This is a genomic window from Acinetobacter sp. MD2(2019) (assembly GCF_035615615.1).
In the GTDB taxonomy this organism is placed as follows: Bacteria; Pseudomonadota; Gammaproteobacteria; order Pseudomonadales; family Moraxellaceae; genus Acinetobacter.
In genome coordinates this window covers 1-56,944 of the sequence record NZ_VTDU01000016.1, presented here as the reverse complement: position 1 = coordinate 56,944, position 56,944 = coordinate 1, and the positions used below count along the sequence as shown (strand labels likewise).

Sequence of the window (56,944 nt, the reverse complement as noted above, 5' to 3'; positions counted from 1 at the left end):
TTATTGGAACAGGTGTTGTTGATAGCGACGGTAACTTCACCATTCCAGTCCAACCACCATTAACCAATGGTGAAACTGCGACGATTACTCAGGAAGATGTTGCGGGTAACGTATCTGATCCTACTGAAGTAAAAGCGCCAGATACGACACCGCCTGATGCACCGACTGCTGAATTTAATGACGACGGTACAGAAGTAACAGGGACAGCTGAGCCAGGTTCATCGATTATCGTAAGAGGTGAAGATGGTAATATATTAGGTGGAACAACCGCAGATGCCGATGGTAACTACACAGTTAAGATCAAGCCAGCATTAATTGGCGGTGAAATTGTTGAAGTTACAGCAACTGACGAGGCTCAGAATACATCAGAGCCTACAAAAATAAACGCACCTATTACTGATATTGGTGGTGGTGAGTCTGACTCTGATAGCGACAGCGACTCTGACTCGGACAGTGACTCTGATAGCGACAGCGACTCTGACTCTGATTCCGACAGCGACTCTGACTCTGATTCTGATAGCGACTCTGACAGCGACAGCGACTCTGACTCTGATTCCGACAGCGACTCTGACTCTGACAGCGACTCTGACTCTGATAGCGACAGCGACTCTGATTCTGACAGCGACTCTGACTCTGATTCCGACAGCGATTCTGACTCTGATAGCGACAGCGACTCTGACTCTGATTCTGATAGCGACTCTGACTCTGATTCCGACAGCGACTCTGACTCTGATTCCGACAGCGACTCTGATTCCGACAGCGACTCTGACAGCGACAGCGATTCTGACTCTGATTCTGATAGCGACAGCGACTCTGACTCTGATTCCGACAGCGACTCTGACTCTGATAGCGACAGCGACTCTGACTCTGATAGCGACAGCGATTCTGACTCTGATTCCGACAGCGACTCTGACTCTGATAGCGACAGCGACTCTGACTCTGATTCCGACAGCGACTCTGACTCTGATAGCGACAGCGACTCTGACTCTGATAGCGACAGCGATTCTGACTCTGATTCCGACAGCGACTCTGACTCTGATAGCGACAGCGACTCTGATTCGGACAGCGACTCTGACTCTGATTCCGACAGCGACTCTGATTCTGACAGCGACTCTGACTCTGATTCCGACAGTGATTCTGACTCTGATTCCGACAGTGACTCTGATTCGGATAGCGACAGCGATTCTGACTCTGATAGCGACAGCGACTCTGACTCTGATAGCGACAGCGACTCTGACTCTGATTCCGACAGCGACTCTGACTCTGATAGCGACAGCGACTCTGACTCTGATTCCGACAGCGACTCTGACTCTGATTCCGACAGCGACTCTGATTCTGACAGCGACTCTGACTCTGATAGCGACAGCGACTCTGATTCTGACAGCGACTCTGACTCTGATAGCGACAGCGACTCTGATTCTGACAGCGACTCTGATAGCGACAGCGACTCTGACTCTGATAGCGACAGCGACTCTGACTCTGATAGCGACAGCGATTCTGACTCTGACTCGGACAGCGACTCTGATTCTGACTCTGATAGCGACAGCGACTCTGATTCTGACAGCGACTCTGATTCTGACAGCGACTCTGATTCTGACAGCGACTCTGATTCTGACTCTGATAGCGACAGCGACTCTGATTCCGACAGCGATTCTGACATTGTTGTTGCTGTTAATAATGATGTTGATCTGGTCTTGGATGTCAAACCAACTCAAACCGTTAACCCAAATCCAGGTAGCTTAAATGATACTGGGTTCACCGTGGGGTCTGTAGGATTAGGTCCAGTTATAAATGCAGATATACTTTCAGATGTGATTGGCTCTAGTACGAAGTTGAGTGTTGCTGAAGGTACCACTCGAGATATTAAATTACATGCAAATGCAGGTGGTTTAACTGTCGGAACAATGGATCTTCATGTTTATAAACAAAATGAAACAACAGGTGCGTGGGAACAACAAGAAGTTGTGAATAATTGGTTTGTTGCAGTCATTGGTGGTGTTTCTCAATCGAGAGAATATACCCTTGATCAAGGTAACTGGTTATTCGTGTTGAGCTCTGGTGCTGGACTTGCGTTAGCTACTGGCTATACCATGGTCTTTGAAAAAGATGTTGTGAATGATTACAAGAATCCAATCGAAGTCAACGGTACAACAAGTGGCAATATGCTGACTGATGTAGATGCAAAATATGGTTACGATGTACTACCAAATGGTACAACCTTAACTCATATTAAAACTGATAGTGACGACACTGATGTTAATGCAAATGGTGAGACTGTTGTTGTCGGTAAATATGGTACTTTGACTGTCAAGTCGGATGGTTCATATACATATGTTGTGAAGGATACCCTCTCTGGTTATGGTGTGGTTGATAATTTCAAATACACTGTGAAATCACCAGCTGGCACGACCTCTACAGCAGATCTCAATATTCAGTTGAATATTACCCCTGCTTCGGAACGTCTCGATATCGATAGTGTTGTTGTTTTGGATGTTACACCGACTGTTTTGGTTGACACAGATGATTCTGCTATTCCAAATGCAATTGGCTTTACAACTATCAATCTTGGTCTTCTGGGTGGAGGTATTTTAAGTGCTAATGCACTTACTGGTAATGGAGTAATGAAGTTCACTGTTGGTCAGGAACAAATGCGTGAGCTCACCTTCCATGGTAGTGCAGGCGGTTTGTCTGTAGCTACTACATATGATTTATATATTTATAAATTAGATGAAAAAACAGGGAATTATGTTCAAGTTCATCATCAAGATAACTGGTTTACGACTTATGTAGGTGGAAGTAAATCTAATCCACTCAAACTAACGTTTGGTGAGGGTGAGTATCGTGCGCTGTTGCAAAGTGAGGGTGGTGTTTCAGTTGCAACTGGTATAGGTTTGTATGTTGATCACGATACTATTTATGATTACAGCAACCCGCAGACACTTGGTGGTGAGGCTTCAGGTGACATCACACCAGTGGAAACTACGGTGGTACTTCAGGTTGATGATCAAGCTGTTGAAGCGGGTCAAGCAACGCAAGTTGTCGGTAAGTACGGTACGTTGCTTATTCATGCCGATGGAACCTATACTTACACTGTAACTAAACCAACAGACACTACGGGTTGGGAACCGCCATACGGTAAAGTTGATAGCTTTAACGTTGTGACGCAAACAGCTAGTGGTTCAACGGTTGTTACCGTACTGAATGTGAAAATTGGCACAAACAGTACCACAGACGACTTTAACGCAGTGCAAGTTCTTGAAGGTAATTTGATTACAAGCGATGATCTGGTTCAAGGTACTGATGCTGGTGCTATTAAGGCTATTGCTGGTCAACCAGTTTTAGGAAATGATAGTCTTATTGGTACCTCAACGGATACGTGGACAAATACCTATAGCAAGCAGACCCTATTGACGGTTGATGAAAATCTGATTGCCAATGGGAACCTAAAAATTGTTGCTGCACTCAAAACTGGTGACATTATTGGCGCTGATAAGTGGGGTACTGTAAGCTCAACTTATACGGTGAAAGATGCCAATGGTACTATTATTTCTTCAGGTGAACTTTTGAAGAGTGGTGATACTTACCAAGCAACTGCTATGTTAAGTAACTATAGCGCTGGGGTCTATACGGTTGATGTAAGTGTTAAAAATGTGACGACTTCGCAAGGACTTGGCTGGACTACTGGACCAAATAACGGCGAATTCTCTGTTACAACAACAGCCGCTGTTCAATTGACGCATTTAGATGCTATGCAAAATAATAACTTGCCTGTTATTGAGGGGGATATTTTACTCAATGATAAAGGTACAGGTACTATTGATCAGTTAAGCATTGGTGCTAAAGAGTTGTATGTCAATGACGCGAATAAGGGAGCTCAATCCTTTGATGTTCAAGGTGAGTATGGCACGCTAACATTACACAAAGATGGTAGTTATACATATAAACCAAGTGGTACAGCTTATGGTGTAGAAACCTTTACCTATAAGACAGTTTCTGTACTTGGCGTCACAGAAACAGCAACGCTTGAGATCAATGTTGGTAAAAATGTAAATACCTCTGAATTTGCTGATCATGTGGAAAGTTCGGCTGGTAATGATACATTTACAACCAACGGTGGTGCAGATACCGTGATCTTCAAACTGTTGAGTGCGACTGATGCAACAGGTGGTAACGGTCACGATACGTGGACTGACTTCAAACCAAATCAAGGTGATAAAATCGATATTAGTAAACTACTTGAAGGACAAAGCGTAACTCCTGATAATATTGGCAACTTTGTCTCTGTTTCTAAAGTCGGTAATGATACGGTTATCAGTATTGATCGTGATGGTACTGCTGGTACGACTTATGAATCTAAAGAGTTATTAACCTTGAAAAATGTTGATATGACTTTGGATGAGTTGATGCAAGGTCATCATTTGACTTTCTAATCCAGTAAGTTAAATAAATAAAAAAAGAGGCTCCTAGTGAGCCTCTTTTTTTTGATGGTTATTATTGTTATCGTTATATTAAAAAATCGATTGGATACGGGGGATAAAATAGTGATAACTGTTCTTTATATTTAGAAAATGTATAAAGTAGCTCTAATAAATAAAAGTAAGTGTGTTTTAAATTTTTATATTAAAAAAAGTTGATTACATGGAAATAATAAAAAATTAAATGTATACTCAAATGGATTTAAACAATAATATTTTGTGTGGAATATGACAATTCGTACGTACAGTGAGTTATTAAATTTTAAAAACAATCTAGTGGCTTGGATTGAAGAAACAGTTACTGAAAAAAAAATAGAGCAAGAGCGTTACGTACTTTTTTTTTCTTATGGACGTCTTGAACAGCGCTGCCAAGTTTGGGAAAGTAGTGATGCAAATTTAAAAAAACTCATTCAGCGACTTTTAAATTTTATAGAAAAATTATATAAAAAAAACAGTAAGTTAATGGATTGTGTGAAAATTGACATCCCTTATAATATTGAAAAAATCAGTGGGAGTGATTTTGAAAGTCTTGTGCATAAACAACCGCATAACAACCATATGCGTAAAGGTTTTAGCTTAGATGAGAACTTCCAAATTTGTTTTTTAGAACAGGAAATTTACGGTAAATCAATTATTAAAGGTGTTGTCTATAATGAGCCAAATTTTCTTGATGAAAAAAATTTAAATGACGCAATTCAAAAAAAATATCCAACGATAACAAAGAAATATTCATTAAATGAATTAAAGGATGTTTGGTTATTTGATACGTTTTCTGCATTTTTTGAAAATAATAAAATTATTGATCTGCAAAGTCAAAATGCTCAAAATGGCATACGAATAATAAGTGAAAATAAAAAGGAACATATTACCCAGTTAATTAAAAAAAATGCGGAATTTTTGCATAATCAAATTCAGAAAGATGGTCGTTTTATATATGGTTATTTTTCTGCATATAATAGAGAAATAAATAGTTATAATACTGTTCGACACTGCACAGCACTCTATTCTTTATTAGAAACTTTAGAAATCGATTATAGGGTTGAATACCTAGATAAAATTAAAGCCTCAATACAATATGCGATCGACCATTTTTATAGAGAAGTGGACGGCAAAGGATTTATGATTGACGGCGGTGAGGATGCATTAGAAATTAAGTTAGGCTCGAATGCAACCGCGATCTTTATGTTTGCTAAATATCAAGAAATTACCAAAGATGCTCAATTTATTGAATATGCAGAAAAATTAGCAGAAGGTATTCGTTATATGGTGGATGAGCATGGTGAGACTAGCCATGTTTTACATTACCCATCGCTGGAAGTGAAAGAAAAATTTCGGATCGTTTACTATGATGGTGAAGCGGCTTTAGGCTTATTGCGTTTATATCAAATTAATAAAAGTGACGCATTACTGGCGACAGTCAAGCTGATGTTTGAACACTTCATTAATAAAAAATATGACAAATATCATGACCATTGGTTAAGTTATTGTACAAATGAATTAACCCTGATTTGCCCTGAAGAAAAATATTTCCAATTTGGAATAAATAATTATCTCAAACACATGGATTTTATTAAAAACCGTAAGACGGCTTATGCCACTTTCTTAGAAATGATGATGGCTGCCTATAAAATGCTTCAACGTTTAAAATTAACTGAATTTCAAGCGTTGTATGCTTCAGCAAAAGTTGACGAGTTAAAAGAATTGATCGAACTTAGAGTTGAATTTCAGCGTTCGACAGGATTTTTCTATCCTGAAATAGCGATGTATATGGCTAAACCGAATAACATATTAAATTCTTTTTATGTGAGACATGACCGGTTTAGAGTTCGAATTGATGATCAGGAGCACAATTTATCGGGTTATGTTGCTTATGTTAAACATTTTTATCAAGAATAGAGTGTTTTTTGAGTAGAATAATTTGAATAAGCAATTTGTAGAGGTAAACTACACATATATGGAAATCGTTGGCAAGATAGAAGGTATTCAATTGATTTTACTTATTCTTTGCTTATTTTTTCGAATGATTTATCAAAAATCAGCATTAGTTTTATTAGGGCTGATTGATACAAAAAAACTGGTTTAAAAGTAGACTATTTATACATGATAAAGATCAAATCAAAGTTAGTGTGGGGGGTATTATTACCTTTAACGTTAGCTATACAAACGGGGCATGCAGCGAGCTTTCAAGAGTATTTCAACTCTGCTAAAAGTGAATTGAATGAGTTGTTTGGTAACGGTAAAAAAGATGCTCATAAAATTAGTATTCAGACCTTGAGTGCTTTTCCTGTAGAACAACCAGAGCAAAAAAATTTACCGATCATTACCTTACCAAATTCGAGTGCCAGGAATGTAGTGCCAAACGGAAATGATCGAGGTAAATACCAGTCAAATACCGTCTCTATAATAGATGCAGTACAGCAGGCTTTGCAAAATCACCCCGATATTTCCAAGAAAATTTCCGAAATCTCTGCTCAGAGTGCCAATATTGATACCGCAAAATCACAATATTATCCGCAAATCTCAGGCGGAATAAGCTCAGCAAACTTAACTGAAAAAGGGCGGGGCGCTCAGGTGTATAGTGTAACTGCGACTCAAGTGCTTTATGATTTTGGTAAAATTCATGAATCTGTGAATGCTGAAAAAGCTCAATTACTTGAGAAGCAAGCACAATTATTAGCGAGTATTGATGATGTTACTGCACAGACCATGGATGCGATCATCAATATTAACCGCTATAAAGAGATCGTCAAAATTGCAGATCAGCAGGTGAAAGGCATTGCACGGATTGCTGAAATTGCCAATTTACGTGCACGTGCTGGTATTAGTAGTCAAGCAGATCCAGTCCAAGCACAGTCGACCTTAGAAGCTGCTATGAGCAATAAATTGATACAAGAAACAGTGTTACGTCAGTATCAGCAAAAGCTAAAAACTTTATTGGGCTATGATGTCTCAGCGACAACGTTTACTTTGCCGGATTCGATTGTAAGTGATTCTGGTTTGTATCAAGCAACGGATTATACCAAGATCCCAGAGATGATGATTGCGCAAGCAAATGTTGAAATTGCAAAGTCTCAAAAAGAACAAGCAAAATTGAATCCTTATCCGACTTTACAGGTGAAAGGTAGTTTAAATAAGGCCTTGAATGGTTATAACCCCAATAATAATGAAAAAAATGGGACCTATAGTTCGGTAATGCTTGAAGTGAGTAGTAACTTCTTTCAGGGTGGTGCAAACAGTGCCAAATTAAAATCGGCCAGTTTTGCAGAAGAGGCAGCGAAGGCTCAAGTCAATGCAGTCTATCGTGACGTTTCTGATCAAGTCAGCTTGATTCGAGAACAAGTTGAAAATAAGCAACAACAAATGCAAGTACTTGCAGCACGTAGAGAAACTACGGCTCGAACCAAGGAGTTGTATCAGGAACAGTATAAACTCGGTACGCGTACGGTTGTAGACTTACTTAATGCTGAGGAAGCCATACATAATGTGGCACAACAAATACAAACTGCCAAATATGACATTTATGATGGCTTAGCCAATTATATTAAAATTACTGGTCAGTCCAGAGATTTTTATAAATTAAATAATATTTCTATTCAAGGGGTTGAGATAGAGCCATGAGTAATTCTAGAGATTATCAACCATGGCTAAAAGCCGTACTCACTGTTGCAAAACATTATCGGATTGAGCCTTCGGAAGAACGATTGCGCTTACAACTCGACTGGAATTCGAATCAAAATATTGATGATATTTTAGCTCTAGTCTGTCGCCAAATTGGACTAAGCTTAAGAAAAAGTACTTTTAGTAAAGATATTTTAAGTCCATGGCGTTTGCCCGTGATTATTGAAATGAACGATGGGCAAGTCGGTGTGATCGATCAAATTGATGCTGAAGGCAATGCCAGTGTGCAATTTAGTGGCGATCAAGGCTTGGCACAAGTTCTGAATGTGGATGTCTTAGCGCATAGTACTGCGCATCTATATGTATTACGTCCAGAAAAATCAGTGGCTGATGTTCGGGTAGATGAGTACATCAAACCTTATGAACCTAGCTGGTTTTGGTCGATTATTTTAAGAGATTGGAAGCGCTATATAGATGTAATGTTTGCTTCATTACTGGCCAATATCTTGGCTCTTGCGACGATTCTATTCTCCATGAATGTGTATGATCGTGTTATTCCCGCGCAATCGATTCCTACACTATGGGTTTTGGCTGGCGGTGTTTTGATTGCGGCAATTTTTGAGTTTAGTTTGCGTGTCGCCCGAATTTATTTATCTGATATTATTGGTAAACGAGCAGATCTAAAAATTTCAGACCGTGTCTTTGGTCATGCATTAAGAATTAAAAATAAAGAGCGTTCAAAATCAACAGGAACATTTATTTCACAAATTCGTGAATTAGATGGTGTGCGTGAATTAGTCACCTCGACCACCATTTCTGCAATTGCGGATTTACCGTTCTTTTTCTTATTTTTGGCAATTTTCTGGCTCATTGGTGGCAACTTATTCTGGGTGATTGTATTTGTTGTTCCTTTGATGATTATTCCGGGTATCCTCATCCAAAAGCCGCTGGCAAAATTGGCGAATGAGGGGATGCGTGAGGGTGCGATTCGTAGTGCAACTTTGGTTGAATCCGTGCAAGGCATTGAAGATATTAAACTGTTACGTGCTGAGTCTAGATTTCAAAATCAGTGGAATCATATGAATGAAGTGTCTGCTGATATTTCAATGCGTCAACGTAAATTGGTTGGAGTGATGACGGCATGGATTCAAAAAATTCAAGGGCTTACCTTTGCAATTGTGGTCTTAGTGGGCTGTTTTGCCGTCATGAAAGGTGAAATGACCACAGGTGCACTTGTTGCATGTTCAATTTTATCCTCGCGGATGCTTAGTCCTATTTCACAGATTGCAGGTGTATTGGGACGCTTACAACAAGCCAAAGTGGCCAAAAGCAGTTTAGATGAGTTGATGAAGAAACCGGTCGATCAGACAGATAAAATGCATCTCATTCATCGTCCTGCCATTTTTGGTGATTATCAGTTGAATAATCTGATGTTTCAATATGGTGAAGATGATGAACGCGCTGCGTTGAGTATTCCAAAGCTAGAAATTAAACCTGGTGAAAAAATTGCAATTCTAGGTCGTAATGGTGCAGGTAAATCGACATTACTTCAGCTGTTATCGGGTATGCAAGAACCGTCTCAAGGCAAAATAAAACTTGATGGTGTCGATTTAGGACTGATTGATCCAGCAGATGTACGCCGAGATATGGGATTGTTAAATCAGAATGCAGCACTGTTTTTTGGTTCGATTCGGGATAATCTGAAACTTGGCGCACCGTTGGTGACCGATGATGAAATTTTGCATATGTTAAAACTGACTGGTGCTTTGGACTTCGTGCTTGGTAAAAAAGAAGGTTTAGATCATCAAATCTTAGAGGGTGGTGTCGGTTTTTCAGGTGGACAACGTCAGGCCTTACTATTAACACGATTATTATTACGCCAACCAAATATCTTGCTTTTAGATGAACCAACCGCTTCACTGGATGATGTTTCAGAAAAAATGTTGATTGATCAATTAAAACTATGGCTTGGACAAAAAACACTGGTCATTGCGACACATCGTCGTGCTGTGTTAGATCTTGTTGATCGTATTATTGTCGTGAATGATGGCAAAATCGTCATGGATGGGCCAAAAGCACAAATATTAGGTCAGGCAACAACGAATCAGGGGCAATAAGATGAGTAAGCAAAGTCATAAAGCCAGCGTACACGGTGTAGAGCCGGGCTTACCGAAGTCAAGCCTCTTTATTTTAATCATTTGTGCAGGTCTGTTAGCATTACTCACTTGGGCATGGTTTTTTGAAGTAGAAGAAGTGTCCACGGGTATGGGGAAGGTGGTTCCATCATCGAAGGAGCAAACAATTCAATCTTTGGAAGGCGGGATTTTAACCAAGTTAAATGTGCAAGAAGGGCAAATTGTTGAAAAAGGGCAAGTCCTAGCACTACTCGATCCGACTCGTTTAGAGTCAACGGTGGGGGAGTCGGCATCGTTACTGACTTCTGCACAAGCCACTGCGGCACGTTTAACGGCTGAAGTGAATGGTACACCTTTGAAATTTCCAGCAAGTGTGCAAAAGGATCAAGCATTAATTAGTGAAGAAACGGCATTATATCGTTCACGTCGTTCTAATTTAGAAGAGTCCATCGCAGGTTTGAAGCAAGCATTGGTCTTGGTGAATCAAGAATTGACGATGACTGAGCCTTTAGTCGCGAAAGGGGCTGCCAGTGAAGTGGAAGTGTTGCGTTTAAAACGTCAAGCCAATGACTTACGTAATCAAATTAATGATGCACAAAACCAATACTTAGTCAAAGCGCGTGAAGAATTAGCCAAAGCCAATACCGATATTGAAACCCAATCTCAGATTGTCAGAGGAAAATCCGATTCATTGAATCGCACCATTTTCAGATCACCAGTGCGTGGTATTGTTAAAGAAATTGATGTGATGACCATTGGCGGTGTTGTAACGCAAAATGGCAAGTTAATGACGATCGTACCGTTGGATGAACAATTGCTAGTTGAAGCAAGAATCTCTCCACGTGATATTGCGTTTATTCACCCTGGACAAGAGGCATTGGTTAAAATTACAGCATATGACTATTCAATTTATGGTGGTTTGAAGGGGAAAGTGCAGACAATTTCACCAGATACATTACGTGATGAAGTGAAGCAAGATCAGTTTTATTATCGAGTTTATATCCGTACGGATACCGATAAACTTGTTAATAAGTCAGGTCAAAAATTTGCAATTACACCAGGTATGGTTGCAACTACCGATATTAAGACGGGTAAAAAGACAGTGCTTGATTACCTTATCAAACCATTTAATAAAGTGAATGAGGCGTTGCGAGAGCGTTAATCGAATTTGTATTAAACTTAAGTAACAGCTTTGGTTTAAGCTGTTACTTAAAAGAAGATAGAAATAGTTTATAAAAATATATTACTTTTAACTTATTTTAAGTCGGTGAAAAAATGATTTTAACTAAGAAAAATATTGCAGAAATTATGCCGGGCAAGTGGTATATCGAACCTAGTGACGATTGGTGTGCTAAGAGTATTTCAGAATATAAGTCAAACTGTAAAAAAAATGAAACGTTATTTATTGCGATGGATAAGGAAACCTGGTTAAAAGGAACAGGGAATAGTGGAGTTTATGCAGAGTGGAATGATACCCACGATCTTTTAACAACTTTTGATGATTACGTCGGAGTTGTTGTACAAAGACCAATCAAGGAGTTGCCATCGCATATTCCTCAATATGTTGTAGAAGACTCTTATCAATTTATCAATCATTGTGCTAAATATGTAAAGGAAAAGATCAAGAGTAAAACAATCGCAATTACTGGAACAGTAGGAAAAACCAGTACTAAAAATTATCTTAATTCATTATTAAAAAATTATGGATCTACCTATGCGACGCTTGGTAATCATAATTCACGTACAGGTGTAAAGTTAACATTATCTAACGCGATGTTTGATCCGGACTATTTAATTGTAGAAACAGCAATGGCCGCACTTTGGATGAAAAATGGGGGAATTAGCCAATTATCTCGTCCTGATATCGCAATCATAACAGAGATAGGTGTTGGACAAAGAGGTTGTGATGAAGATCAGACTGCAGATTATAAAAGCCGGATTGCAAATGGTTTAAAAGCAGATGGTTTAGTCATTTTAAATCGCGATATAAAAAACTATGATCAACTCTTAAGCTATGTGAATCGGTATAGTCATAATGTTCTAAATTATGGGAAACATGCAAATGCAGATGTTCGATATGAAAGAACAGATAAAGGTTTTGTAATTACGGTTAAAAAAAATAGTTATCATATTCCATTAGATCATTATGTGGATGATGGAACATTAAGTAATATGGTTGCTTCTTTCGCAACTTTATATGCGCTCAATTTAGATATAAGCAAAGTTTTACATTTATTCAAGTCATTAAACAATAAAGAATCAACTTTAGAATTGTTGTCAATTCCAGATAAAAAAGCATATATCATTGATGATACCTATAATGCAGAATATCTTTCAATGGTCAATGCATTTAAATATTGTCATGAAAAATTTAAGAAAAATAGAAAAATTTTAGTCGTAGGCGATATTATAAATTTAGAGAAAAAATCTAGAGAAGTACATGAGAGTCTACTTGAGCCAATCCTTGCGAATGATTTTGAACTTATCGCTACATTTGGTAAAGATACGCATTTTTTAAATCAACTTTTACCAAATGCTCGAAATTTAGGTCACTACACAGATGCGAATGAATGCGCTAAAAAAATTCAAAGTATTTTAAAAGAAAATGATGTGGTGTTGGTCAAAGGTTCAAGACGAAATTCAACCATTGCAAAAATTCCGAATTTGATTATTAAACCAGAGAGTAACCAAATCGATCATCTGCAAAGAGGTAGTAACTTAGGTAAGTATGTTACGGCAACTTTATCACATTCAAATTTTTCAGAAAAAATATGGCAAACTAAAACAGAGTTTGGAATCGGTTCTCTAATTTTAATTTATTTGGCTTTAAAGAAATATTCGCTTGATGAGATTCAGTTGAATTCTATTTATAAAGTGACCGCAAATGTAGATAGAGAAGCAAAAAGAGCCAATTCTTTAGGTTTATTGTTGGGTGAAAGTTATTATTTCTGCCAGATATTACAGTATACGATTTTAACTCAAAAGCCCGATTGTATATTGGCGCTTGCAGAGCAATTGTATCAAACCACGAGTAATGCAGTAAAAGAAATAAAACAAGAAGCTGAAGTTTTGGGAATAAATCCAGATGCTATTCTTAATGTTACAGGAAGAAATTTAAGAGATGTAAGCCAAGAAAAGACATTTCTTGATGTATTTAAAGTGGCAAAAAAAATATTTGAATTACCTGATTATTTTAGAAAGCCTTTTTTTATCGATCTTACCTATTTTAAGGAAAAAATAATAAGACCTATTAGTATTGTTGCTTCATATACAAATCTAAACGGGTTTCTATTCATAGGAGGTAGTCATAAAAAAATTTATATTGGTTTTAGTCAACAGCCTAATAAAATGATAAGCATCCATTATTCGGACTCAGAACAGGCTAAAATAGAGCATACTCTTCCATATCATCAAAGCTTTGCTGAGTTACCATCTTCGAAAAAAGTGCAAGCGAAAAGTCCATATATTAATATCTTAGGCGATACTTATTTTGGTGAGTCTTATACTAAAATTAGAAAGAGACGAAAAATCGAAGATGCACTACAAAAACATGGCTATAATTACTCTTTTGAGAAGATTGCTCCATTTTTTGGTCAAGATGATATTAATATTGCCAACTTTGAAGCAGTTTTTACGGTTAGTGAAAATCAACAGTCTCCTTTAGATAAAATTAAACCTTTTATTTTAGGTGCTGATGCAGAAAAAACGTTAAATGAGTTTAAAAATAGAAATATCAATCATGTTGTACTAGCGAATAATCATTTAAAAGATTATGGAAGTGAAAGTCTAAAATATACACTTGATCAATTTGAAGAAAAATCTATCGCATACATAGGCGCCGGACGCAATCAACAACAAGCGAATGAATTTTTTGAAATTGAGTATAAGGACAAAAAACTCGCTATTTTTAATGGCTACTGGCACAGAGATACGGCTTACAATAAGTTTGATTTTTATGCGTTAGGTGAAAGGGATGGGGTTGCTTGTACAAGTGGTATTCTTGTAGAACAAATTAAAGATTATCGTACACGATATCCTTCCAACAAAATTATGGTTATTTGTCATTGGGGGATTGATTTTAAGCCGATTCATGATGAACAGACTCGGATTGCCAAACTACTTATATCATGTGGTGTCGATATCATTATTGGGCATGGTCCACATACGATCCAGCCTATTGACTATATTAATAATAAGCCTGTTATTTATAGTATTGGTAATGGTGTATTTAATAGCAATGGTGAATATGATAAACATCAAGCAATGCCGTATGGTTGTATTGTTCGTTTGGACTTGGATAAGGAGGTTTTAAAGCTTTATCCAATCTTTACGAATAATTTGAAAACATTTTGGTGCCCGTATTTTGTCAATCCAATAGATTTTGATATTGCACAAAAGTATTTATTAGATACAGCTGAAGAAAATTTAACAAAAAATATAGATAAATATGGGCATTATTTAGAGGTGAAGTATTAATGTTGAATCTGACTCTACTTGAGATAGTTGAAATCACTAAAATTAACTCTTATATTGATGCAAGTTATCATAATACGAAGATTTTAAATTTTAGTATTTATGTAGATGGTTTATCTATGAATCATTTATATTTTCATTGGAAAGTTGGGAGTGAGAATTTACATCTTATCGACAAGGCATTACAAAAAGGTGCATTTGTTATTACGAGTGATCCTAAGTATAAAAATATAGAATTAAAAAATTCTAAAGTTATTTATGTTCCATCAGTTAAGAACGTACTGTTAGATTTAGCACGTTATAAAAGAAATATTTTCACAGGAGATGTTGTTGTTGTAACTGGTAGTGTAGGGAAGAGTTCTGTCAAAAATATGCTCTCTAAAATATTATCTATGAATTTTCATGTTGTAAGTACAATTGGAAATGAAAATGCATGGTTGGGAGTATATTGTACTTTATGTAATATTAATGATAATACACAATATGTTGTTTTAGAAACTGGAGCATCTGGTATAGGTAGTTTATCCATTCCTATAAAAATAGTTTCTCCTACAATATCAATATTGTTAGATGTTAACTTTAGTCATCAAGAAAAATATCCAACAGAAACTGATCTTTTACTCGAAAAAGCAAGTGTTATAGAGGCACTAAGACTAAATGGTAAATTAGTAATTTCTAATAATACGTATAATATGCTTGATAACATCAACTTCGAAATAAGAAATGATATTAATGTTGTTAAAGTTGGAATGGATGGCACAGAGGTCAGAATTTCAAATTTTAGATTGAGTAAAATTGAGTCTATCGTTGAAGTATATTTTTATAATAAATTAATAAAATTAAGAATGCCTCAAGGAAATAATGCTGATTTAATTAATGCTGTGTATGTGTATGCAGTTTTTAATTTTTTAGGTTTTGATTGTGCTAAATTTAATGCACTATCTAGTTTTTATAAGCCATTACCAAGACGATTTGATCGGAATAGAGTTGGTTATAAAAATAATTTAACTTTTGAGTTAATAGATGATGCATATAACTCTTCACCTATTTCTGTACAATCTTTGCTAGAATCAGTAAATATTAGGAATGCTAAAATAAAAATTTTAATTCTGGGTGATATGTTAGAGTTAGGTGATAATAGTAAGGAATTACACCAAAGTATTCTAGATAATCTACTATTAGATCAATTTGATAAGATAATATTAATTGGTGGTATTTTTTCTGATTGTGTAAGAAGTGGTAACATGCAGTCATTCTTAACTGTTGATGATTTTATACCATACCTAGATAGTAATATATTAGATGGTAGTTTGACTGTGCTTAAAGCATCAAACTCTATTAACTTATATAAGTTAATTACTTATATAAAAAGAAAATCTATTTCTTTTGAGAAAAATGTTAATTGGTTTATAGAGGATGAAGTTTTTTAAAACTTTAAGTGATGTTTTAAAAAATATTTTTTAAAAAGAATACTCGTGTTGTTTTGTTAGTTGTTAGATATCATGAAAATTTTAAAATACATGATTTATTTTTAATAAAATTTTTGTATTTTAAGTTAAAACATAATTTAGAACACTGCTATTTTAAATATCTATTCGATATTTTATATATAAATATTGTGTGATGATTAAATTTTTACTGATATTAGAAAGGTAAATGTTCATGAAATATATTTTTACTATCTTGCTACTCGGTATAAGCACCCTAAATACTTCGTGTGTCACTATGAATAATTATGATGAACCATTTGATATTCATTTTGTGATGATTACTCCAAACCCTTTAGCACATTCTAGAGTAAAACTAGAAGATTTAAAAAATGAGGTTAATCTTTTAAACAGGTATTTTGTTAAAGAAGATCGTTCTCCGATTATTAAATTTAAGTTTAAAAGCGCGGCTTTTTATGATGAGATAAAAAATTCTAACTGCGCTCTAGTTGCTTTGAATCGGAGTAAATTTATCTATAATTCAGAAATTTGGGCTAATTATTTTAATGCGTGTAATGATCCAAAGGTGCGAGATCCGAATGCGATAAATATTTATATTTATGATAGCTATACTGAAAAACAAGGTTTTAAAAATATTGACGGTCATGGCAAAAGGAATGGCAATCGGCCTTTTATTCTTCTCGATTGGGAACGGTTAAATCATCATATTCGAGCGCCAGAAGAACATGAGATGGGTCATGCTTTTGGATTAAATCATGTCTGTGCTGTAGGTGCGAAACGAAATTCTTCAACGAATATCATGACTACTTCATGTGTAGATGGATATACAGGGAAGCGAGATATCGGGTTTAATAATCAGCAATTTAAAACAATTATGCATTACGCCCCTCTAATTAGAGCTAAATTGTCAGATGGAAATAATAATTAATCTTTGTTTATACGAATATTGGAAAGTAAGCTATCATTATTACTAATATTTTTATTGCGTATTTAAAAAATCGTGCCAATAACTTATATTCCTAACATTAACCACAATCACATTCATTAAGCTGACTGCTATATCTTGCATTCAATTCATTACTGTATTCAAAAATATATATCGCAAACATTGAATAATGAATTTAGAAACCCTCAAACAACTTCATTAAATCATTCTCGGTAATTTTCACTTGACCTTCATGATCCGTACTTAATACTGAATTAGCAAGCTGCGCCTTATTTTTTTGCAAGGCTAGAATTTTTTCTTCAATACTTTGATTGGTAATCAGTTTATACACAAACACTGGTTTATCTTGCCCAATTCGCCATGCACGGTCAGAGGCCTGATCCTCAGCGGCAGGGTTCCACCATGGATCATAATGAATTACGGTATCGGCGGCAGTTAAATTTAGCCCAACACCACCAGCTTTTAAACTAATTAAAAATACAGGTACTTGACCGTCTTGAAAGGCTTGAATCACTTCATCACGTTTTTTGGTTTGACCTGTCAATTTAACGTGTTTAATCCCTTGTGTTGTAAGGCTTTGCTCAATCAATTGCAACATGCTGGTAAATTGTGAAAAAATAAGAATCTTACGGCCTTCTTCCACCATGGATGTGACCATTTCGAGTAAATGATCGAGTTTGGCCGACTGTGCTTGCGAAGCTTTAATACTGTCTAACTTTAACAAAATTGGATGGCAACAGACTTGGCGCAGTTTAAGCAGCGCATCTAAAATTTGAATTTGACTGCGATTAAAACCTTTTTCTGCAATAATTTGCCGAATGTTGGTTTGCATGGTCGCACGAACCGCTTCATAAATTTTAGACTGCTGCTCATTCATGTCGATATTGACTTCAATGGTGGTCTTCGCGGGTAGCTCTTTGGCGACCTCGGTTTTTAAGCGACGTAAAATAAAAGGTTTAATCCGATTGATTAGTTTTTCACGAGCGTGTTGATCGCCATGTTTTTCAATTGGATGACGATAGTTTTTATTAAACAACTGCTGAGTGGATAAAAAACCCGGCATTAAAAAATAAAACAGCGACCAAAGTTCCCCTAAATGATTTTCCATCGGTGTGCCAGTTAAACACAAGCGATGTTTGGCCTTAATTTGACGTGCCACTTGTGCTGCTTTGGCATTTGGGTTTTTGATGGTTTGCGCTTCATCTAAAATTAATTGATGAAATTGGTGTTGCAACAAATGTTCTTCATCTCGTGCAAGTAAAGGATAGGTACTTAATACGATGTCATAGTTTTTCAGCTTTTGAAAATGCTGATGACGGTTTGCACCTTGTAAAATGAGCACCTTTAAATCTGGGGTAAATTTTTCAGCTTCTTTAAACCAGTTATGCATTAATGATGTCGGGGCGATAATTAAAGCGGGTGTACCATCTAAGTGTCCAGCTTGCTTTTCCATAAGCAAATGTGCGAGCGTTTGCGCTGTTTTGCCAAGCCCCATGTCATCTGCCAAAATGCCGCCATGCTCGGTTTGGCATAAAAACTGTAACCAACCTAAGCCTTGTTGTTGATAGGCTCTGAGCTCACCTTGGAAGTTTTTAGGCGTAGCCAATTGCTGCTGATAACTGGTTTTTAATTGTGCAGCAAACTTTTTTAAACGGCTATTGGTTTGCCACGGCATGCCTAAATGATGTTGTAATTCGATCAGTTGAGCAGCATCATAGCGGTCTACACTGGTGCTATCCTGTTGTAAAATATTGCCTAAATAGCGCAAAATTGGCTTAATATCTTTCACATTCAAGACTAAATCTGGCTGACCTTTACCAATTTTAATGGTGAAAAATCCCAAGTCATCCAAATCATCTAACGCTTCGGGCTCGACAATAAACGGATGCCGTTGAACCAAATTGGCAAGCATTTCAATTAAGTCGTAGCGATTGCCCTGACTGTCTTCAATACTTGCGCCAACATTAAACCAATCTTGCTGATATTCCGATTCATTTAACGAAAGTCGAATATTCTGCGCTTGTTGTAAAAAGAAAGGGCTGTCTGCTAAATGTTCAACTTGCCAACCCAATTGTTCAATCTGATTTGTTGGCAGTAAGCTTTGAATCCACTCGTTGTCTTTGGCGCAGACCACCGCTTGGTGTTGTTGGCTGACATGGCTTAAATCTTCAAGGTCTTTTAACCAAGTTAAAGATGGAACAAGTTTTTGTAATTGTTGATAATATTTTTGTTCTTGTGCAATGTCTCGATTTTGACAAACCGCTTTATTTTTTTGTTTGCCATAAAAAAAGGCTTGCTCGCTATTGGCAGGGCACACGCCGCCTGCGTATTCAAAATAAATTTCCGCCAAGCCCACACCGAGCGTCTGAGTTGCTTTGGCTAAAGTCGATGAAATGAGTCCACCAAAACGTAAAATCGGTTTTGGTTGACCATGCAATTGCGTAAGATTTTTAACACTTTCGGCTTTGGGTAAGCTTTTGGTAATTTGATACTTTTCAAAGGTTTGATTAACTTTGAGCATCACATCTTTGGGGATTTCAGGCATATTCAAAATTTGATGAATAAATTCGCCCGGATATTGTTGTTCTAAACTGTGCACAGTACTGTGCTGAACATTAATTACCACAATGGGTTTGGTATATAAAATTTTAAAATCTTGAGCATCGGCCGTTAAGGTTGACTTTCTTCCATTGGGCTGAATCAGGTCAATCACTAACTTTTCATACAAGGTTCTTGGATTCTCTTCCCATTGTAAATCTAGCTGATACAACTCATTAGACCAAGTTAAAGGCGCAGTGCGATAGCTGTGCCAAAAACAATCTTCCGATGCAATCAATTGCTGTAATAATTCTAGTGGAAGCTGTGGCAAGGTCAGTTCAGGACGATATACGCTATTTTTTTGTTGAATTTGCGAGTGATAATACAAACGCTGAAAAAGTTGCCGTTCGGCTTGCGGGATTTGAATACGATGCTCAAGAATGTTTTCAAACATGGTATAGGTTTTCGCATCGCGTATTTCGCCAGAGCGCAAACGACGCACTTTTAACACATCGCAGCTTAAAGCCTGTTTTTGTTGTAATACATAAATAAATTGATGTGCGTGCTCAAGCTCATTAATGGGTGTCGGTTCAATGTTATCCAGTGTGTTTTTGACTTGATTCAACCAAAAATTAACTTGGTTTTCATTGCGTTCTGGCGTGTCTTTAATGGGCGATGCACTGGGTTTATCTAAATATTGATTATAAAATAACTGTGCTAGGGCAGCGGTGTGTTTACAGTTAAATCCCACAGGGCAAGAGCAGTCGGTTTCAATAATTTTTTGTTTTTTTACATTATAATAAATAGCGCTTTCATACACGTTTGTCCCTGAAATTTGCGCATGAATTTCAATTTCATTGCCAACATGGTTTATTTCTAGGGTATTTAAATCAATTTTTTTAACATAGCTCATGCTGCGCTGTAAGGTCACAGCCGAAAAACGAGAAAAAAATTGAACTGAAGAAAGCATGTATTTTTACAGAGATGAAAAAACGTCTATTATACTGTCATAAGCAATTAAAATGTTAGGTTGATGTTTCAGTTACTGTTATTTTAGTGATTGACCTGCAACTCATTAAAGGCGCTGAATCATGAAATTGACTGCATTCTCACCCATTCCCGAAAATGACGATGAACTCCATTTACCCGAATTGGTTTATTGGGCATCGCTTGGTGATGCCGCACAGATTGAACAACTACTCAGCGTAGGGACTGATCCTAATCAGACCGATGACGAAGGCTACAGTGCCTTACACGCTGCTGCGGAAAACAACTATTTAGCTGTGGTGAAATTGCTTATTCAACATGGCGCCGATGCCACCTATAAAAGTGAATACAGCGCTTTAGAGTTAGCAGAAATGGCTGAAAATACTGAAGTGGTCGCCTATTTAAAATCACTTTAATTGCCTTGAAGCATGCCTGCCTGCCTAATTTGTTGTTGGGCAGGAGTGTTTATAGCGCGGCTTTTAATTCTTTTTCGTGCTGTTTAACTTGGCGGGCATACTTTTTGGCTTTATGGCGTGTCCAGAAACTCGACTCATAACCTGTTGGGCCCACATTATAATAGGCGGTTGCCTTAAACCAACTGCCAGATTGCACATAGTATTGATTCAAAATATAGGCACTACAACGAATATTGGTGGCTTCATCCCATAAATCGCCCATACATTTTTGTTGCCAATAACTCGGGATAATTTGTGCTAAGCCCACAGCGCCGGTGCCTGAACGCGCATTCGGATTATAATTGGATTCTTGTCGAATCAGCGCGGCAACCAAAAGTGGGGGAATTTGATATTGGTCTGCACTTTGAATAATCATGGGCGACAAACGCATGGCTTTACTTGGCGCAACCGCATATGCTTTTTGTAATCCCGAAGATAATTTGAGTGAGCGCGTTGTAACCGAACCACTCGTTGGACCAAGACTGTTGCAACCCACCAAAGTTGTACTCGCAAGCAGCACGAAGCCGTAGGTTAATTTTTTTGTTTTTAAAGGGCTAAACAAGGCTATATTCTCAAAATAATCACAATGAGCCGATAATAATTTTGTTCAATTTAGACGGTCAAGTCGGGGTAACTTTTTTACATCAATTGAGTTGAAGTAGGGCATAGAAATAAATAAGATTAAAAAATGACTGATGAGCGCCGAGATAATTCCTTATAGTGTGTATGTTTTTCGATAACTATATGCTATAAAACATGTTCACGGCATAGAAATTGCTTTAGGACTGTAAGGGTGGTGTAATGAAGTTATCGGTAGGATTAAAACTTTCAAACTCATTATCGCTGACTCCGCAATTACAACAAGCTATTCGTTTACTCCAGCTTTCCAGTTTAGAATTAGAGCAAGAAATACAAATTCAGTTAGAGAGTAATCCGTTATTAGAAAAAATAGAAGAAATTAGCAATTCCACTGAAAGCACCGCCAATACCGAACAAGAATATGACAAAAAAGATTTAACCAACGAGCTCAATGCTGACTATTTACCCGATGACCTACCTGTAGATACCGACTGGAACGATATCTACACCCATCAATCGACATCGCTCGGTAGTGCCGACTTTGAGGAACGAGAAGATAATCGCCAAAGCGCTTCTAGCTTAAAAGACCATATGCTTGGGCAAATTAATTTATTGCATTTTTCTCAAATCGACACATTAATTGCTTATTGCATTGTCGATGCTTTAGATGAAAAAGGTTTTTTAGATGCTGAAATTTCTGAAATTACAGCATCGGTGCAACATCTATTGGCCGATGCCGATTTAGACAGTGACGTTGAAGATGATGAAGTTCTGGCGGTACTGAAATATTTACAACGCTTAGACCCCGTTGGCGTGGGCTCTCGCAATTTAGCCGAATGTTTACACGTTCAGTTAGAAAGCCTGCCCGATTCAACCCCATATAAAACCGATGCGTTAAAATTATTGGCGTTTTATCCACTTTTGGTTGCCAATGATTTAAATAAATTGATGAAACAAACCGGTCTGACTGCTGAGCAATTAAAAGCCGCTATTGTATTAATGAAAAATTTAAAGCCGTATCCCGGCAGTGATTTTTTATCTGCCGATGCGGAATATCAAATTCCCGATGTTGTGGTGATGAAAAAGGCAGATCATTGGCAGGTTCAGTTGAATCCCGACATTGTGCCAAAACTTAGAATTAATTCATTTTATTCAAGTATGATTCGCCGTGCAGACCAAAGTGCCGATAATCAATATCTCAGAAATCAAATGCTCGAAGCCAAAAACTTTATTAAGAGTATTGATGAACGTCATAAAACGCTGTTGAAGGTGGCCAGTTGTATTGTAACCCATCAAAAAGCGTTTTTAGAACAAGGTCCAGAAGCCATGCGACCTTTGGTTCTACGCGATGTGGCCGATGAAGTTGAGTTACACGAATCAACCGTTTCGCGGGTGACCACCAATAAATATATCTTGACCCCACGCGGTTTATTCGAGCTGAAATACTTTTTTTCAAGTCATGTGGGCACCACCTCTGGTGGCGAATGTTCATCGACAGCCATTCGTGCCATGATTAAAAAATTAATTGCGGCAGAAAATCCGCGTAAGCCATTGTCTGACAATACAATTGCCAATTTATTAAAAGATGAAGGCATTGATGTTGCGCGAAGAACGGTGGCCAAATATCGTGAGTCGTTACATATTCCATCATCTTCTGACAGAAAAATATTGATTTGATCTGCTAAATTTGTTAATTCTAAAGAGTCATTTTGACAATGATGTGAATTTTACAAGGAAGACTAACCCCATGATTAATTAGGTTTTTATAATTATGGGCCTGTTATTTTTAGCACAGGAGAAATTGAATTATGCAATTGGTCATTCATGGACACCATCTCAGTATTACACCTGCCATTGAAGAAAATATTCGCTTTAAATTTAATCAGATGATGAAGCATTTTGATCAAGTAAATAGCATGCAAGTGAAGTTATCTAAAGATCATCAAATTGATAAAAGATCCCACAAAGGCAGTGCCAATCATGTTGCCGAAGCGATTATTCGGCTGCCAGGTGTAGAATTTTTTGCACAGGCGAGCGCAGATGATATGTACACCTCGATTGCCAAACTCGCTGAAAAAATGAAAAAACAACTTGCAAAATATCGGCGGATGAAAATGATCTATCCTGCGGTGATTTTGCCGGTGTAGTCGATTTTATCTGTTTAAAAAGAGGTTTTTATAGCCTCTTTTTTTATTGTGTTTTTGCTTTATATAATCAATTCTGTTTTTGATCTATCTATAGTAAAATAGGCGGTTTTTAACGTAGGTCATAACCGAGGTCTTTTGAAATGAATAGCGAACAACTCACTGAAATTTTAAAGGCAGCTTTTCCTGAAGCAGATGTTGCAGTGACTGGACAAGCAGGCAAATTTGACCTACGTATTGTAGATGATCTTTTTCAAGAAAAACGTCCTGTCGCACGTCAACAGGCAGTATACGCTCCGTTAAATGACTATATTGCAAGTGGTGAGGTTCACGCGGTGACCATCCGTGCCATGACCAAAGAAGAATGGCGTAAAGCAAGTTTATTCGGAGCTTAAAAGTTAAATGGATAAGTTTTTAATTCAAGGTGGTAACACTCTCGAAGGTGAAGTTCGTATTTCTGGTGCAAAGAATGCAGCGCTTCCTTTACTTGCAGCAATGATTCTTGCTGAAACCCCAATGACGTTACGTAATGTACCGAATTTAAAAGACGTCAATACTTTGGTTAAATTGATTGGCGGTATGGGAATCACGATTAGCTATGCAGGCGATACAGTCCATTCTGATGCATCGACTTTAAATAACCAATTTGCACCGTATGAATTGGTAAAAACCATGCGCGCTTCTATTTTGGTTTTGGGTCCGCTATTGGCACGTTATGGCGAAGCGAAAGTATCTTTGCCTGGTGGTTGTGCCATTGGTTCACGTCCTGTCGATCAACATCTCAAAGCTTTAGAAGCTTTAGGTGCACAAATTGAAGTTGAAAATGGTTATGTGAATGCCAAAGTCGATGGGCGTTTAAAAGGCGCTGAAGTCGTTTTTGATATGGTCACTGTTGGCGGTACAGAAAACATCTTAATCGCGGCCACTTTAGCTGAAGGTATTACCACTATTCGTAATGCCGCGCGAGAACCTGAAATTACCGATTTAGCCCACATGTTAATTAAAATGGGTGCCAAAATTGAAGGTTTAGACACCGATACCTTGGTGGTTACGGGCGTTGAAAAACTACAAGGCTGTGAATATTCAGTGGTGGCAGACCGCATTGAAACAGGTTCGTATTTGGCTGCGGCAGCAATGACTGGTGGCCGAGTTAAAACCACGCATACCGATCCTGCATTATTAGAATGTGTGCTTGAAAAATTTGAAGAAATGGGCGCGGAAGTCACCCGTGGTGATGACTGGATTGAACTGGATATGATGGGTAAACGCCCGAAAGCGGTGAGTTTTCGTACCTTACCACATCCCGATTTTCCAACCGATATGCAAGCGCAATTAATGGCGGTAAATGCTATTGGTCGTGGTTTTGCAACCATTTCAGAAACCATTTTTGAAAACCGTTTTATGCATGTCCCTGAGTTGTCACGTATGGGTGCCAATATTCAGGTTGAAGGTAATGATGCGGTGGTTACAGGTGTAGATAAACTTTCTGCAGCACCAGTAATGGCAACCGATTTACGTGCTTCTTTTTCTTTGGTTTTGGCGGCCTTGGCAGCTGAAGGCGAAACCTTGATTGATCGTATTTATCATATCGATCGAGGTTACGAAGATATTGAAGCGAAATTACAAGGTCTTGGCGCACAAATTAAGCGAGTAAGTGAGTAAAGCATGAACACGTTCAGAAACGATGATCCGAATTTTGATGTAATGGGAGATTTTGATCATGGTTTAACTTTGGCGCTGAGTAAAGGTCGTATTTTAAAAGAAACATTGCCTTTACTTGAAACTGCGGGCATTAACTTACTCGAAGATCCTGATAAATCGCGCAAGCTGATTTTTCCCACCACGCATAAAGATGTTCGTATTTTAATTTTACGTGCTTCGGATGTGCCAACTTACGTTGAAAATGGTGCGGCAGATATTGGTGTGGCAGGAAAAGACGTGTTAATGGAGCATGGTGCTCAAAACGTTTATGAACCTTTAGATTTAAAAATTGCCAATTGCCGTTTAATGACTGCAGGAAAAGTGGGCATGGTTCGTCCTAAAGGGCGCTTAAAAATTGCAACCAAATATGTAAATTTAACCCGTCAATATTATGCAAGTTTAGGCGAGCAAGTTGATGTGATTAAATTATATGGTTCAATGGAACTGGCGCCTTTGGTGGGCTTGGGTGACTATATTGTCGATGTTGTAGATACAGGCAACACCTTACGCGCCAATGGTTTAGAGCCATTAGAAGAGATTTGCAAAGTCTCTTCACGTTTAATTGTCAATAAAGCCAGTTTTAAACGCAAACATGCCTTGCTAAATCCAATTTTGGTGCAGCTTGAACACGCCGTCAAAGCACGCCAAGATTAATTCATTGCTTTAATATAAAAAACCGCCAAATGGCGGTTTTTTATATAATGACCAGCGTAATTTTCAATGAATTATTTGCAAGAGATGTTGCCCACAATCTGTATGAAACAATGTACACTAAAGCCTCTTTGTTTAATACCTTGTGGGTAAATTGATGCGCCGTTTATCGACTCAAGATCAAAACTTTCAACAAGCCTTTAGCGAACTTTTGGCGTTTGAAACGGTTAATGATCTAGAACTGCTTAAAACTGTAGACCAAATTATTGCAGATGTTCGTCAATATGGCGATGCACATGTGCTAAAACTGACCCAGCAGTTCGATCGACATCCCGCACATCAATTTTCAGACTTAGAATTATCACAAGAACAGCTAAAAAATGCTTTTGAAGGCCTAGATTCCGACGTTCGAGGGGCACTTGAACTGGCTGCGGCACGTGTGCGTAGTTTTCATGAAGCACAAAAGCAAGACGGCTGGACTTATGTTGATGACTTGGGCAATACATTAGGGCAAAAAGTCACACCTTTAGACCGAGTCGGGATTTATGTTCCGGGTGGTTTGGCGTCGTATCCATCTTCAGTGCTGATGAATGCCGTGCCGGCGCATGTTGCTGGTGTTGCAGAAATTATTATGGTGGTTCCTGCACCAAATGGTGAGCTCAATCCATTGGTGTTGGCGGCAGCCTACTTAGCCGGTGTGCACCGCGTGTTTACCATTGGTGGTGCCCAAGCGGTGGCGGCATTGGCTTACGGCACTGCAACGGTGCCTCGGGTGGATAAAATTACGGGGCCGGGTAACCGTTACGTTGCTGCTGCAAAACGTGCCGTGTTCGGTCAAGTCGGAATTGATATGATTGCGGGGCCATCAGAAATTTTGGTCTATGCCGAAGGACAAAACAATCCAGAATGGATTGCAATGGATGTTTTATCGCAAGCCGAGCATGACACTGTTGCGCAGGCCATTTTAATCACGCCAGACGAACAGTTCTTAAATGCCGTGAGTGAAGCCATTGAGGCGCATTTATCCACATTACCAAAGGCTGAAATTGCCCGCACTTCTATTGCAAACCGCGGTGCATTGGTTTTAGTAAAAGATCGCGATGAAGCTATTGAACTGATTAATCAGGTTGCACCAGAACACTTAGAATTGTGTTTAGACGATGCTGAAGCCATGAGCCAAGAGATTCGCCATGCCGGTGCAATATTTATGGGGCGACATACTCCAGAAGCCATTGGTGATTATTGTGCTGGGCCGAATCACGTTTTACCGACATCGGGCACCGCACGCTTTTCATCACCTTTGGGGGTCTATGACTTTCAAAAGCGTTCAAGCATTATTATGTGTACGCCAGAAGGGGTAAAAACCTTAGCCAGAACGGCCGATATTTTGGCACAACAAGAAAACCTCGATGCGCATGCACGTTCAGCACGCTACCGTTATCAGCCCAATTAAACCCATAAGCGGGGCTGAATGACAGCCCTATGCACGAGAAAAAAGCATGACAACCACTGAAAAAATGCGCTTTTGGAGTCCAGAAGTGCGTGAACTTGAGCCGTATGTTCCAGGTGAACAACCTAAAATTCAAAATTTACTTAAATTAAATACCAATGAGAATCCGTATCCACCTTCACCAAAAGTGGTTGCTGCGGTGCAGGCTATTTTAGAAAATAATGCGGATATCTTACGCTTGTATCCCGATCCTGACGCATCGGCTTTAAAGCAGGCGATTGCACAGCAACAAGGCGTTTTGGTCGATCATATTTTTATCGGCAATGGTTCAGATGAAGTTCTGGCACATATTTTTAAAGCCTTTTTTATTCAAGATCTGCCCATTTTAACGCCTGATATTTCGTATAGCTTTTATCCCGTGTATAGCCAATTTTTTGCGATTCAAAGCAAAAAAATCGCTTTAAATGCCGATTTTGAAATTGATGTGCAAGATTATGCTATTGCAAATGGTGGTGTGATTATTGCAAATCCGAATGCGCCCACCAGTATTGCTTTATCGTTAGACAAAATTGAACAATTGCTCCAGTTAAATGCCGACCGCGTGGTGGTGATTGATGAAGCCTATGTCGATTTTGGCGCAGAATCTGCGGTCAGTTTGGTAAATCGTTATGAGAATTTGGTGGTCTGTCAAACCACTTCAAAATCTCGTTCTTTGGCAGGCTTACGTGTCGGATACGCGATTGCGCAACCGCATTTAATTGCCGCGCTTGAGGCGGTAAAAAATAGTTTTAACTCGTATCCGATTGACCGCTTGGCCATTGCTGCTGCGGTAGCGTCTTTTGAAGATCAGGCGTATTTTATTGAGCATTGCCAAAAAGTTATCGACTGTCGTGAAGATTTGGTGGCTGATTTAACTGCGCTGGGTTTTGAGGTGTTGCCATCAAAAGCCAACTTTATTTTTGCCAAGCACAGTACACAAAATGCCGCAGAATTAGCGCAATTGTTGCGTGAGCAGGGCATTATTGTGCGTTACTTTAATAAACCACGGATTGATCAATATTTACGAATTACTGTAGGTACCTCAGAGCAAAATCAACGTTTAGTGGAAACCTTAAAGCAGCTTTAATAAGAGTTGCTTGAATTAAAAACTCGCCCAATGTGGCGAGTTTTTTATGTTTATGCTTCTTTGTGCCATGTATTCAGTAAATTTAACATGGCTGAAATTTTATCAAAACATTCTTGATATTCAGCTTCGGCATTCGATGCAATGGTAATGCCGCCGCCAGCCCACATCGAAATATCTTGCTGATATTTTTGAATAGAACGAATTAAAATGTTCCAACGCCCCGTGCCATTCAGATTAAAATAGCCTAAGGAGCCACAATACGCGCCACGGGCTTGCTGTTCTAATTCAGCAATAATTTGCATGGCACGAATTTTGGGCGCGCCGGTAATCGAGCCACCTGGCAATGCTTGCAATAACATTTGCATAGGTTGAACATCTGCTTTGAGGGTCGCTTCTACCTCACTCACCATGTGGTGCACTTGCTCAAAACTTTCAATTTCAAATAATTGATTGGTTTTGACCGAGCCAATTTCGGCAAATATGCTTAAATCGTTACGCAAAAGATCTACAATCATGACATTTTCTGCCTGATCTTTTAGGGACGATTGCAATGTTTGCTTCGAAAGTTCATCTTGAATGGGATTGCTGTGGCGGGGCATGGTGCCTTTAATGGGCCGTGTCACAATCTGTTGATTATTTTTAAACTCGATAAAAAGCTCAGGCGAACAGCTAAGTAATTCAAAATCGGCAACGCGCAAATAGCCTGCGTAAGGCGCGTGAGTCAGCTGCCAAAACTGTTCAGCCGTTTCAACTAATGCCCCTTGCGCTTGCCCCATAAATTGTTGAGTTAAATTAATTTGATAGCAATCGCCGGCACGAATATAGTCAATCACGCGGTTAAATGCAGCAACGTATTCTGTTTTTGACCAACGTGCTGTGCAAGGTATGGTGATCTGAAACGTATTTTGATTGGGGCTTTTTTCTAGGTAAGTGATTAATTTGTCATAAATATCGGCGGCATTTTCTTCTAAGCTATAAAAAGTCCATGTGTTTTGTGCATATTTTAAAAACGATAAATATTTACCTAAATAAACCGCAGGTTGCTGCTGTTGTGGCGCATGCACATTTTGTTTGGCGGCATAATCATAGCCAATAAAACCCATCCAACCGCCCTGAAACTGGGTTTGGGGATTGGTTTTCGGTGCAGTTGCAGCATCGCACTGTATCCAATCTTGCCAAAGTTCGGCTGTACTCGATGCTCGATAACTCAAATCGCTTTGGCGAATAAATTGCTGCGTGTCGTGTTGGGTAATTTGATATTGCTGCGGAAAAAATCCAATCACGGCTTGCCCGTGGTCGTGTAAATAGATCAGCCCATCTAAGGTACTTAAACGCTGCAAAATATCAGCCGCACTAAAATGCTTGAGCTGTGGGAGTTCTTGAGTGAATGTAAAAGTGCAAGACATGTTTTAACGCCAATTGGCCAAACAACAGAAAGCGAAATAGTGAATTAAATTGGCGATAGAATCAATCTTTACTGGCCTAACCAATCGGTTTTATACGAATAGATGAAACAGGCAAATTAACCTGTTTCGTCTATTCGTGAACCGATGCTCTCTAAATGCATTGGGAAATGGTTATGTTTACGGTCTTCAAAATAATGTTTGAGCGTATGTTGCACACTTGGAAAGGCTAAATCTGCCCAAGGAATTTCGTGTTCTTCAAATAAACGGCATTCGATGGTTTCTGGGCCGGCACCAAATTCGCCATTGATTAAATCGGCTTTAAACAGCACATAAATTTGTCCAATCCGTGGAATGTTATACATACAATATAAAGATTGAATATCAATTTTCGCTTCAGCTTCTTCCCATGTTTCGCGTACTGCGCCTTGCTCCATGGTTTCGAACAATTCCATATATCCAGCAGGGAGTGTCCATAATCCATAACGCGGTTCAATAGCACGACGGCACAGTAAGACTTTGTCTTGCCATGTTACCAAAGCACCACAGATCACCTTGGGATTTTCATAATGAATATTGCCACAATGTGTACAAACTTGGCGCAGTTTGCTGTCGCCAAGCGGAATTTTTTCAGCGGTAGGCTGTCCACATTTTACACAGCAGTTCATAATAAGTGCAGAATAGCGAAAGATGATTCAGCATAACTGAAAAAAGTGATTTTGACATCCTTTCTCATCGGGTGCAGAAAATATCGACAGGGATGGTAACGATGCAGCAACAAAATTTGGTACAGCACTTACAGCAGCAGTTGCGTTTTGCCAAGCGCATCGAGCCTGCACAGGCGGCGGTATTGGTGGCCATTACGCAAGAAGCGAATCCTAAAGTATTACTCACACGACGTTCGCTATTATTGTCTAGTCACGCAGGCGAGGTGTCTTTCCCCGGTGGAAAGCGTGACCCAACCGATGCCAATAATATTGCAGTCGCTTTACGTGAAGCACAAGAAGAAACCGGTTTACATGCACAAGATGTACACATTATTGGTGATTTGCCAATTGAACATGTGCGTAGCGGTATTAGTGTAAAACCCATTGTTGGCTTAATTCCAAGTCAACTTAACTTAATTGCACAGCCCACAGAAATCGACCGGATTTTTTTTGCATCTTTACAGCAGCTTATGGAGGCACAGCCCATACCGCATGCGGTGCAATATGCCCAGCAAACGCTGTATTTTCCAAGCATGTGTGTGGAAGATGAAATTGTTTGGGGCTTAACGGCACGTATTTTAGTCAGCTTATTTAAATATGGTTTAAGCTATGAAAAGGATTGGCCATTTTTATTGAATGCGCGCCATATCGATTTTGCACAAAAACAATAAGGACAACAGCATGATGTATAAATTAGAAGGTTATGCGCCGACCACCACTGTACAACCTTGGGATGGTTGGATTGCCGATAATGCAACGGTGATTGGCCAAGTACAACTGGGTAAAAAAGTCAGTATTTGGTTTGGTGTAGTGATTCGGGGAGACAACAGCCCCATTCGCATTGGCAATTATAGCAATGTGCAAGATAACGCGGTTTTACATAACGATGCCGAGCTAGAATTAGTGATTGGCGATTATGTAACGGTTGGGCATAAAGCCATGTTGCATGGTTGCCAAATTGGTGACAATAGCTTAATTGGCATGAATGCGGTGATTCTAAATCATGCCATCATTGGCAAAAACTGCATTATTGGTGCCAATGCGTTAATTCCTGAAGGCAAAGTAATTCCGGATAACTCGGTGGTTATGGGTTCGCCGGGTAAAATTATCCGCAGTGTCGATGCGCTTGGTGAAGCGAAACTTAAACAAAGCGCGTTGCATTATGCGTCACACTTTGAAAAATATTTAAACTTAGAACCGTACTGGTTTCCCCACCAAAATTAAAGAGATCAAGGCGTGAGAATTTTTGTATTTCTGTGTGCAAAAATTGCCGAAGCTTAAGTGAACTAGAGTATCATAGATGGGTTTTTTAGTTTTTTTAAATGTAGGTTACACATGAAGTTGCTGGCCCTTGAAACAGCCAATGAGCAGTGTTCGGTTTGTCTAGTCAATGACGATCAACCGGTCTTTTTCCAATTGGACAATCAAGCAAAGGCACAAACGAGAACCTTACTTCCTTTGATTGAACAAGGTTTACAGCAAAATGATTGGCAAACCAGTCAATTAGATGTAATTGCATTTAGTCGTGGGCCGGGCTCATTTAGTGGCGTGCGCATTAATGCTGCCGTCACCCAAGCCTTAGCATGGGCCAATGATCTTCCTGTGGTTGCAGTTTCAACCCTACAAGCTTTAGCGCAAGCGGCCTACCGACTACAACAATTAACACAAGTCACAGCTGTTTTAGATGCGCGTATGCAAGAGGTTTATATTGCCAACTTTGTGTTAGATGCGCACGGCATCATGCAAGCCGTGAGCGAAGAAAAATTACTCAGTTATGCTGCTGCTCAAGCCGAAATACAATTTACTGTGGTGGGGTCTGGGGCGCATTTGCTGCAGCCCGAAAACACGTTTGGCGATATCACCCCCACAGCACAAGACATTGCTTCAATTGCAATTGAACTTGCAAAACAACAACACTGGGTCAGTGCGGAACAAGCCTTACCTGTTTATTTACGCGACAACGCTTGGAAAAAAATTCCAGAGCAGGGCAAGCCTTAATTAGGAATCTCTATGGATTTAATTTTACTGTTTAAAGCCGCCATTATGGGGCTTGTAGAAGGGATTACAGAATTTCTTCCGATTTCAAGTACAGGACATTTAATTCTAGCCGGTCAATTACTCGATTTTTGGACACCTGAAAAACGCGATATGTTTGCAGTTGCTGTGCAGATTGGTGCAATTGCAGCGGTGATTTATGAATATTGGGGCAAACTTTGGGGTGCATTGATTGGTGCCTTAACAGGCGATGCACAAGGCCGCCGTTTAAGTTTAAATTTAATTGTTGCCACTATTCCCATTATGATCATTGGTTTGACCATCGGTGAAACGGTAAAAGCTTATTTATTTAATGCAGTGACAGTGGCATTGGCTTTAATTGTCGGTGGTTTTATTATTCTATGGGCCGAGCGCCGAGCGCATACAACCACCTGTAATGAAGTTGAAAATTTAAGTTTTAAACAAGCCAGCCTAATTGGTTTAATTCAATGTTTGGCACTTATTCCGGGTACATCACGTTCAGGTTCAACCATTATCGGTTCGTTATTTCTGGGTGTTTCACGTAAAGCTGCCGCTGAATTCTCATTCTTTTTAGGGATTCCGGTTTTAATGGGGGCGGGGCTATTAGACTTATTTAAGATGCGCCACCAATTAACTGGTCACGATTATGAAGTGCTCGGTGTGGGCATTATTGTGGCATTTATTTCGGCTTTATTGGTGATTCGTGCCTTAATTCGCTACGTATCGCGTCACGACTTTAGCGTATTTGCTTATTATCGAATTATTTTTGGTCTCTTAATTTTAATCACTTGGTGGACAGGTTGGGTACATTGGTAATGCATTTTCAATGTTGGTATCTGCCTGAATGTGAAGCACAAGTGGCTGCGCTTCAATCGCGATTAGCCGAGCTGAATGTAACCATTCAGCCGGTAATGACTGAAAAAATTAATGCCAAATTTTTACGATTAAACCCCGAGATGGCGTTAGTTTTAGACCAAGAAGGCTTGAGTCTGAGTGCCCAAGGCATGAAAATGCAACCGAATTGGTTGGCCGAAATTCCACGTTTAAAACGCGCCACTTTAAAAACCGAAATGTTGGCTCGGGCGTGTCAGTGCAATGAAAAACCAAAACTGTTGGATGCAACTGCAGGCTTAGGACACGACACCTTGTTGATGGCGCGCTTTGGGGCAAATGTTACGCTAGTCGAGCGCCATCCTGTGTTATTTGCATTATTGGAAGACAATCATCGCCGTGCCATGCAAGATACCTATTTGGCGCCCATTGTGGCCAATATTCATTTAATTCATGCCGATTCAGCACAATATTTACAGCATTTGCAGCAGCAACAAACAGATTTTGATGTGGTCTATTTAGACCCGATGTTTCCGCAACGTGACCAAAACCAAAATGCAATTAAAAAACAGGCGCAGGTGAAAAAACAAATGCAGTTATTGCACATGTTATTGCCAGAACATGGAGAAATGGATTTGGGCGATCATTTACTAGAGTTGGCAAAAGCGATTACCAAAAAAGTGATTGTTAAGCGTCCAAGACATGCCGTTTATCTAAATAATGCTGCTCCACAGCATCAATGGCTAGGCGATGCCTGTCGTTTTGATGGTTATTTTAATCATCAAGAATTGCATTAAGTCGATTTATGCCGCAAAGTTACATAAATTTTGCATATGAGATTAAAATCACATTGCGAAATAAAAATGCAAGTTTACACTAAGACCAGCAAAGAGCCCATTCGCGCATTAGCAGACCCTTTATGATAGACCTGAAACCGTCCATTAATTTTTGGCATGACCTGAAAAGTAACCAAAACGCTGGTTTGTGGTTGTTTTTAGGTTCAAGACGCTCCTTGCAAATTGTGCATCCCTCTATCTTTCAGCTGATTTTTTGGGGGGCGATTGCCGCAGGCGTTAATACCTTATTTAGTTGGTTAGTTGCAGGGCAGGTCGGGCATTTTAATTCTCAGGGGTTAGTCAGTTATGCGCTGTGGCCGTTTATTGCCTTAATTGTTGGGATCTTTTTATCTCAGCGAACCAATAATCCACGGTTAATGCTCGTTCCCGCTTTATTGTGGTTGGTTTTAGACGCCAATATATTATTCATTCAAAGTATTTTGCAGTACCTTGGTAATCAGGGTTATTTAGATTTCTTGCCAGACAGCATCTATAACATTTTGCCTAACTTATTTATGGTGCTGTTTGTTTGGCAAAGTTTGGCAGTTATTTGGGTGTTCTCGCGTGAGCTGAAATGGCCGTGGTGGGAGCGCGCATTAATTATGTTTGCCACCATTTGTACTTTGGTGGTTTGGCAAATGTCGGTAAAAAATGAACCGATTTGGAAAGTGGACGATGTTGCGCCAACTCTTGCTGAAGATGCTTTTTATGCCCAGCCCAACTTATTAACCAAAGCCTTAGAACAAGTCCAATTTGGCGATTTTTCCGAAACTCATTGGTATTTTCTAGGTGTGGCCGGTGACAGTTACGATTCGGTATTTAGTTCTGAAATACAACGGATTAAGTCGCAATTTGATACACGTTTTGGAACTTTTGGTCGTTCGATTGCGTTGGTGAATAATCCAGATACACGCACCACGTTACCGATTGCTTCGAAAACCAGCATTCAAATGGCATTAAATCGCATTGCACAGCAAATGAATAAAGAAAGTGATGTGCTATTTTTATATATGACATCGCATGGCGAGCCGAACCATTTTGAATTAGAAAATGCACCGATTGATTTAAAACAAGTCGATCCAAAATGGCTGCGTGAGGCCTTAGATAAATCGGGCATTCGTTGGCGTGTGATTGTGATTTCAGCATGTTATTCTGGCAGTTTTGTTTCTGCATTGCAGTCGGATAATACTTTGGTGATTACTGCATCGGCAGCCGATCGCTCATCTTTTGGTTGTAACAGCGAAGCCGATTATACCTATTTTGGTCGAGCCTTCTTCGATCAGGCCATGCGTGAAAAATCGAGCTTGCATGATGCCTTTACTGAAGCACAAAGCACGGTTGCAAAATGGGAAAATGCGCAAGGCTTTGAGCCTTCTGAACCGCAGTGGTCTTTGGGTAAAAATATGGAATTAATGCTTCCGCAGCTGGAAAAACATCTGTTTCCAGAGCCAAGTACCGTTGCACCTGCCAGCATAAATACCGTGGTAAATCATTCACAATAGCGCGAAAAAACGATATATTTTAATGCGCTTTAGACAACATAATTTATTGACTTGATTGGGGTATTTATTCATGCAAAGACAAGAACGACATGCTTCATTTGGCGGTCGGCAAGAAGTCTATCAACACCATTCAAACGTACTTCAGTGCGACATGAAGTTTTCAATTTATATTCCACCGCATCAAGACCATCAAAAATTACCTGTTGTGTATTGGCTGTCGGGCTTAACCTGTAACGAACAAAACTTTATTACCAAAGCTGGTGCGCAAAAATATGCAGCCGAGCACCAAGTTATTATTGTTGCACCCGATACTAGCCCGAGAGGCGATAACATTGCGGACGATGCTGCCTATGACTTAGGCCAAGGTGCAGGCTTTTATGTCAATGCAACGCAGCAGCCGTGGTCAGACCATTATAAAATGTATGATTATATTGTGGATGAACTACGCAACTTAGTTGACCAAAACTTCCCGACCAATAAAGTGCAAAGCATTATGGGGCATAGTGCGGGTGGACATGGTGCATTAGTGATTGGTTTAAGAAATCCAGATATCTACAAGAGCATTTCTGCATTTTCACCGATTGTTGCACCAACCCAAGTGCCTTGGGGCCAAAAAGCCTTCACTGCTTATTTGGGCGAAGACCAAGCGCTGTGGGCCGAGTACGATGCGGTGCAGTTGATTCAAGCCAGTTCGATGCGTTTGCCTATTCTGGTCGATCAAGGCACAGAAGATACCTTCTTAGCAGAACAGCTTAAACCTGAACTTTTAGCAAAGGCCTGCCAAGAGAAAAACTATCCGATCACGCTGAACATGCGAGAAGGATACGATCATAGCTATTACTTTATTGCAAGTTTCATCGAAGCGCATATTCAATTTCATGCACAGTTTTTAGCTCAGTCATGAAACTGAGATTGAGCTGCTGAGTTTGATGGTAAGCAGCCGCCCATGTTTTATTGATTATGCAGATCTCTACTTAAACAAACATTGCAGCAATCTTTATGTAATCTGCAATCCAATTTACGTTTTTGCAGTTAAAATAAACTTTTGGTTTATATTTTATAGTGAGCATGCAACAACGTAATCTTACAATTTAATGCTTAATCTCGAATCCATGTTTGGCTGCGGCCTAAAGCAGAAATGCCTAAATATCCGCGAAGGAATAATATTTTTCCATTTGGGCTTAAACGTGCTTTAACGGTATAGATTTTCCCCGTAAGTGGGTCTAAGACTTTGCCATAATCGAATGAATTATTGCCAACATCTTGAAGGTTTTGAATAATTTCTAAACCTAAAATCGGCTTATTGGTAAAGGGTGCAGGACAATTGACACACGTTTCTTTGGGCGTATAGTCGGGGCGCGGGGTGATTTTTACAATTTTTCCGCTGTACACACCGCTTGCCGTTTGGCTAATTTGAATCAGGGCTTTGGCTGAACCGGTTTTATCATCGATATTTTTCCAAACCCCTTGAATATCTGCAGCATAAACAGCGCTGTTACCACCCAAGATCAAAACAAAAAGGCTGAAGAGTATTTTAGATTTCATTTTTTTTATCCTCGTTATAGTATTCTTTTGAATTACATATGCATACAGATCATGTATATGTCAGCTATTGCAATAAATGAAATGCCAAGGGCAGCCAAATGGCGGTAAACACGCCATTTACAGCCATGCCAAATGCGGCATAACGTCCTGCCACAGGGCCGCGTTGCCATGCTTGAACCGTGCCAATGGCATGCGCTGCAAGCCCTAAAGCTAAGCCTGACGCACGTTCATCGTGAATATTTTTTAAAATTAGCGATGAGAAGCTTGCACCGATTAAGCCCGATAAAATCACAATTAAGATGACCAAACTGACCGGCGAGCCGACTAAATTTGCAATATTAATGGCAATCGGTGTGGTGACTGCACGGGTGGTAAAAGCCAAAATGGTTGGATGCGCCATATGTAAAACATAGGCCAAACTGACTGGTAGCACCACCGCACTGAGGCTTGCAAAACATAAAATGCCTGAGAGTGATTTTAACGGTAAATCGTCATAGCGCATGGTCGCCAAAGGAATGGCTAAGGCCACTGTCACATAGCCCAATAAGCGCCCAAAAATATCGTGCGTGCCTTGTGAATATGCATCATAAGGCAGTCTGACCAGTGTAAGCATGGCAATCACACAAAACATTCCAAGCACCAATACCGGTACACGAGAAAAATAACGGCTCAGGCGTTTGGCAATGAAGTAGCAAATAAAAGTGATGAAAAAGGATTCAATGATAAGTAACACGATATTGCTCCTTGTTATAGCCAGTGCTTAGACATTTTGGCATAGACCCATAATGGAATAAGGGTGCTGACGCATAAAATGAATAAAAACAATGGAATTTCCTTACCCATATGGACTAAAGTTAGCAATGAACCTGCACAGACCGGTAAAAAGGCAAAAGCACTTTCGCGCATAATTTTATTGTTGGTATCGACAAGGCGTAGCGAAATCGGTTTGAATTTTCGCCAAATCAGCATACATAAAAGTAAGGAAATTAAGCCGACCAAATTTCCCAATTCGGGAAACTGCAGTTTGGTCATGACCCAAAGAGCAGCTTCTCTAAAAATAATAATTAAGCTAATGTTGCCAATCCAGGCTTGCCAATCTATTTTAGTTATTCCATTCATGTATCACTTCACAGAGATATTGTATTTAATCTAATCCTGTTCAGTTTTACTCCATATCGGCTTAAATTTCAAACGGCTCTAGTGGGCGTTTGAACTGACTGGCGCGTTCACCTAAAATTTCATCTAAGGATAAATTTAACTTTTGGATGATTTCTTTAAGCTTGTGTGGGGCAATCATAATTTCTAAAACTAAATTGCCTTCATCGTCATATTGTTCCGATTGAATCACATTCAAATTATAAAGTTGTGTGCGCAGCTTGCCGTAAATGGGTTTTAATTGCAGTGTAAATGACTGAATTTGACCCATTAAACTTTCTTGAACGGCTTGGCGTAATAGCGGCAGGCCTTGTCCTGTATGCGCTGAAACATAGACGCGATCGGGCACATCGGGCGCTGCATAAATGATTTTATCTGCCTCGCCACTACAATCAATTTTGTTATAGACTCTTAAAATGGGCACATCTACACCAATTTCATTGAGCACTTTTTCAACGGCATCAATTTGCTCTAGCATGTCTGGGCTACTGCTATCAATCACGTGTAACAACAGTGTCGCTTCAAGGGTTTCTTCTAAAGTGGCTTTAAAAGATTCGACTAAAGAGTGAGATAAATTGCGCACAAAACCAACCGTATCGGCCAAAACCAAGGTGCCAATACCATCCCAATTAAGCCGGCGTAAGGTCGGGTCTAAAGTTGCAAACAATTGGTCTGCTGCATAAACATCGCTGCGGGCTAAAATATTAAATAAGCTTGATTTACCCGCATTGGTATATCCCACCAACGATACCGTGGGAATATCTGCCTTTTTACGTGCCGCGCGACCTTGAATCCGCGTTTGACGTACTTTTTCAAGCTTAGTTTTTAGTTGCCCCATGCGCACGCGCAGTAAACGACGATCTGTTTCAAGTTGCGATTCACCCGGCCCACGCAAGCCAATACCGCCTTTTTGACGGCTCAAGTTGGTCCATCCACCGACCAATCGAGTCGATAAATATTCAAGCTGCGCCAATTCAACTTGTAGTTTGCCTTCGTGAGTACGCGCGCGCTGAGCAAAAATATCCAGAATAAGACCGGTGCGGTCAATGACACGACATTTTAAAATTTTTTCTAAATTTCGTTTTTGTGCAGGCGAGAGTGCATGGTTAAAAATAACCAGTTCAATTTCAAGTTCTTCAACGCGCAATGCAATTTCTTCCGCTTTACCTGAACCAATAAAAAATTTTGGATCGGGTTTTATGCGCTGAGCAGGAATAATCTCTTGAATGTTGGCGCCGGCAGATTTTGCAAGCAATTGAAATTCTTCAGCATCAAGATCATCCAGCAACTGTACCGACACATTGACTAATAGGGTGTTTTCACCCCCTTGATGTTGTTCAATAGAAACCAATTCGCTCGTACTCACCTCAGGTATTTAACTGCTATTGTAGTTAAATCTGTGATATGAGGCGAGCTTTGCATGAGAATGAGCGGTATCTTTTAAACAAAATGGGAGCTATAAGGTTTGAAATGAAATGGTTAGGGTCACATAAAATGCATTAAGTAGTGATCGAAGAATACAAAAGCACCAGAATAGAAAATGCTCCAACCCACAATCCATTTTAGGGTGTGTAACATAGGTTTAATATGTTGTTTTACGATAACTGGATTCACTACAAAGTTCATAGCGCTCTCCTTAAATGATTATTGCTGATTCATTCAGCATAGATAATTTTGCAATTTAAATACAATTGAAAATCATTATCGTTATCTTCGGTTATTTGAATGAATATTGCAACTTTTTTTGCACAATAAATGTATCGCTTTATAATGAGCTAATATTTAGCTTAGTGTTCAGAACAAAATATGACTCAACAACTCGCTCAGCCGGTAGAACAGCAAAAGAAAGGACTTGCACGTGTATTTCACTTTGCCAAAAAATTAGGCAATAGTGTTTCGGCAGTGAGTGAAGGGTTTTATGTGGTCTATCGTCATCAGCTTTACAAACAACCCAATGCCCCTGAAAACACCCGTTATGTGCAATGGTTTTGCCGCCGTTTATGTAAAGTGTTTAATATTGAGGTTCAAATCCATGGTGATGCCGCACAGCGAGATCCGGCATTATGGGTGAGTAATCATGTGTCGTGGTTGGATATTCCGGTGCTTGGTTCGGGGGCAAGAGTGTTCTTTTTGGCCAAAGCCGAAATTGAACAATGGCCGTTGTTAGGTAAATTGGCTAAAGGCGGCGGTACCTTGTTTATTAAACGCGGTTCTGGCGATTCCCTGCGGATTCGTGAAGAAATTGCTAAATTTTTAACTCAAGGCATTCCGGTTTTATTTTTTCCAGAAGCGACCACCTCAGATGGAACTTATATTAAGCGTATTCATGGGCGTTTGTTGGGCGCGGCCATTGAAGCACAACGTCCGGTCCAAATTGCCTTAATTGCCTATGTGAACCAGCAGGGTGAACTTGACCACGTTGCGCCCTACTTTGGGGATATTTCTTTTACCGACCATGTCAAGCGTGTGCTTGAAATGCCCAAAGTGACCGCACATTTGATGTTTTTACCGCGGATTGATGTGACTGGCAAAACGCTTGAAGTATTAACCAAAGAAGTGCAAGAGAACATGCAAAAAGGCTTGCAAGCGTTACATCAGAATATTTTAGCGGTTTAATGCATCAATCATAATATTTCAAACTTTCATGAATCGGCGTAGAGCATTAAGCCTTCGCTGATTCAATGCTCAGTGTTACATCATGCCTTCAATCGGTAACCACGAAATAAACTGTAAACCGGCTTTTTGCCACCATTTCATTTTCGGTTCTTTATTATAAATTTGCTCTGGTGGCGGCGTGGTGCGTAACCATTGAATATTTTGTTGTGGCGACAGTTGCAGTTGATAACTGTATTTGCTCAAATCGTTGTTCATGGTGGTATGAATGGCCGAGGCAAGACTTGGGCTATTCAGCAGCACACCAATTTCGGTATTCAGTCGTGCCGAGCGTGGGTCTAAATTAAATGAACCAATAAAGACTTGTTTGTCATCAATCGTCATCATTTTGGCATGTAAACTTGAACGGCTTAAGCCTTTTAAACTGAGTTTGGTTTCTTTGGCAATTTTTGGTGTTTCAGGATTCAACGCCAAATTGTCGAGCGTGGGTAAAAATTCATATAATTTTACCCCGCTTTGTAACAGTTCTGGGCGATATTTTGAATAAAACGCATGCACCAACCAAACATCGTTGGCTTTAAACGAGTTGGTTAAGACGCGAACCTCTACGCCTTTTTTGGCCAAATCAGAAAGCATTTTGGTGCCATTTTTTTCTGGTACAAAATACGCTGAAATAATATCTAAGTTATGTTGTGGCTTTTCAACATACTGACTGAGCTGAGTATTTAAATATTCTGGCGCGGTGGCTTGATCGCGAATTTTATTCGGAGAATCTTTTACAACCACAGCTTTGACCCAGTCGAATTCAATGCTTTTATTCAGCCATGTGTCAAAATCGCGTGAATGATTGGCCAAATTCAAATAATTTTGTACGGTAATTTTTTTATAATGCGCATCGAGTTGCTGTTTTAAACTTGCATAGCGCAATTGATGCCGTTGTGAATTGACAATTTGCCTCACCGGATAAGCATAACGATCGTTCCAATAATCATCGAAGGAAGTGGAAATATCGTTCACGGCCTGACCCACAAGCAATACATCGATATCTGAAAATTGATAATTATTGCTGGCATTATAATATTGGTTGCTCATGTTGCGACCGCCAATTAACGCCACTTGATGATCGACAATAAAGCTTTTGTTATGCATGCGGCGGTTAATTCGTTTTAAATCCAGCAACATATCCATGGCTCTAAAATTACGAAAGCGATATGGATTATAGAGTTTGACTTGGATATTCTGATGCTGATCAAGCGCTAAAAAAATACCTTCCATTTTTTTCGCATTGTTATCATCGATCAGTAAACGTACTTTAACCCCACGATCGGCGGCTTGAATAATATTGTGCAAAGCCAATGCGCCAATGTTGTCGTTATCCCAAATGTAATATTGCAGGTCTAAGGTTTTTTCGGCTTTGTTAATTAAATCGAGACGTGCGGAAATCGCTTCAAGCGGGTCATATAAAACATGATACCCTGTTAAATTCGGGTTGGCGGTTTCAAGCGGTTCGATAAGTTTTGCAAGATGCGTCTGAGAGGTGTTGATATCGCTGGCATGCACAAGTGGTTGAGGCTGAAATTTTGGCAAAGTATTACATGCACTTAAGTTTAGTGCGAGTGCAATTACGCCACAGAGTGGAAAAATGCTTTTCCGATCAAGGCGTTTCCATGAATGTTGATGTTTTGCCATAAAATCTCAATTTAATATAATCACCAAGTGGTAATGCTGACAGCAGTTGCAAAATGACCCCCAAATTTTGAGAAGTACTATGTCGAATTTTAATTCAATTGTTTCAATTTTCTATATCATTTTTATTACCATGGCAATTGGGGGAATTGTACAGGCGTGGAAAAGTCAGTCAAGAACAGAAACTATTCATCCGTTTAAATCCTTTGTGCATTTATTGTTTTTTTATCTGTCGTATTTATTATTTCCACTGCTCATTTTTTCCATCTTTCAAGGTTGGCAGGGTGAGTTTAGTCTGCACGAAAGCATTTTTATTGCGTCGTTGTGTGCTGTGCTGATTTATGCACGTTTTATCGAACCGCAGCATATTCGCGTGCAGACCTTACAATATCAATTGTGTCCCGAACGCAGTTTTCATCAACCGTTTAAAATTGCCTTAATTGCAGATTTACATATAGGGCTTTTTTCTGGACGTGAACAGCAACTTAAAAAAATTGTAGCGAAAATTAATCGTGAGCAACCCGATATTGTGGCGGTTGCAGGGGATTGGACCTATGAACCTGAAAACCGATTAGCCGAAGAGCTAGCGATATTAAAACAAATTCAAGCACCGGTTTATTCGGTAAATGGCAATCACGATGAACAATATCCCGGTCCGCCCATTCAAACCTTATTACAAGATGCGTTAGCGCAAAATCAGGTGATGGATATTGAAGGGAAAATTGTTGAATTTGACGAATTTCGCCTGATTGGCGTAGGCGATTTATGGGCGGGAAAAACCGATATGCGTGTTTTGCCGCAGTTACCACAGGACAAACCTTGGGTAATTTTATCGCATAACCCCGATACGGTAGATATGATTCCGCCGTTGGCGACACGACCGTTAATGTTGTCTGGTCATACTCATGGCGGGCAGGTGGAGTTGCCGTGGCTAACTTCTTATATGATGAAACGCGTATCCATTTTAGGGCACAAACACGGCTTGTATCAGCATGAGCATGCCGATGTATTTGTTACGGTGGGCACAGGCATGGTCGGTGTTCCGTTTCGATTTCGTGTTCCTCCAACCATTGATATTATCGAGCTGATTTAAACTTGCTACACAAAAAAGGCAGTCCACTCACGGACTGCCTTTTTTATGGGTTACCAGCGATTTTAATGCGCTTCATCCCAGTTTTGACCTTGTCCAATATCCACAATCAGTGGCACGGAAATTTCAAGCACCGATTGCATGGCATCGGCAATTTTAGGGGCAAGCGCCGCCGCATGTTCCTCATCGACTTCAAACACCAATTCATCGTGAACTTGTAACAGCAGTTTGGCGTGTTGCTGCGGCAGTATTTTTTGCACTTGAATCATGGCAAGTTTAATAATATCGGCGGCACTGCCTTGCAATGGCGCATTAATTGCCGCGCGCTCAGCCGCTTTACGCACCATCATATTTTTGGCGTGAATATCTGGCGTATATAAACGACGCCCCAGCACGGTTTCCACAAAACCTTGTTCAGAGGCAATTTGGCGTGTGCGCTGCATATATTCGTATACGCCCGGATAACGATGGAAATATTGCTTAATATAATTTTGCGATTCTTCACGGGTGAAGCCCAATTGACGAATCAAACCAAATTCCGACATGCCATAAAGTAATCCGAAATTCACCGCTTTCGCTTGGCGACGTTGGTCATTCGTGACGTCATCAAGAGCGATGCCCAATACTTCGGCTGCCGTTCTACGGTGGACATCTTGACCATTTTGGAAGGCATTCAATAATGCCTCATCTTGAGAAAAATGCGCCATTAAGCGAAGTTCGATTTGTGAATAATCGGCAGCCAATAAAATACGCCCTTCGGGTGCAATAAAGGCTTTACGAATTTGGCGACCAATTTCACCACGAATGGGAATATTTTGAAGGTTCGGGTCGGATGATGATAAGCGACCGGTTGCCGTCACGGCTTGGTGGTAACTGGTGTGCACCCGCAACGTTTCTTTACTGGCTTGTTCAACCAAGCGGTCGGTGTAGGTGCTTTTGAGTTTCGCTAAGCTACGGTGTTCTAAAATGGTTTGTGCAATCGGATGCTCAATTTTTTCAAGTACACTTTCACTGGTGCTGTATTGACCTGTCGCTGTTTTTTTGCCGCCTTTAATTGCCAGTTTATCAAATAAAATTTCGCCAACTTGTTTGGGTGAGGCGATATTAAATGCCTGACCGGCCAGTGCGACCGCTTGGTCTTCTAAACCTTGCATAGTCTTGGCAAATTCATCACTCAATTGCGATAAAAATTCGGGATTGAGCAAAATACCGTTTTCTTCCATGTGGGTCAGCACTTCAGCCACAGGCATTTCGATATTGTGCAGCATATTCACCAATTCAGGGCTATGCGACAGCTTTTCAGACAACACTTCAAATAAACGATAGGTAACATGGGCATCTTCTGCGGCATAATGCGCAGCCACATCTAATTCAATTTGGTTAAAGGTTTTTTGTTTAGCCCCTTTACCAGCAATTTGTTCGAAGGTGGTGGTCAGGTGGCTTAAATATAATCGAGCGACATCGTCCATGCCGTGGCGGGTGGCTGTGGCATTTAAAATGTAAGAGGCCAACATAGTGTCAAAGAACCAACCTTTTAACTCGATCCCATGATTTTTAAAAATGTGTGCATCGTATTTTAAATGATGACCAATTTTTTGAATGTTGGCATCTTCTAAAATCGGTTTAATCTGCGCCAAAACATGGTCACGATTTTGCTGTTGCGGTGCATTTTCATAATCGTGTGCGAGCGGTACGTAATAGGCATCTTTGCCATCGAACGCAATGGAAAACCCCACCATTTCTGCATGACGATAATCCAAACTGGTGGTTTCAGTATCAATGGCAAAGCGTTTTGACTGCTGCATACGTTCGAGTAACTGTTGCCAATCGGCATCTGTTAAAACGGTGTGATAAATGGCTTCACCGAGTTGATCGTCTTGACTGGTTTGCTGTGCATGATCTTCAATTGCGCTTACAGGTGCATTCGCGGTTGGAGCGATGGTTGGCGTTTGTTTGTAGGCTTGGTTGTCTGGATTATGCGGATGATCTAACGATTGCAGCTGATTTCTAAACTCAAGTTCGGTATATAACGCGCGCAGCTGCTCCACATTGGCATTGCCCAGTTTTAAGTCGTGCCAATCTAGCGCTAATTCTAAATTACATACAATACTTGCCAATTGATGGTCTAGGGTAATGCCTTCAACATTGTCTTTTAAATTTTGACCAACGCGACCTTTAATTTTATCGACATTTTCTAAAATACCACCAATGCAGCCGTATTCATTTAGCAGTTTTGCCGCGGTTTTTGCACCCACACCTGGTACGCCCATAATGCCGTCAGACGCATCGCCCATTAAGGTTAAATAGTCGACAATTTGGTCTGGACGGACGCCAAATTTTTCAATGACACCATCAACATCTAAAACACGCTCTTTGAAGCTGTCTTCTAAGGTCACTTTTTCGGTAACCAATTGTGCCATGTCTTTATCGCCGGTTGAAATAAGCACATTATGCCCTTCAGCCACCGCACGATGGGTTAATGTACCAATAATATCGTCGGCTTCGGCGCCGGGTAGCATATATAACGGAATGCCCAATGCGCGAATGAGTGCATGCAGATAGGGGATTTGTTGGGAGAGTTCTTCGGGCATGCTTGGGCGGTCGCCTTTGTAAATGGGCGAAAGGGCATGGCGAAATGTCGGTTCAGGCGTATCGAAAATGACCGCCATATGCGTAGGCTGTATGCGACGCATTAATTTTTGAATGGCAGAGATTGCGCCACGTACCGCATTGGTATTTAAGCCTGTCGAGGTGGTCAGTGGGGGAATCGCATGGTAGGCGCGAAATAAAAAATAAGACCCATCGACCAATACAAATGGTGGCATTCTCAAATTCCTAAAACAATATGTTCGCCATTTTACGTGAAAACGCAGCAGAATGCAGAGTTAAAAAAATGCGCAGTTTTTTCTGAATGTGTATTTGCGAAATGGAGTATTCATGCAACGGCGTAGTTAAATTTTACCATTGAGTACAATATTGAAATGTTACTTTATCGGTAGATGGCTATCATCCTAAGCCGTGTAGTCGTATAATTTGCGCGCATCATTTGGAATATGACCTTTGAGTTTTTATTCTATTTTTTAAGCTTTAATCGCCGATAGAAATTTATTGTGTGATGATCTTTTTTTTGGCATGTCAGTTTATTTTGCCAGTCTGTTTTTTTAATAGGAGTTTTTTATGGCTGTAAATCAAAAACCAACTAAAAATAAAAGTTGGATGTGGCTCGCAATTGTAATTGCTTTTGGAATTGGGTTTCTTGGATTGCTCTTTTATTGCGTAAGCTCTGACAATAAAGAAATTGAGCAATATTCAAAACAATGGCGTTCGACTGGGGACAAAGAAGCATCCATGCCAATGGATATGTCCAACATGAATCACGCGGGCATGTCTGCGTCTGAAATGCAGCAGATGGACATGAGCGAAATGAAACACGATAAAAAATAAATAGAATTTTTGAATTTGATTCACGCACAATTCATCGGGCAGTGACTTTTTCACGTTGCTGTCGGATTGAATTGAGGTGAGGGTTTCTTCATCTTCATTGATGTATTTTAATGATTGCTAATGCTGCCGATTTTGCTTCTATCCTTTAAAAATATTGCTGAATTTGCAACCTTACTGATATGAAACATCGCATATTAAAGTAAATCTAAGGGCAGACCATGTGTGGTCTTAAGCTCTCTTAACGAAATACTCGAACTGATATTGATGACGCCGGGTAATTTACGCAACACCTTTTCAATAAAGCGACTGTAATCATCCAAATCTTTGGCAACGACTTGTAATAAAAAGTCTGTTTCACCGGTGATATTGTGACAGCTTAAAACATTCGGACTGGACTGAATAATAAATTCAAAGGCTTTGGTGCTTTTCTCATCGTGTTGCGAGCAGACAATTTGCACAAACGCCATCACACCTAATCCTAGTTTTTTTCGATTTAAGATGGCTTGATAGCCTTCTATAATTGTGTTTTCTTCTAAATTTTTTTGCTTTCTCCAACAAGATGCTTCACTTAACGAAAGTTGCTCGGCTAATTTTGTATTGGAAATGCGACCATCTTTTTGCAAAGTATTCAGAATGGATAGATCGGTTTTATCAAGTTTTTTCATAGTGAAAGAAAATTTCAGAATTAAATGTTAAATATGCGTTGTGAAGGAATGTTTTCAAAATTGGATTAAGATTGAATCATAATTTCTAATAAAAGATTCATAATGATGAAATGATCCATTTTAATGATTATATATGAAAGCTATTGTTTATGAATCTTTTTCGACTGCACCTCAATTAATGCATGTGCAAGACCCAACACCAACCCAACATGGCGTAGTGATTAAAGTTATGGCAACTGGCGTTTGCAGAAGCGATTGGCATGGCTGGAAAGGGCACGATCCTGATATTCAGCTGCCACATGTGCCGGGGCATGAATTTTCTGGCGTTGTCGAGGCAATTGGTGCGCAAGTTCAGAATTGGAAAGTGGGGGATCGGGTCACTGTGCCATTTGTTTCCGGCTGTGGTCATTGCTCTGAATGTCATTCGGGAAATCAGCAAGTTTGTGATAATCAATTTCAGCCAGGGTTTACCCATTGGGGATCTTTTGCAGAATATGTGGCAATTGATCAGGCAGATTTAAATTTAGTGCAATTGCCAGAAAATATTGATTTCACCACTGCCGCAAGCCTAGGTTGTCGGTTTGTAACGTCTTTTCGAGCAGTGGTCGATCAGGCTAAAACGTCTGCGGGTCAGTGGGTGGCAATTCACGGTTGTGGTGGTGTGGGTTTGTCGGCCATTATGATTGCCAATGCCATTGGCGCGAATGTGATTGCAATTGATATTTCTGATGATGTTTTGGCCTTGGCTAAAAATTTAGGCGCGGTTGCCACGTTAAATGCTGCACAAACACCTAATATTGCAGAAGCGATTCGTGAAATTACCAAAGGTGGTGCACATGTGTCTTTAGATGCGTTAGGCAATCCAATGACATGTTTTAATTCAATAGATAGTTTACGTAAACGTGGCAAGCACATTCAAGTAGGTTTAATGCTTGGCGATCATTCAACCCCTAAAATACCGATGGCTAAAGTGATTGCCAATGAGTTAGAAATTTATGGTAGTCACGGCATGCAAACCCATCGCTACGATGCTATGTTTACAATGATTGCAAGTGGGAAATTACAACCGCATAAGTTAATTGGACGAACCATTAATTTAAAGCAATCGATTGCTGCACTTATGAATATGGATAAATTTGAAGTGGCTGGCGTTACGGTTGTGAATCAGTTTTAATTATTTAGATAAAAGAAACCGCCATGAATGGCGGTTTTTTATGACAAACAATGTGTCGCTTGACGACGGCGTCATGCGACACATTATTTGTCATTTCTAGATTAGGAACTTCAATAATTTAGAAAGCCTTGCGACACATGATGACAAAGTTCAGCGACACAATCTCTGTCATTTTTTTGATAGAACGACACAACCTCTGTCAATTTTTGAAATGATGAAACTCTCTACGACGTAAATCTCAGATTAAGCAGGAAATGATAAAATATAATTTCTTTACTTTTTCTAAATCTTGTTTCTTTAGCAATCCATAACTGGTCGTTATCTTCGAGAACATTAATTTCATGAATTTTTGGTTTAGAAAAAGAAACATATTCTTTCCTATTGATTAATGTCTTGTATCCATCAGAGAGCGATTCAAAGCTAGGTACATCACAATAAGCCATAATAAATAATGGGCTTAAAGCTTCGTTGTCGTATCCTGCAATTTTATCTAAATGCTCTTCAATCACCGTTGTATCAACTGAAAACAAGCGAAAGGCTTCAAAAAGGCTAATTCTAGTATTGTCAGAACCTGTTATATATCCATCAATTTCCCCTGGACTTTTGGCAGAAGATGATTCACCTCCACGTTTCTGATCTCGCAAACCAATACGAGCTTCAGACATACGTTTATCAAATAAAGAAGTAAACCAATCATTTATTAAATCTTCTTTTGTAATCCTATAGTTAGTTTTTTGTGGTGAAGAAATACTATGAATGTTTAAATTCTTCTTTCTAAGTAATAGCTCAAGGCTAATATCTTGGATAATATTTTTCAAAAATTCATGAGGTTCTGTGTGATCCCTTTGTTAATCAAAACAGAAACTTTATTGGGACTAATGTTTAAGTGTTCTGCTGCTTCATTTAATGAGAAAAAATCTTGTTTTGTTTCTAATGGGGTAACGCCTTTTTTAGGCCTGCCTGTGCGAGTAGGATATTGTGTTATTTCATCGAAATCATGTTTCTTTAGATGATTAACGGAGCGCTTAAGATAGATATTGAGTGGGGATGCATTGATATACGGTCCATGTATAGGGGAAACTCCTATACTTGCTAGTTTTTCAACAAGATTTGTGGGATTAATGCCTAGTTTCTTTGCAAGTGTTGAAGCAAGGATATATTCCTTTTGAAAACTTCCTAGCTTTATAAGAGAATATCCTTTAGCAGCTTTTGCATCATTACAAAGTTGATCTAAGTCGAACCATCCCATGTTTGTTAATTTACGGGCAGTTTCGTAGTGTATATCGAGATTTTGGGCAATGTCTTTTAAACCTAATGATTTAGGAGAAGAGAGAATCTTCTTCATACGAGGTTTTTGTAATAAAGGTTTATATTGGCTTATTGTTAAAAAGTCTTCAATGAGATGGCTAGGAATGGGATCATAGTAATGTTTGCACTCACCGAGTTTTAGAAAGTCTTGATAAATCCAATAGTTGAGCGTTATCTTCGCAATACCTAAAACCAATCTTAATTCAGCGCTTTTTATATCAATAATACAGCTTGCATCACTACGTGTATAAACGTGACACTTTGCCTCTACTAAAGCTATGTAATGCCTAAAGAATCTATCGTACTTCAAAAAAGGGAGTAGTTGAATTCTAGGATGTGCTAGTTTAATACGCTGGTTGATCAGTGTACTCAATCTATCAATGGATTGATTAGGAGCATTAAAATATTCATATGTCATTTTTAATGCTGCTTCCATGTCCATGGAGTTATCAAGTTTAGAAAAGCTAAGTATTGAGCGCCAGTAGGCAGTGAAGTGTTTAAAGAATTCATTTGAATCATGATTAAGAATTTCAAGAAACCATCTAATGACTCGTATCGAAGAACATTTAATCTTAGGTGCATCTTGCAATAGCGCATGGCAATGACTGCACTTTGTCACTCCTGAGCTAAGCATTATTGAGTATCCACATTGATAACATTCATCGACAAGGAAAATAGAGTGTATTGGACATGCATATAAGGGTTGTAAAAGCCAAATTTTTTTAAAAAATGGCTGCTCTTCTATGCATTGTGGGCAATAAGAATAGGGATAATATTTGAGTAAATTTTCATGTAGTTCTATATTGCTCCATTTTTTCGCTGATCGGCTTGTGGGGCCAGATTTTGCAAAAGCAAGACTTTGATGATTTAAGTCAATATTAAGTAGTTGTAATATATACTTAAAACGTGGAAGATCTACTAAGCTACAATTAGGTGCGTTTTTTGCTAAGAAGTGGTTCTGTTCTTTATTAATTAATCTCTCTATAGATGAATGTTTATTAAGATCAGCAATTCTAGCTAAGAAGCTCTGTGCTGATTCGCCATCATAAGGAATGGGATGAATAAGAAGGTTGCGAATTAATGTCATGAGTACTCCTTTTTTAGAGTACTAGCTAGACTTGATAAAGACATTTCAAAAGGATTGGTTATTTGTTTACTGATAAATGACGTAATCCCTAGGTTCCAAGCCTGACTAAAGTCATTAATAGTTATGGTATTTCTATTTTCTGCCAAGGCAATTGCCATGCTTTCACGTATTAAGCTCATGACATAAGCATGATAGCCTTTTGTTGCTGTATATATTTGTACTCTCAATAGAAAGTTATCAAAATCTGGCGAAAATGAAATTTGAATTTCTGATGCCCTATGACTGACTTCTTTGAGAAAAGGGTAAAGTGTTCCTGGCGAGGTTTGATTACCTAAAGTCAAAGGATTTAATTGATAGTGGAAAGGGAATCGCCTCGCTATTTGACTATCAACTTGAATGAGTTCTGCAAATTCAGGTAAACCAACGAGACAAAAGCTTATACCTGTTTCATTGACTAAGGTCTTAAGCCAATTGCCCACTGTAATATTTAAACGGGTAGATGTTGCTTTACGTTCAAATAAATGATGAAACTCATCAAGAAAAACAAGCTTGGTTTCACACTGCTGTAGTAAATAACCTAACCGATCTGTTAGGTAGGAGGTTGTACCTGTGTGATGCGATGGATCCCCTAGCTTCTGTAACATTGTTACTGCTAATGACTTCACGGTAGCGGGTGAAGGAACTTCAACATAGAATGCGGGAATAATCGTTTTTTTGCGATCTTTTTCTATTTTAATGGTTCGTGGCATTTGGCTCACAATCGTATTACATAGTGTTGTTTTTCCAAGACCACCTTTTGCTAGAAGCATACTTCCAATAGGTTCTTTGTACGCGATACTGCGCTCCGAACATTGTTGGATTCCATTAAAAGCCTGCATGAATTCATCAGAAGTAATTACGATTTCGTTAAGTTGACTTATATGTTCATAGATAGATTGATTATTTATCATTTCTTTTCACCTTAAGCGAACCAAAACTTACAGCTGGTTGTTGAGCATTCTGTTGCTGGGGAATAGCTGTGAGTTCTTCGTTACTTGGATAAGAAGTTAGCTCGGACTCAAGTCGTGTAAGCTGTTTAGGTAGCTCAATTTTTAGTTGCTTCAGTTTTGGTTTTTTACGGACAAGATCATTTTGTATATCTTTCATAAGCAGATACAAATTATAAAGATCCACGTATTTCCCCAGCCTTTGTCTATCAGATTCCGACATCTGTTTTTTACGCTTCTGAACTTCCAGATGAACACTGCGAGATAGGTTATACGTGTATTCAGGTTGAGTAGAGTCTGCTTGAATGACCAGATTCTTTTTATCTGGATGTGTGATATAAACTTTGCTCAGATCTAAATCATCAACAAGTACAGTAACTTTTTTGATGCCGTCAGCTTTCAATGTAGTGAGTGCGTGTGAAAAGTAGCTAAGCCCATCAATAATCACTTGCCCATGATTGATATTTCGTTCAACTGGTCTTCTACAAATAATATCAGCATCGGTTTTAGTTAATGAGGAGGGCTTAATCTGTTCAATAGCATCATTCCAAGCAAGAAGAGGTGCTCGTCCAGTAGTACTGTGTATTGTTTGCTGATAAACCGTGTTTATCCAGGAGTCGACGTATTCTTTAACCTTGTCTAAAGTAAGGCTGGCTTTACCATATGAGTCATATTCCCCTCGTGCCGTAGGATTAGAGAAAGTTGTACCAAGAAGTTTTTGCAGAATACTTTCTGTCAATGTGCCAAAAAAACGTTCGATATGAGGTTTATTGTTTGGTGTCCCGATTTGCGCCGGGGTGATAGTAATTTTTAGTTGTTCACATACGCGTGCTAATGAGTTATTTTTAAATTCGACTCCATTATCTGGAATGATAATAGAAGGAATGCCACCTGGTAGATCTTGATTAGGGCGTGTAATCATGTCTTTGATTAAGGCTAAAGTTGTCAATGCACTCGGTGGAAACATACTGATGTAAGTCCCGACAACTGCACGTGAATATGTATCAATCGCACAAGCGAGGAACGGTCGCCCGAGTGCTCGCCCAGTTTCAGGATCAATGACAATGATATCTAAATAATGGGTGTCTATTTCTACGGTATATAGAGCAAAGGGACTTGGCGTACTTATACCAGCAGCTTGAAAATATTTGCGAGCGATACGACTTCCTTTCTTAACTCGCATTTCAATATATGGATCTAATTTTGCAATAGTACGCTGTATGGCTCTACGGCTAGGCAAATATTCAAGAGAAATATTTTGTTCTATAAACTTGCCTAACACGAATGCCCTCACATCTTTGCTTGTTCGATGTTCTGGTTGTAGATAGATCTCTGAAATTCCTTGATTGATGATTTGATAGACTTCAGGTGGATATCTTAGTGTCCTGTTGCCTTTACCTTGCTCACTTAGGCTGAGAGTGCTATTACTACTCAATCGATATTGCAATATCCAGCGTGCAACAGTTCTTGCTGATGGTGGAGAGGCATCTTCAATTTCTAATGCAACTTCTTGAATGAGTTCTTGTAGTGGTTCAATAGAAGTGGGGGCTGTCAATTTTGCTAGGGCAGTTAGTACATAGCGTTCCTTGCGACGAATGGTTGAACAACTGTCTGGATTGATGAATAGTTTTTCTGGAGCGAAGACACATTGAATTTCTCCATTTTTATATCGTGTTTCAAATGTACTCATGGAAATAGAACATGGTTTTCCTCCTGCAATTGTTGCATAGCGGATTACACCATAATTGGATGAAGTGATTTCGAATACATGTTCATGATCAGCAATAGTAAATCGAAGTCCTGGTTGGGGGATGAATAATGGCTTTTCCATTTTAAACCTCCTCACCTGAATAATAATTTTTGCGGCTGATCAATTTGATTACTTCATGAAAAAGTAAGTAGTCACCTAATCGGGGATCGAGGTCTGCTTGTTGCAGGGTTTTATATACTTGCTCGGAATGGTTAAATTTATGAGGCTTCAATACATCTGTTGCGAGCCCAATTTCATATTTTGTCCAAGAGCATGTATGGCCTCGTTGATACCAATGCTGCAATTGTTGAAGGTCTTTATTCGATGGCAATCTTTTCTGATCAATCAGTCGAAATGTAATGTCTAAAGGATGTAGCAAGTTTGCTAACTTAAGAAATTTGTCTAGATCATTTACAGATAGGCTGGAGATATTGGGTTTAATTTCATGAACTTCATATTGGTTGTTGATTGTTTGGACTAAGAAATCTGGGTAACAGAATTCCTTTTCTCCAAGAGCGATTTTGAGAGCTTGAGATCTAAAACATTTAACCTGTGAGTTTTTCTCAAGACAAATAGCATGTGCCAATTCAAGACGACTTTCAGTAGGAATAGAGCCTCCAGATTTTGCGCTGGGGAAAAGTGCAGTTCTTCGGCCATAACAGCCTTGATAGATTTTCCTTTGACCATGGATTGTAGAGGCAAGATTCGGCTCTGCTTTAAAAGCGTTATTAATTTGATTGAGAATAGATTGATGAGGATTGTGTTTATCATCAAAAGAAAAAGCGTACATATAGTATTTCCAGTATGTATAGCCATTCATCCCATTTTTAGGGATGAGTTAATTCTTGCGTAAAAAATACGCAAAACTTGACTGTTGGTTTTATACGGAAGATACTAGGATTCTCACATCTCTATATGTAACCGTATAGAACCAACGGATCCGAAAGGGTCCGTTTTTTATTTGGGTAAAATTTTATGTCATGGCTTACTTCTCCTTATGTTGTTGGCTTTTAATCTGAGTTAATCAGTAGTTTTGATACATTCTTATTTTCTTAAAGTTCTTGTTGCGTGATAGCAGCATTACGCTGTTTGACTAACCACTCTGCAACATCCTTTACCAGTGCATATTTCCCACGACGATTTTCAACTGAAAAGACTGGGATAGGTACAGTTTTTCTGGTAAGTGCTTTTCGGAAGGCATCAGTAGATCGATAGCCTAGAGCTACTCGTAATGCATCATCTGCAATCATCGGGCCATGGCGTTCAAAAAGCTCACGTTCAATGGTTTCTACACTAACTGGAGTGATGTACTGCATTCCGGCTCTGTCCTAGCTTGTCCTATTAATATGATATAGATGGATGGATAGTTATACTAGAAAGGCAAAATCTGTATTAACTTTACTCTATTAATAGTATTTAATTATATAATTTACAAAGACTAATTTAATTTAGGGTTCTGATTTAAAAAAGGGACTTATATGAGAGAGACGTGTCGTAAGAGGCGTGATGATATAGATATTGTGAGAGTAAAACTTTGGTATAACGAGGTGAGATATAGGTTGTCATTAAAAACGTCTTATCAAGTTGAGAAGGCTATTGAACCAATGGCATTTGGGAAAAATGAGTATGGTGATCCTTACCATAACAATAAGTGGTCCGGCTATGCGGCTGGACGGCATACACCTAATAAACGATTAGTTGAATTGGTAGAACAACAGCTACGTGGTACTTCTGAGGTGCTTAATAATATTCTTTGGGAGGCAATACGTGGATACAAGGGCGTGGATTGGCTTATCAAAGAAGGGGTAAGATATTTTCCTTGGGAGATTCAAAGGGTTCTGTATAAATACAACAAAGATGGATTATCTAAAGAGTTATTTTCTTTTTTATATGCGAAAGAGCTTCTGAGACTTGAACGACTAGCTGGATTAGACTCTTTAGCTGCCTTAATTATGTTTTTACGTATTGCAGATAGCAAAAATTATAGAACAGCTGCCTTCGATATAGGATGCTCAATATACCGAGTATTATTAATAGTGTGCACATTTCCCTACTATAGCGAACACAATGCTGAGTTATTGCAGTTGATGCAACGATATGTATTTCCATTAGCTCATGATGGAACTCAGTGCATTGCAGTTGAAAATGAAGAGGATTTCATTTTGGAGGTTGGATATTTACGTAATACTTTTCTTGAGCTGGAGCGTGGACGAGAGAGGTGTGAACCGTACCGGTTTTGTCGGAGACCACTTTTCCTGAGAAACTACTCCGATGAAAAAATCAAACTATACTCCTGAAATCAAAGAACGAGCAGTTCGCTTAGTTCTAGAATCTGAAAAAGATTATCCCTCAAATTGGGCTGCAATCACTGCGATTTCCCCTAAAATTGGTTGTACACCCGAAACATTACGTGTTTGGTA

General features: G+C 39.2%; 46 protein-coding genes and 1 pseudogene. 29 read left to right on the top strand and 18 right to left on the bottom strand.

From position 1 onward, the window contains the following. From I2F62_RS09545 to I2F62_RS09510, 8 genes are all read left to right on the top strand, one after another. On the top strand, positions 1 to 4,430 hold a 4,430-nt coding region (locus I2F62_RS09545; protein ID WP_324626786.1), incomplete at its 5' end, for a BapA/Bap/LapF family large adhesin. A 273-nt stretch (positions 4,431 to 4,703) separates the two neighbouring features. Next, a complete protein-coding gene (locus I2F62_RS09540; RefSeq protein WP_324626785.1) occupies positions 4,704 to 6,371 on the top strand; it encodes a poly alpha-glucosyltransferase in 1,668 nt (555 codons plus the stop codon). A 204-nt stretch (positions 6,372 to 6,575) separates the two neighbouring features. After that, positions 6,576 to 8,093, top strand: coding sequence for a TolC family protein (locus tag I2F62_RS09535; RefSeq protein ID WP_324626784.1), 1,518 nt, complete (start codon positions 6,576 to 6,578; stop codon positions 8,091 to 8,093). Then, positions 8,090 to 10,210 (top strand): type I secretion system permease/ATPase, encoded by a 2,121-nt coding sequence (locus I2F62_RS09530; RefSeq protein ID WP_324626783.1) that lies wholly within the window; start codon positions 8,090 to 8,092, stop codon positions 10,208 to 10,210. Before I2F62_RS09535 ends, I2F62_RS09530 begins: the two co-directional genes overlap by 4 nt. Before the next feature lies 1 nt (position 10,211). Beyond that, a complete protein-coding gene (locus tag I2F62_RS09525; protein ID WP_324626782.1) occupies positions 10,212 to 11,390 on the top strand; it encodes an HlyD family type I secretion periplasmic adaptor subunit in 1,179 nt (392 codons plus the stop codon). A 113-nt stretch (positions 11,391 to 11,503) separates the two neighbouring features. Next, positions 11,504 to 14,704 carry a CapA family protein gene (locus tag I2F62_RS09520; protein ID WP_324626781.1) on the top strand — a complete coding sequence of 1,067 codons (3,201 nt, stop codon included), beginning with the start codon at positions 11,504 to 11,506 and terminating at the stop codon, positions 14,702 to 14,704. Continuing rightward, complete coding sequence (locus tag I2F62_RS09515; RefSeq protein ID WP_324626780.1) at positions 14,704 to 16,131, top strand: Mur ligase family protein; 1,428 nt, start codon at positions 14,704 to 14,706, stop codon at positions 16,129 to 16,131. Before I2F62_RS09520 ends, I2F62_RS09515 begins: the two co-directional genes overlap by 1 nt. Positions 16,132 to 16,363: 232 nt before the next feature. Continuing rightward, positions 16,364 to 17,077 (top strand): hypothetical protein, encoded by a 714-nt coding sequence (locus I2F62_RS09510; RefSeq protein ID WP_324626779.1) that lies wholly within the window; start codon positions 16,364 to 16,366, stop codon positions 17,075 to 17,077. 193 nt (positions 17,078 to 17,270) lie between these two features. Here the strand turns inward: I2F62_RS09510 and I2F62_RS09505 are convergent, their stop codons facing one another. Continuing rightward, the gene (locus I2F62_RS09505) at positions 17,271 to 20,603 is read right to left on the bottom strand and encodes a DEAD/DEAH box helicase (protein ID WP_324626778.1); all 3,333 of its coding nucleotides are present in this window, start codon (positions 20,601 to 20,603) and stop codon (positions 17,271 to 17,273) included. 121 nt (positions 20,604 to 20,724) lie between these two features. Here I2F62_RS09505 and I2F62_RS09500 point away from each other — a divergent pair, with 121 nt between their 5' ends. Continuing rightward, the gene (locus I2F62_RS09500) at positions 20,725 to 21,036 is read left to right on the top strand and encodes an ankyrin repeat domain-containing protein (protein ID WP_324626777.1); all 312 of its coding nucleotides are present in this window, start codon (positions 20,725 to 20,727) and stop codon (positions 21,034 to 21,036) included. A gap of 49 nt (positions 21,037 to 21,085) precedes the next feature. On the opposite strand, the gene I2F62_RS09495 is transcribed toward I2F62_RS09500, so the two are convergent. After that, positions 21,086 to 21,595: a transglycosylase SLT domain-containing protein gene (locus I2F62_RS09495; protein ID WP_324626789.1), complete on the bottom strand. Its 510-nt coding sequence runs from the start codon at positions 21,593 to 21,595 to the stop codon at positions 21,086 to 21,088. A 281-nt stretch (positions 21,596 to 21,876) separates the two neighbouring features. Here I2F62_RS09495 and I2F62_RS09490 point away from each other — a divergent pair, with 281 nt between their 5' ends. The 7 genes from I2F62_RS09490 to hisC all read left to right on the top strand — a co-directional run bounded on the left by I2F62_RS09490 (position 21,877) and on the right by hisC (position 28,726). Continuing rightward, on the top strand, positions 21,877 to 23,331 hold the full coding sequence (locus tag I2F62_RS09490) for an RNA polymerase factor sigma-54 (protein ID WP_324626776.1): 1,455 nt from the start codon (positions 21,877 to 21,879) through the stop codon (positions 23,329 to 23,331). Positions 23,332 to 23,462: 131 nt separating this feature from the next. Continuing rightward, positions 23,463 to 23,801, top strand: a complete 339-nt coding sequence (gene hpf, locus I2F62_RS09485; protein WP_324626775.1) for a ribosome hibernation-promoting factor, HPF/YfiA family — start codon at positions 23,463 to 23,465, stop codon at positions 23,799 to 23,801. Positions 23,802 to 23,941: 140 nt separating this feature from the next. Beyond that, positions 23,942 to 24,193: a BolA family iron metabolism protein IbaG gene (gene ibaG, locus I2F62_RS09480; protein WP_324626774.1), complete on the top strand. Its 252-nt coding sequence runs from the start codon at positions 23,942 to 23,944 to the stop codon at positions 24,191 to 24,193. Between the two features lie 7 nt (positions 24,194 to 24,200). Next, a complete protein-coding gene (murA, locus tag I2F62_RS09475) occupies positions 24,201 to 25,460 on the top strand; it encodes a UDP-N-acetylglucosamine 1-carboxyvinyltransferase (protein WP_324626773.1) in 1,260 nt (419 codons plus the stop codon). 3 nt (positions 25,461 to 25,463) lie between these two features. Beyond that, positions 25,464 to 26,153, top strand: a complete 690-nt coding sequence (gene hisG / locus I2F62_RS09470; protein ID WP_324626772.1) for an ATP phosphoribosyltransferase — start codon at positions 25,464 to 25,466, stop codon at positions 26,151 to 26,153. A 142-nt stretch (positions 26,154 to 26,295) separates the two neighbouring features. Next, positions 26,296 to 27,603, top strand: coding sequence for a histidinol dehydrogenase (gene hisD / locus I2F62_RS09465; RefSeq protein WP_324626771.1), 1,308 nt, complete (start codon positions 26,296 to 26,298; stop codon positions 27,601 to 27,603). Positions 27,604 to 27,649: 46 nt separating this feature from the next. After that, on the top strand, positions 27,650 to 28,726 hold the full coding sequence (gene hisC, locus I2F62_RS09460; protein ID WP_324626770.1) for a histidinol-phosphate transaminase: 1,077 nt from the start codon (positions 27,650 to 27,652) through the stop codon (positions 28,724 to 28,726). Between the two features lie 50 nt (positions 28,727 to 28,776). Here the strand turns inward: hisC and I2F62_RS09455 are convergent, their stop codons facing one another. Together I2F62_RS09455 and I2F62_RS09450 are read right to left on the bottom strand one after the other, a co-directional pair. Beyond that, complete coding sequence (locus I2F62_RS09455; RefSeq protein WP_324626769.1) at positions 28,777 to 30,132, bottom strand: anthranilate synthase component I family protein; 1,356 nt, start codon at positions 30,130 to 30,132, stop codon at positions 28,777 to 28,779. Positions 30,133 to 30,248: 116 nt separating this feature from the next. Further along, positions 30,249 to 30,797, bottom strand: a complete 549-nt coding sequence (locus I2F62_RS09450; protein ID WP_324626768.1) for an NUDIX hydrolase — start codon at positions 30,795 to 30,797, stop codon at positions 30,249 to 30,251. A 92-nt stretch (positions 30,798 to 30,889) separates the two neighbouring features. On the opposite strand from I2F62_RS09450, the gene I2F62_RS09445 reads away from it, so the two are divergent. The 7 genes from I2F62_RS09445 to fghA all read left to right on the top strand — a co-directional run bounded on the left by I2F62_RS09445 (position 30,890) and on the right by fghA (position 36,925). Then, on the top strand, positions 30,890 to 31,507 hold the full coding sequence (locus tag I2F62_RS09445) for an NUDIX hydrolase (RefSeq protein ID WP_420713753.1): 618 nt from the start codon (positions 30,890 to 30,892) through the stop codon (positions 31,505 to 31,507). A 10-nt stretch (positions 31,508 to 31,517) separates the two neighbouring features. After that, the gene (locus tag I2F62_RS09440; RefSeq protein ID WP_324626766.1) at positions 31,518 to 32,060 is read left to right on the top strand and encodes a gamma carbonic anhydrase family protein; all 543 of its coding nucleotides are present in this window, start codon (positions 31,518 to 31,520) and stop codon (positions 32,058 to 32,060) included. Positions 32,061 to 32,171: 111 nt separating this feature from the next. Continuing rightward, the gene (tsaB, locus tag I2F62_RS09435) at positions 32,172 to 32,834 is read left to right on the top strand and encodes a tRNA (adenosine(37)-N6)-threonylcarbamoyltransferase complex dimerization subunit type 1 TsaB (RefSeq protein ID WP_324626765.1); all 663 of its coding nucleotides are present in this window, start codon (positions 32,172 to 32,174) and stop codon (positions 32,832 to 32,834) included. 12 nt (positions 32,835 to 32,846) lie between these two features. Then, positions 32,847 to 33,668 (top strand): undecaprenyl-diphosphate phosphatase, encoded by an 822-nt coding sequence (locus tag I2F62_RS09430; protein ID WP_324626764.1) that lies wholly within the window; start codon positions 32,847 to 32,849, stop codon positions 33,666 to 33,668. Then, positions 33,668 to 34,480: a class I SAM-dependent methyltransferase gene (locus I2F62_RS09425; RefSeq protein WP_324626763.1), complete on the top strand. Its 813-nt coding sequence runs from the start codon at positions 33,668 to 33,670 to the stop codon at positions 34,478 to 34,480. The genes I2F62_RS09430 and I2F62_RS09425 overlap by 1 nt, the downstream gene beginning before the upstream one ends. 122 nt (positions 34,481 to 34,602) lie before the next feature. Further along, complete coding sequence (locus I2F62_RS09420; protein ID WP_324626762.1) at positions 34,603 to 36,021, top strand: C13 family peptidase; 1,419 nt, start codon at positions 34,603 to 34,605, stop codon at positions 36,019 to 36,021. A gap of 70 nt (positions 36,022 to 36,091) precedes the next feature. Then, positions 36,092 to 36,925, top strand: coding sequence for an S-formylglutathione hydrolase (fghA, locus tag I2F62_RS09415; protein WP_324626761.1), 834 nt, complete (start codon positions 36,092 to 36,094; stop codon positions 36,923 to 36,925). Between the two features lie 194 nt (positions 36,926 to 37,119). On the opposite strand, the gene I2F62_RS09410 is transcribed toward fghA, so the two are convergent. The 5 genes from I2F62_RS09410 to I2F62_RS09390 all read right to left on the bottom strand — a co-directional run bounded on the left by I2F62_RS09410 (position 37,120) and on the right by I2F62_RS09390 (position 40,347). After that, positions 37,120 to 37,566 carry a DUF2147 domain-containing protein gene (locus I2F62_RS09410; protein WP_324626760.1) on the bottom strand — a complete coding sequence of 149 codons (447 nt, stop codon included), beginning with the start codon at positions 37,564 to 37,566 and terminating at the stop codon, positions 37,120 to 37,122. 64 nt (positions 37,567 to 37,630) lie between these two features. Next, complete coding sequence (locus I2F62_RS09405; protein WP_324626759.1) at positions 37,631 to 38,299, bottom strand: LrgB family protein; 669 nt, start codon at positions 38,297 to 38,299, stop codon at positions 37,631 to 37,633. Between the two features lie 14 nt (positions 38,300 to 38,313). Next, positions 38,314 to 38,685 carry a hypothetical protein gene (locus I2F62_RS09400; RefSeq protein ID WP_324626758.1) on the bottom strand — a complete coding sequence of 124 codons (372 nt, stop codon included), beginning with the start codon at positions 38,683 to 38,685 and terminating at the stop codon, positions 38,314 to 38,316. A gap of 61 nt (positions 38,686 to 38,746) precedes the next feature. After that, complete coding sequence (gene hflX, locus I2F62_RS09395; protein ID WP_324626788.1) at positions 38,747 to 40,072, bottom strand: ribosome rescue GTPase HflX; 1,326 nt, start codon at positions 40,070 to 40,072, stop codon at positions 38,747 to 38,749. 134 nt (positions 40,073 to 40,206) lie between these two features. Then, positions 40,207 to 40,347 (bottom strand): hypothetical protein, encoded by a 141-nt coding sequence (locus I2F62_RS09390; protein WP_324626757.1) that lies wholly within the window; start codon positions 40,345 to 40,347, stop codon positions 40,207 to 40,209. A 180-nt stretch (positions 40,348 to 40,527) separates the two neighbouring features. Here I2F62_RS09390 and I2F62_RS09385 point away from each other — a divergent pair, with 180 nt between their 5' ends. Then, positions 40,528 to 41,337 (top strand): lysophospholipid acyltransferase family protein, encoded by an 810-nt coding sequence (locus tag I2F62_RS09385; RefSeq protein ID WP_324626756.1) that lies wholly within the window; start codon positions 40,528 to 40,530, stop codon positions 41,335 to 41,337. Positions 41,338 to 41,412: 75 nt separating this feature from the next. Here the strand turns inward: I2F62_RS09385 and I2F62_RS09380 are convergent, their stop codons facing one another. Then, positions 41,413 to 43,023 carry a phospholipase D family protein gene (locus I2F62_RS09380; RefSeq protein ID WP_324626755.1) on the bottom strand — a complete coding sequence of 537 codons (1,611 nt, stop codon included), beginning with the start codon at positions 43,021 to 43,023 and terminating at the stop codon, positions 41,413 to 41,415. A 79-nt stretch (positions 43,024 to 43,102) separates the two neighbouring features. Here I2F62_RS09380 and I2F62_RS09375 point away from each other — a divergent pair, with 79 nt between their 5' ends. Then, positions 43,103 to 44,113, top strand: coding sequence for a metallophosphoesterase (locus I2F62_RS09375; protein WP_324626754.1), 1,011 nt, complete (start codon positions 43,103 to 43,105; stop codon positions 44,111 to 44,113). 62 nt (positions 44,114 to 44,175) lie between these two features. On the opposite strand, the gene polA is transcribed toward I2F62_RS09375, so the two are convergent. Then, positions 44,176 to 46,935 carry a DNA polymerase I gene (gene polA, locus I2F62_RS09370; protein WP_324626753.1) on the bottom strand — a complete coding sequence of 920 codons (2,760 nt, stop codon included), beginning with the start codon at positions 46,933 to 46,935 and terminating at the stop codon, positions 44,176 to 44,178. 352 nt (positions 46,936 to 47,287) lie between these two features. On the opposite strand from polA, the gene I2F62_RS09365 reads away from it, so the two are divergent. Further along, entirely contained in the window at positions 47,288 to 47,554 is a 267-nt protein-coding gene (locus tag I2F62_RS09365) for a hypothetical protein (RefSeq protein WP_324626752.1), read from the top strand. A gap of 194 nt (positions 47,555 to 47,748) precedes the next feature. Here I2F62_RS09365 and I2F62_RS09360 read toward each other — a convergent pair whose 3' ends face one another. Then, on the bottom strand, positions 47,749 to 48,219 hold the full coding sequence (locus tag I2F62_RS09360) for an Lrp/AsnC family transcriptional regulator (RefSeq protein ID WP_324626751.1): 471 nt from the start codon (positions 48,217 to 48,219) through the stop codon (positions 47,749 to 47,751). Positions 48,220 to 48,352: 133 nt separating this feature from the next. On the opposite strand from I2F62_RS09360, the gene I2F62_RS09355 reads away from it, so the two are divergent. Beyond that, on the top strand, positions 48,353 to 49,393 hold the full coding sequence (locus I2F62_RS09355) for a zinc-dependent alcohol dehydrogenase family protein (RefSeq protein ID WP_324626750.1): 1,041 nt from the start codon (positions 48,353 to 48,355) through the stop codon (positions 49,391 to 49,393). 224 nt (positions 49,394 to 49,617) lie between these two features. Here I2F62_RS09355 and I2F62_RS09350 read toward each other — a convergent pair whose 3' ends face one another. From I2F62_RS09350 to I2F62_RS09325, 6 genes are all read right to left on the bottom strand, one after another. After that, positions 49,618 to 50,211, bottom strand: coding sequence for a hypothetical protein (locus I2F62_RS09350; protein WP_324626749.1), 594 nt, complete (start codon positions 50,209 to 50,211; stop codon positions 49,618 to 49,620). Continuing rightward, complete coding sequence (locus tag I2F62_RS09345; RefSeq protein ID WP_324626748.1) at positions 50,208 to 51,788, bottom strand: TniQ family protein; 1,581 nt, start codon at positions 51,786 to 51,788, stop codon at positions 50,208 to 50,210. Before I2F62_RS09345 ends, I2F62_RS09350 begins: the two co-directional genes overlap by 4 nt. Further along, positions 51,785 to 52,738, bottom strand: a complete 954-nt coding sequence (locus I2F62_RS09340) for a TniB family NTP-binding protein (RefSeq protein ID WP_324626747.1) — start codon at positions 52,736 to 52,738, stop codon at positions 51,785 to 51,787. The genes I2F62_RS09345 and I2F62_RS09340 overlap by 4 nt, the downstream gene beginning before the upstream one ends. Beyond that, positions 52,728 to 54,605 carry a Mu transposase C-terminal domain-containing protein gene (locus I2F62_RS09335; RefSeq protein ID WP_324626746.1) on the bottom strand — a complete coding sequence of 626 codons (1,878 nt, stop codon included), beginning with the start codon at positions 54,603 to 54,605 and terminating at the stop codon, positions 52,728 to 52,730. Before I2F62_RS09335 ends, I2F62_RS09340 begins: the two co-directional genes overlap by 11 nt. Before the next feature lies 1 nt (position 54,606). Then, the gene (locus I2F62_RS09330) at positions 54,607 to 55,314 is read right to left on the bottom strand and encodes a hypothetical protein (RefSeq protein ID WP_324626745.1); all 708 of its coding nucleotides are present in this window, start codon (positions 55,312 to 55,314) and stop codon (positions 54,607 to 54,609) included. Between the two features lie 262 nt (positions 55,315 to 55,576). Continuing rightward, positions 55,577 to 55,840 carry a hypothetical protein gene (locus I2F62_RS09325; protein ID WP_324626744.1) on the bottom strand — a complete coding sequence of 88 codons (264 nt, stop codon included), beginning with the start codon at positions 55,838 to 55,840 and terminating at the stop codon, positions 55,577 to 55,579. A 243-nt stretch (positions 55,841 to 56,083) separates the two neighbouring features. On the opposite strand from I2F62_RS09325, the gene I2F62_RS09320 reads away from it, so the two are divergent. Both I2F62_RS09320 and I2F62_RS09315 read left to right on the top strand, forming a co-directional pair. Then, positions 56,084 to 56,821 carry a hypothetical protein gene (locus I2F62_RS09320; protein WP_324626743.1) on the top strand — a complete coding sequence of 246 codons (738 nt, stop codon included), beginning with the start codon at positions 56,084 to 56,086 and terminating at the stop codon, positions 56,819 to 56,821. Beyond that, positions 56,796 to 56,944: pseudogene (locus I2F62_RS09315) on the top strand (IS3 family transposase); the annotation flags it as partial. The gene I2F62_RS09320 and the pseudogene I2F62_RS09315, both read left to right, overlap by 26 nt.

What these genes read in the sequence shown, in the direction of transcription:
- I2F62_RS09540 (WP_324626785.1), top strand. Translation starts at nt 4,704, where the DNA reads ATGACAATTCGTACGTACAGTGAGTTATTAAATTTTAAAAACAATCTA.
- I2F62_RS09535 (WP_324626784.1), top strand. Translation starts at nt 6,576, where the DNA reads ATGATAAAGATCAAATCAAAGTTAGTGTGGGGGGTATTATTACCTTTA.
- I2F62_RS09530 (WP_324626783.1), top strand. Translation starts at nt 8,090, where the DNA reads ATGAGTAATTCTAGAGATTATCAACCATGGCTAAAAGCCGTACTCACT.
- I2F62_RS09525 (WP_324626782.1), top strand. Translation starts at nt 10,212, where the DNA reads ATGAGTAAGCAAAGTCATAAAGCCAGCGTACACGGTGTAGAGCCGGGC.
- I2F62_RS09520 (WP_324626781.1), top strand. Translation starts at nt 11,504, where the DNA reads ATGATTTTAACTAAGAAAAATATTGCAGAAATTATGCCGGGCAAGTGG.
- I2F62_RS09515 (WP_324626780.1), top strand. Translation starts at nt 14,704, where the DNA reads ATGTTGAATCTGACTCTACTTGAGATAGTTGAAATCACTAAAATTAAC.
- I2F62_RS09510 (WP_324626779.1), top strand. Translation starts at nt 16,364, where the DNA reads ATGAAATATATTTTTACTATCTTGCTACTCGGTATAAGCACCCTAAAT.
- I2F62_RS09505 (WP_324626778.1), bottom strand. Translation starts at nt 20,603, where the DNA reads ATGCTTTCTTCAGTTCAATTTTTTTCTCGTTTTTCGGCTGTGACCTTA.
- I2F62_RS09500 (WP_324626777.1), top strand. Translation starts at nt 20,725, where the DNA reads ATGAAATTGACTGCATTCTCACCCATTCCCGAAAATGACGATGAACTC.
- I2F62_RS09490 (WP_324626776.1), top strand. Translation starts at nt 21,877, where the DNA reads ATGAAGTTATCGGTAGGATTAAAACTTTCAAACTCATTATCGCTGACT.
- hpf (WP_324626775.1), top strand. Translation starts at nt 23,463, where the DNA reads ATGCAATTGGTCATTCATGGACACCATCTCAGTATTACACCTGCCATT.
- ibaG (WP_324626774.1), top strand. Translation starts at nt 23,942, where the DNA reads ATGAATAGCGAACAACTCACTGAAATTTTAAAGGCAGCTTTTCCTGAA.
- murA (WP_324626773.1), top strand. Translation starts at nt 24,201, where the DNA reads ATGGATAAGTTTTTAATTCAAGGTGGTAACACTCTCGAAGGTGAAGTT.
- hisG (WP_324626772.1), top strand. Translation starts at nt 25,464, where the DNA reads ATGAACACGTTCAGAAACGATGATCCGAATTTTGATGTAATGGGAGAT.
- hisC (WP_324626770.1), top strand. Translation starts at nt 27,650, where the DNA reads ATGACAACCACTGAAAAAATGCGCTTTTGGAGTCCAGAAGTGCGTGAA.
- I2F62_RS09455 (WP_324626769.1), bottom strand. Translation starts at nt 30,132, where the DNA reads ATGTCTTGCACTTTTACATTCACTCAAGAACTCCCACAGCTCAAGCAT.
- I2F62_RS09450 (WP_324626768.1), bottom strand. Translation starts at nt 30,797, where the DNA reads ATGAACTGCTGTGTAAAATGTGGACAGCCTACCGCTGAAAAAATTCCG.
- I2F62_RS09445 (WP_420713753.1), top strand. Translation starts at nt 30,890, where the DNA reads ATGGTAACGATGCAGCAACAAAATTTGGTACAGCACTTACAGCAGCAG.
- I2F62_RS09440 (WP_324626766.1), top strand. Translation starts at nt 31,518, where the DNA reads ATGATGTATAAATTAGAAGGTTATGCGCCGACCACCACTGTACAACCT.
- tsaB (WP_324626765.1), top strand. Translation starts at nt 32,172, where the DNA reads ATGAAGTTGCTGGCCCTTGAAACAGCCAATGAGCAGTGTTCGGTTTGT.
- I2F62_RS09430 (WP_324626764.1), top strand. Translation starts at nt 32,847, where the DNA reads ATGGATTTAATTTTACTGTTTAAAGCCGCCATTATGGGGCTTGTAGAA.
- I2F62_RS09425 (WP_324626763.1), top strand. Translation starts at nt 33,668, where the DNA reads ATGCATTTTCAATGTTGGTATCTGCCTGAATGTGAAGCACAAGTGGCT.
- I2F62_RS09420 (WP_324626762.1), top strand. Translation starts at nt 34,603, where the DNA reads ATGATAGACCTGAAACCGTCCATTAATTTTTGGCATGACCTGAAAAGT.
- fghA (WP_324626761.1), top strand. Translation starts at nt 36,092, where the DNA reads ATGCAAAGACAAGAACGACATGCTTCATTTGGCGGTCGGCAAGAAGTC.
- I2F62_RS09410 (WP_324626760.1), bottom strand. Translation starts at nt 37,566, where the DNA reads ATGAAATCTAAAATACTCTTCAGCCTTTTTGTTTTGATCTTGGGTGGT.
- I2F62_RS09400 (WP_324626758.1), bottom strand. Translation starts at nt 38,685, where the DNA reads ATGAATGGAATAACTAAAATAGATTGGCAAGCCTGGATTGGCAACATT.
- I2F62_RS09390 (WP_324626757.1), bottom strand. Translation starts at nt 40,347, where the DNA reads ATGAACTTTGTAGTGAATCCAGTTATCGTAAAACAACATATTAAACCT.
- I2F62_RS09385 (WP_324626756.1), top strand. Translation starts at nt 40,528, where the DNA reads ATGACTCAACAACTCGCTCAGCCGGTAGAACAGCAAAAGAAAGGACTT.
- I2F62_RS09380 (WP_324626755.1), bottom strand. Translation starts at nt 43,023, where the DNA reads ATGGCAAAACATCAACATTCATGGAAACGCCTTGATCGGAAAAGCATT.
- I2F62_RS09375 (WP_324626754.1), top strand. Translation starts at nt 43,103, where the DNA reads ATGTCGAATTTTAATTCAATTGTTTCAATTTTCTATATCATTTTTATT.
- polA (WP_324626753.1), bottom strand. Translation starts at nt 46,935, where the DNA reads ATGCCACCATTTGTATTGGTCGATGGGTCTTATTTTTTATTTCGCGCC.
- I2F62_RS09365 (WP_324626752.1), top strand. Translation starts at nt 47,288, where the DNA reads ATGGCTGTAAATCAAAAACCAACTAAAAATAAAAGTTGGATGTGGCTC.
- I2F62_RS09360 (WP_324626751.1), bottom strand. Translation starts at nt 48,219, where the DNA reads ATGAAAAAACTTGATAAAACCGATCTATCCATTCTGAATACTTTGCAA.
- I2F62_RS09355 (WP_324626750.1), top strand. Translation starts at nt 48,353, where the DNA reads ATGAAAGCTATTGTTTATGAATCTTTTTCGACTGCACCTCAATTAATG.
- I2F62_RS09345 (WP_324626748.1), bottom strand. Translation starts at nt 51,788, where the DNA reads ATGACATTAATTCGCAACCTTCTTATTCATCCCATTCCTTATGATGGC.
- I2F62_RS09340 (WP_324626747.1), bottom strand. Translation starts at nt 52,738, where the DNA reads ATGATAAATAATCAATCTATCTATGAACATATAAGTCAACTTAACGAA.
- I2F62_RS09335 (WP_324626746.1), bottom strand. Translation starts at nt 54,605, where the DNA reads ATGGAAAAGCCATTATTCATCCCCCAACCAGGACTTCGATTTACTATT.
- I2F62_RS09330 (WP_324626745.1), bottom strand. Translation starts at nt 55,314, where the DNA reads ATGTACGCTTTTTCTTTTGATGATAAACACAATCCTCATCAATCTATT.
- I2F62_RS09325 (WP_324626744.1), bottom strand. Translation starts at nt 55,840, where the DNA reads ATGCAGTACATCACTCCAGTTAGTGTAGAAACCATTGAACGTGAGCTT.